Origin of the sequence: Asticcacaulis sp. (assembly GCF_051956075.1) — a bacterium.
Lineage (GTDB): Bacteria > Pseudomonadota > Alphaproteobacteria > Caulobacterales > Caulobacteraceae > Asticcacaulis.
The window spans coordinates 1-57,671 of record NZ_JBQCGA010000057.1; the positions used below are offsets into that span (position 1 = coordinate 1).

Here is a 57,671-nt window from a genome sequence, read left to right on the forward strand (position 1 = left end):
ACCGGATGGTTCTCATAGTCGTAGCTGACCTGGGTGACGCTCAGCACGGTCTCCGCCGAGGCCAGACCGGCCATGCCCGCCGCCAGGGCGGCGATCCCCGCCGCGATAGCCCTCAATCCCCGCTTCATGCCCCTTACCCCCAGATCATGGCTGCACCAGTTCCGTCTTCACCAGGCGTCCGGCGGCGTCATAGGTCATGCGCTTGAACGAGGTGATGTGGAAATTCGGATCACTGGCCGTATTGTTGCAGACCGCCGAACTGGCGCAGGCGGCCTTGTTGCCGGTCATGGTGACGAAGTCCGAGCCGTTGGTGATCGCGTCGTTCTCATAACCGGTCTCGGTGCGCAGCTCCCGGCCCGCGCCGTCATAGACATGGTGCACGACCGTGCGCTTGGGCGAACCTGTGCCGCCGGGCAGAACTCCGGCCTCCCAGGTCACCCTGCGGTTGGCGTCGTAGAGCTTGTAGGTCTTGTCGTCGACGTCGGTGCGCGGTCCATCGACCACGAGGACATTGCCGATGACGTCGTAATAGTAGGTGGTGGTCTGGCTGTCATAGCCGGATGAGCGGTTGTCGCGCGCCGTGACCTGATAGGGCTGGAAGGACTTATAGGTATAGGGCGCCGTTGAAGAACTGCCATAATCGGTCAGGGTGACGCTGGTGTTGATATCGGCGGGACAGGCCGTCAGCGACAACTGCGACGACGACAGGCCGCAGGTCTCCGAGCGCGTCAGGCGATAGATCAGGCCATTGCCGGTGTCGAAGGCCGTGTAGGTGTTATAGGTCCGACGCCGCAGTCCGTTCTGATCGGCGGGCAGGGTGACGGTGAGCACGCCGCCATGCGTGCCGTCATAGGTGTAGTCCGTCTCATTGCCCTTGGCGTCCTTCGTCCACGTCGGCTTGTTGCAGGTGATCAGGCTGGAGCATGTTGAAGGATAGCTGGCCGTTATGGTTGTCGCCGATAAACCGGAGCCCGACTTCGGCGTATGGGTAACGCTTGTGACATTACCGCGCGAGTCATAGCCGTAGCTGACACTGTCACCCTCTGGGTGCGTAACAGATGTCAGGCGAGAAAAATGAACGGCCGGGGTCCCCGTTAGCGTGTTATAAACCGTGACCGTATCTGCATATGAGTAGTTCGTAGCGTGACCAAGTGCGTCCGTGATTGACCCCACTTCGCCAGGGTCCGAAGCGTCTCCTGAATATAACGTATGCCCAAGCGGGTCCGTGACCGTGTAATTTCCACCCCCTCCAGTGTAAAAGGGGCCGGCATAATAAACTCCAGTATATGTATATGTGCCTATAGGATTCGTATAAGTTTTTAAGTGGCCATCTGGAAATGTCGACCCAACTTTTTTATCATTATAGCTTAACTTGACATAGTCGCCTGTAGGATCTTTGAAGGCCCATGGTATAAGTCCGCCGTTAACAACCTGGTTTGATGGAATGTCGAGGTAGAAAAATCTTCTCTTGCGCGCGTAATACCAACCACCTCCCATTGGATCGATGACTTCAACGGTTGGTGCAATCGAACTCAAATCTGGGTCTGATACGCCGTCTACGACTGTGATATATGAATCATAGGCGTCGCATGATAGGGCCTTGGCGTCGCAACTGTGGGCCAGTGTATTGACAGCATAGACGCGCCCAGCAGTATAATCGAATTTAAAGGCATACCCAGTGTTGGTGACGACACTCGCAATTGTTGTTCCATCCGCCTGATAATTTATATATTCGATTTCACCATCTGGGTGTTGGGTTTTTTCATGTGTGTATTGAGTTCCGTCGACGTCGGTATACGTGAAATTGCTTCCTGAGTATGTCAGAGTTGCGGAAGAACCCTTAGCATTATGGTATGTGCCGCCTGAATATGTGAACGGCGTTCCATGTAGCGCGTGCCAGAAATAGTAACTGGGATCACCTGTACTGCTTCCGTCTAGATTGGTTTGTTGACCAACGCCGAGGGAAAAGTCGCCTGATAGCGAGGCGCTCATGCCGTGGAAAGTCCAGCTAAGGCCACCTGCTGCTGGATCGCCAATCGACAAGAGTGTGTCTTGGCGATGATACATTTGGTCAGATATTTCAATTCCCAAGAGATCTGTGAACTCTCTTTCGGGAAGCTTGTAGTCATTCGCAGACTGGGCGAATGACTGTGGTGCGGAAACTGCACAGCAGACTGTCAAAATTGCTGAGGCGAATAAAATTTGCGATCGATGCAAGCCCGACATTACTACCCCCTACCTCGTTAAAATTATTGACGCATGAAATAATTCGCGTGGCAAGCGTGTGATTTTGGTCGGAGACGGGCAAATCGGGGAGCGTTATAACGAAACGTTTGAACAGGCTGGTATTTTCCGTAACGAAAATATTTCGCTTGATAGTTGTTGGATCTGGCCGCAACTATGGGTGACGACGGCGCGTGGCTTTCGCGCTCACGGGCACGGTTGAGAGGGGGATTTGCATGTCGGGATTGAAGATACTACGGCTCGCCGCAGCGTCTGGTCTGCTGGCCTTGGCATTGGCGGGCGCCTCCGCTCACGCCGGCACTACGACGTATAAGTACGACACGCTGGGCCGTGTGGTGGAGGTCGATTATCCCGACGGCACGATCGTCAAGTATACCTATGACTCGGCAGGCAACCGCACCCAGACCGTCCGCACCAAGGGCAGCTGAGCCCTACGGCTTAGGGAAGTTAATCTTCAGATCCTTCTTACCGCCGACCATGGCGTAATTTCCACATTGCGAGAGCGCCGCCAGCGCCGTGGCTTCCGAGCGCAGGGTCTTCGGATCCTGCGATGCGCCCGGATCGCGTTCGATCACCGGCGGCGCGCTCAGACCACCATTATCAGAAAAGCTGACCTCCAGGGTGACGGCCTGGGTATCTTTGTCAGCCAGACGCTTCCAGCATGGGGCGATGGCGCTCCACAGATCGTCGCCGGAATTACCGCTCCTGCCCCCCTCGTTTGATGCCATTCCCGTCGGTGCGACCAGTTGCGGCATCTGTAATGATGCTGGCTGGGTCGAGACCTGTAAAACGGCCTTTTCGTCAACGGCGAGTTCAGGCAGGGGCTTTATCGCCGCCAAGTCTTCGGGAGGCTGTGGTTTGACAGAGGCTGCGGATTTCATATCTGACAGGGAGGGCGTCAAGGTGACCTCGGCATAACCGTCTCCAACGCCGCCACCGTCGCTGCGACCCGCCCCGCTTCCGGACAAACTTACGGTCGGGGCCGCAAGGAACAGAGCCAGCAGCAAAGCGTGCAGGCTTAAGGAGGTGATCAAACCTACGGCCCGCCTTCGTCTCTGCAGACCGTGAAAGAAGCAGGCGGCTCTGTCGGGCAAGCTCAGTTCAAAATGCGCCAGACAGAGGTCGGTTGAAACACGGTTCCGCAAGCTTTCGAGCCGTGCAGAATAGCGTCCCATCTCCTTCATCTCCGTAAGAACCGCTCGACCTCAGGCGACGCCATCTGCTTCAGTTGATGACCCAGTTGTTGCTGACCTTGCAATTGGGCGAGACCGTGCCAGTGAATTTAGCCCACGGCGCCCAGCTTAGGTGAAAGACGTAGGCGTAACTGACCGAGGAGGTTGGCCCCTCATAGACAAGGTCGTTGTCGCCGACCCGTTCAAGTCTTTGGAAATTGAGCGTGCCGCTTGGCCCTGTCAGGGGCGCATGCGTTTGACCGGCATAATGCAGGAATTTCTTGATCGATTCCTGCGCCAGATGTTCGCCCTTTTGTTCCGACATGCCCAGGCAGGCCTGAGGTCCGGAATCGGTCCAGCAGCCGCTTAAGGACATAGCCGTCAAAGCCAGAAGCCCAAGCCGGATCAGTGATTTCATGAAATCCCCCACCAAGTCTTCAAGTCGAGCGCGCCTTGTCTCGCTCCAAGAAGCTTGCAGCAGCTTTACTCGCCTGGCAAGAGCGCTGGCTGTGAAGGAGTATGCAGACATCTATCCAATCCGCCAGACTTTGATCGCCAGCGCGAAATGGTCAATTTTAAGCACATGAGCTAGCACATACTTTTTTCAACCTTCTCAAAGCCATATATTATAAGGATTTGATGGTTTCCTGAAAAGGCTCATAACCTGAAGGTCGTCAGTTCAAATCTGGCCCCCGCAACCAAAAAATATGTCAATAGAATCAATTATATAAGATATTTGAAATCATCACTTCGGCCCGGCATAGTGATGCAGTTCAGGTTGAGCTTGAATCAAGGCCTTGTATTTAGGCGTTAATTTCTGAGCCGGGTATCTAGAACACGGGTTCATGAAAAGCCTGACGGCCATCGCTATGAATTGGACGGCGCATGCAAGCCGCCAAGGCGTAGAACGGGGCGCCCGAGGCCGATGCGCCTGCCCTCGCGCTGCACCCTCTACGATAAAATCGTTAGCCTGCGCCAGATGCTGAAGATGGCTCTACGGCATGGGTGGCTGCTCGAGCCGATGCAGCGGACGCCGTCCTCCTGCGGTAGGCGTAGCTGCCGTCCCGCCCCAAATGAAATCATTTGCTTGAAGATGATCATTTTGATAGAAAATAATCAAAAAAGAGCAAGCAGCGCAAACCGCCTGATGTCAGGCTTTGACGATGCGGACCATGCAAGGAAACGCGGGTATGGACCTGTCAACTCAGACTCTGCTCAATGAGCAGCCGCTAACGGCGGAATGGGTGTATCGTCGTTACGCCAAGGCGATACGGCAATATTTCCTGAAGCGGGTGCGCAATCCCGCCGAGGCGGAAGATCTGACCTCTGAGCTTCTGCTGCGCGTATCGCAGCAGGGCGACGCGCGCGCCGTACATAATCCCGAAGGTTTTATCTTCAGCATTGCCGCCAATCTGCTCAAGGACCGGTATCGTCACCAGAAGGTGGTGGATCGCTACCAGCGCGATCAGGCGGCGCCGACGGCTGGCGTTGAGGTCTTGTCGCCTGAGCGCGTCTTAACAGGCAAGCAGTCGCTCAACGATCTGATGCGTGCTCTGGACAAGCTCGACGCGCGCGCGCGAAACGTCTTCGTCCTGAGCCGGATTGACGGTATGAGTTATGCTGAAATCGCACGCCTGATGGGCCTGTCGGTTTCGTCGATTGAAAAGGATATGATGCGCGCGCTGGCGGCTTTATCGCGTCATGTCGCAGCGCAGGCCAAAGAGTGGGACCGGACTTGAAAGACGCGTACAAAGCCCCTTCCGAACCAAAAGCGGGATCCGCTGACGAAGCGGCCGCTTCGTGGTGGATGGCGCGCGAGACAGGGCATAATTTCGACCCCGATGGGTTTCAGGCCTGGCTGACGCAGGATGCCGAGAACGCAGCGGCCTGGGCGCGCGTGCAGGCGATCTGGCAGGGTTTTGGCGATCATCGCGCCGCGCCGGAACTGGCCGAGGCGCGGCTTCAGGCGCGTCATTGGGCGCGCGCTGAAGGACAAAGACAACGCGCGGGTCTGGCGACGCGCCGCGGTCTGATCGCGGCGGGTCTGGGCGTACTGGGCGTTGCGGTGGCCGCGCCCTTATTGTTGAAGCCGAAAACCAGTTTTGCGCAAAGTTTCGCCACCGGCGTCGGAGAGCAGCGCGCCCTGAGCCTGCCGGATGGTTCGCGCGTAACGCTGGACGCCAATTCCGCCCTGTCGGTGCGCTTCGATCGAAAGGCTCGCCATGTCGCGATGACGCATGGGCGCGCCTATTTCGAGGTGGCGCACAATGCCGACCTGCCGTTCCGGGTCGTGGCGCGGCAGGACGTCGTTACGGCTTTGGGGACGGCGTTTTCCGTCGAGCTGCGTAATCAGAAGGTTTCGGTGACCCTGATGGAGGGCAGGGTGAGCGTTGGCCGCGTCGGCGCCGATGGTCATATCGACACGCTGGCGCAATTGAGCCCCCTACAGAAGATCGTTCTGAGCGGCGACGCAGCGCCGTCCGTATCGTCTATCGACGCCGCCCATGATTTCGCCTGGCGCGATGGCCGCATCTATTTCGACGACGAGCCGCTGGCCTCGGCGGCGGCGCGGATGAACGACTATTCGGCGACGCGCATCAATGTGGTCGGCAAGGCGACCGGCATTCGCGTGTCGGGCATGTTCTCGGCGGGCCAGTCCGAAGCCTTCGCCGAGGCGGTGGCGGCCTATTACCCTGTCAGCCTGCGACGCGGCGATCACAGCCTCACCATCGGCCCGCGCGGCTGAAGATCAGGCGGGACGCATGGCGCGGCGCAGCCTTATCCTTTTGGCGGGTCTGGCCTTGCTGGCGGCCTCGAAGCCCGCCTGCGCCGATCCCGCCCGCTACACCATTCCGTCCGGCTCCCTGGCGCGCGCCCTGCGTCTTTACGAGATCACGTCCGGCGCGCCGGTGCTTTATGACAAGGCGTTGATCCGCGACAAGCTGACCAGGGGCGTGTCCGGCGATTACGAGCCTGCAGGCGCGCTTGCGAAAGTGCTGGAGGGCACGGGCCTTGCCGCGCGCCGCACCGGCGGCGGGGTGATGCTGATCGTACCGTCGCCAGCCGTCGCGCAGGTGCCTCGATTGCCTGCGTTCGACGCAGCGCCGCCGCCGACCCTGCCGACGACGGTGGTGGTCACCGGCTTTCGCGCCTCGTTGCAGAACGCGCTCGACGCCAAACGCACCGGCGTCGGCATTATCGACGCGGTGATGGCCGAGGACGCCGCGCGCTTTCCCGACGCCAATCTGGCCGAGGCGATTCAGCGCATTCCCGGCGTCACCCTGACGCGCGGCGACGGCGGCGAGGGCCGCCAGATCGTGGTGCGCGGCCTGCAGGGCGCCTTTACGCGCGTGCGCATCGACGGGATCGAAGGTCTGACCGCGACCGGAGCGTCGGATATTCTCGGCTCGACCAACCGCACACGCGCCTTTGATTTTTCGGTCTTCGCCTCCGAACTGTTCGGCGGCATCACGGTGCGCAAAACCCTGGCCGCCGATGTCGAAGAAGGCAGTCTGGGCGCGACGGTGGATCTGGATACGCCCAAACCTTTCGATCATCCGGGGCGGCGGTTCGCGCTCAATGTGCAGGCGCAGCAGAACAGCCTTGAAGGCGGGGTCTGGCCGCGCGTCTCGCTTCTGGCCTCGCAGGCGACCGGGCGCTGGGGATGGAGCGTGTCGGCGGCGTGGTCGAAGCGCGCCTTATTGGAGGAGGGCTATGAGGCGGTTGATGTTTTGCCGGCGGGCGGGCAGGACGGCGGCTACTGTACGCCGATCGGCTATGCGTCGCAGACGCCGCTCGACGGCTATCGCGGCGCCGACGCCCTGAACTGCGCGGATGGGCTGCCCAGAACCTCCGACCCTTCAGCCTACGCCGCCGTCTTCTCGCACAGCGACGCCTGGGCCCCCAATACGCCCGGTTCCGGCGCCTATGCGCCGCGGCTGCCGCGTTATCGCCGCTCGCTGACGCGCTATGAGCGGCTCGGCCTGACGGGCAGCCTGCAATGGCGACCCAGCGTCGTGACGGAATTGAGCCTTGACCTGCTCTATGGCCGCTTCGCCAATGTGCGCTACGACAACTATATCGAGCTTCTGTCCAATGGCCGCGGCGCCCTGTCGGGCGGCAAGCCGTTTTCATCCATCACCGCCACCGCTGTCGACGCCAATGGAAGCTGGGTCTATGGTCAGCTCGACGGCGCCGACATACGCTCCGAAGCTTTGCGCGACAAGTACGCGACCCTGTTCGCTCAGGCCGTCGTCTCCGGCAGTCATCGCGTCAATGATCATCTCAAGATCGAAGCCTCGGCGGGACTCAATCAGTCCAACCTCAATGAACCGGAGCGTACGACGGTCGATATCGACGCGCCCAATGTCAGCGGTTTTTCCTGGGACTTTCGCCAGAACGCCAATGTTCCGGGGCTAGATTTCGGCGTTGACGTCGCCGATCCGTCGGTCTTCCGACTGGACGCCAGCGTCGATGGCGACGGCACGATTCATGGAGCCTGGCTGGGACGCAAGCTGGTGACGCGCACGCGGCTGGCGACGCTGAAAGCTGATGCGATCTGGCTGTTCAATCCATGGTTTTCGCTCAAGGCGGGGGTCGAGCAGCGCGACAATGACTGGCGCAATGTCGAATATGCGCCGGTCGGCGCGCCGGTCACCCTGCCCGCAGGCGTCAGTCTGGTCGATCTGACCCGCCAGATTACAGGGTTCGGGCGCGGCCTGCCGAACGTATCGTTATCAAGCTGGACAGCCATCGACCTCGACAAGCTGCTGGCCGTGTACAATATCGAATGCGCGTGCGCGGCGGTCCCAGGGGCCGAACTACCCGACGCGCCGCCGCCGCGCGAGATCGACGAACGCATCGGCGCGGTTTACGCCATGGCGGCTTTCAACTGGCGCAGCGGCGATTACGGTCTGCGCGGCAATCTGGGGCTGCGCGCCACAAGCACGCATCTGAACGCCTCCGGCGCGGCGACCTCGGTCTCATCGCCGCAGGTGTCCGTGTCGGAGGCGCATCATTACGCCGATCTTCTGCCGTCCTTCAATCTGCGTGTCGAACTGCCGCACGATCTTGTCCTGCGCGCCGCCGCCGCCCGCGTGCTGGCGCGACCGGAATTCCTGCAACTGGCGCCGTCGGTGACGATCAACACCACGACCCAGACGCTGATTGTCGGCAATCCCGGCCTCGATCCGATCCGCGCCGACACCCTGGATTTTCAGGCTGAATGGTACTTCGCCAGGGATTCTTTGCTCTCTCTGGGCCTGTTCTCAAAGCGCACCGACAGTTTCGTGCAGAATTACACCGCGCTTTTGCCGTTCAACACGCTGGGCCTGCCCGACTATCTGCTGACGGGCGGCGGCGCCTGTTCGTTAAGCCCCGCCGCTGGCGTCCCCTGTCCGGCGCAGCCCGACACCCTGTTCAGCGTGACGCGTTCGGTCAACACCAGGGGCGGACCGATCGACGGGATGGAGCTGAACTATCAGCAGGGGCTGGGCTTTCTGCCCGGTCATCTGCGTAATCTCGGCCTCTTGTTCAACTACACCCACATCGCCTCGTCGGTCGAATACATAACGGCGCTTGACGATCCGCGCACCCCCGTCAATGAGGGGCGGACGGTGCGCGGCGATTTTCCCGGCATGTCGCGCGACGCGCTGAACCTGACCGTCTATTACGAAAGACGCGGATTCAGCGGCCGTGTGTCGATCTCGCAGAAGTCGCGCGCGATCAACGCCGCGCTTGGCGACGTGCAGGGCGCCGACTTCACCTTTACCGACCCGGCGACTTATGTTGACGCCAGTTTCGCCTGGCGGCTGGGGCCGCGGCTGCGCCTGAGCCTTGAGGGCGCCAATCTGACCGATCAGCCGGTTCGCTTCGGCAAGGACACAACGCGCAACGACACCCTGCTTTATGTGCATTCCGGTCGCACTGTAACCGTGGGCATGAACTGGCGGTTCCCCTGATTTATTTTTGAGGGACTTCGCGCGTTGTCCGTCGAACCTGATGAGCGCGCCGAATAGCGCGCCGCTTTAAAAAGCACATCGGGAAAGAGGAAACAGCATGTCCATGACCGTTCAGATTTTGAGATCAAGCAAGGGTTTGAAATCCACCCTCCTTTTGAGCGCTGGCCTTGCCACCGTCGCCATGGCGCCTGGTCTGGCGCGGGCGCAGGATGGCGATCCGTCGAAGGTGGCCAAGGACTCCACCGTGGTCGTCGTGACCGGCATCCGCGCCGCCCTGCGCTCGGCCATGAACGTCAAGCGCGATTCCGACAAGGTCATGGATGCGATCACCGCTGAAGATATCGGCAAGTTCCCGGACAAAAACCTTAGCGAGTCTCTGCAGCGCGTCACCGGCGTGCAGATCACCCGTCAGGACGGCGAGGGGCGCGGGGTCAGCATCCGCGGGGCCGATCCATCGCTCGTTCGCACCGAGATCGACGGCGCCACGGCCCTGTCGCTGACTGTCGGCGGCGGCGACCGGGCCGTGGACTTCCGCGACCTGCCGGTGGAGTTCGTCAGCCGCCTCGAAGTCGTCAAGTCGGTGACGCCGGACATGACCGAAGGCGGTCTTGGCGGCACGGTGCGCGTCATTATGCGCAAGCCGTTCGACTCCAAGAAGCCGTTTCTGGCCGCCTCGGCGCAGGGCGTCTATTCCAGTCTCGCCAAGACCTACGATCCAAAATATTCGCTGATCGGCTCGCGCCAGTTTTTCGGCGGCAAGCTCGGCGTTCTGGCCAGCCTCAACTATGAGGATCGCCACCTTTATAATTTCAAAAGCCTGACCACGGGGTGGGTGCGCAAGGTCGATCTGAACAGCGACGGCGTCCTCGACTGGACGCCCGACATCCCCCGTCCCGACATCGAGCGCCGCGAGACGACGCGCATGGCCTACAACACCATCGTGCAGTGGCGGCCCAATGAGCGCATGGAATTCTATGTCGAGGGCAACTACGCGCAAGGCCATGAGCTGGTCAACAACATGCTACTGCAATTGTCGGCCTCTTCGGGCGTGGTGGACGCTTCCAAAACCACTCTGGCCGCGACGCCTGACGCCATCGGCGCCTATACGGTCAGCCATGTCGAGCTGACCAGCGACGCCACCCATTCCATGCAGTTGCAGTATCGCAATATCGACGGCACCCTGACGCGCACCCAATGGGACGCCGCCGTCGGCGGCAAGTGGGACGTCACCGATCGCCTGCAGGTCAATGCCCGCTACGCCTATTCAGCGGGCAAGGTGCGCAATATGGAAAAAGACACACAAGCCAGCATTCTGGCCGTGCCGCGCGCCATTATTGACTATAACAACAGTCAGTTGACGCCCAACATGTCCTTCACCGACGCAGCGGGCAATCCGCTCGACGTGACCACGGGCGCTTTGGTTGATCGTCTGGATGCGACCTTTACGCCGCTGACCGACACTGCGACCGAGTCCGACGTCAAGCTCGATCTAGAATACCACCCGGATTCGCCATGGCTCACCTCGGTCAAGGCTGGCTTCGAAGCGCACGACACCCAGACCCGGCAGGATCTGTGGTCGCGCGTGACCACCCTGACCTCGTCCAGCAAGATCAAAAGTTCCGGCAAGACCCTGGTCTATTACAGCGACCAGGCCAGCATCGCCAACATCGTCGACACCTATTCGGGGACAAACAAGGAAGCCTTCTTTTCCGGCGGCGATCTCGGTTATTCGGGCGGCATTACCCATTGGAACGACAACGGACTGGCTACCTGGCAGGCCATTCTTGATGCGGCGGGCGTGACGGACGAAAATTCGGTCGATACGGCCAATCCGAACGCGAACACCGGCGGCAGCTATCGCCAGTGGACCGGCAATTTCAACGTGCGCGAAAAGACGACGGCCTTCTACTTCCAGGCGGCTTTCGCCTGGCCGGTGTTCGGCGTGCCGATGAGCGGCGTAATCGGCGATCGGGTGATCAAGACCGACACCACCTCGACGGGCTTCGGCCAGACCACCAATGCTGACAAGTCTTTAAGCTTCCCGGCGGTGGCGCAGACCGGCTCCTACACCAACGACCTGCCGTCGCTGAACCTGAAATTCGATCTTGTGCCGCGCAAGCTGATCGGGCGGTTCAGCATCGGCAAGGTGATGGCGCGCCCGGCGCCGAGCCAGCTCTCCTTCGCCCAGACGCTCGACGTGGTGGGTTTGAAAGGCTCGCAGGGCAATCCCGATCTGAAGCCCTATCTGGCGACCAATATAGATCTGGGGCTGGAATCCTATTTCAGCAAGGACGGCTTCATCTCGGCGGCCTTGTTTGAAAAGGACATTTCGCGCTTTATCGTCAACACCACCATTCCGTATCTGGCCAATGACGGCCAGACCTACAGCCTGACCATGCCGGTCAACGGCGCTGATCGGGTCAAGGTGCGCGGTCTGGAAATCGGCGGCCAGTACGCCTTTTCGATCCTGCCGGCGCCGTTCGACGGCTTTGGCGTTCTGGGCAATGTTACCTTGCAGCGCGATCGCGGCTTTAAGGGGACGAACCTTCTGACCGGCGAGCTTCTGCCTTATCCGGGCTTGTCGCGCACCAGCTACAATGCCGGGATCTATTATGAGGACGCAAAGATCAGCACGCGCCTCAGCTATAACTGGCGTTCGCGCTGGCTGATCACGCCGTCGGGTCGTGGCGGCCTGCCGGAATATAATGACGCTTTCGGCACGTTGGACCTGTCGCTGGACTACAATCTGACCAAACAGGTCACCGTGTTCGTCGACGGGACCAACCTGACCAACACAGCCTATATTCAGGAAAACGACCCATTGCGTCGTCTGGCCAATGAAACCGACGGCTCGCGCATCTTCTTCGGCGTGCGTTTCAAGAATTAGATCCCCGCCCTTTTCCTCCGGGATCTGAAAACCTGGGCTGGCGCCGCCGCGTCAGCCCTTTTTTTGCGCCAGCAAGGCCCTGTGGCAATTGTAGCACAATTTCTGAAGCCGCGCATTTTTCGTTGAGGGCTTGGGGCGCGCGTTCGTCGAACCTCATGAAAGCGTCGGACAACGACGTTTCATAACAGGGTTCAAGGAACATCATATGCCGTCTCATGTCAAAGCTCTGAAATCCCATCTGCTGCTGGGCGCGGGCCTGGTCGCCCTGGCCAGCGCGCCGGGTCTTGCGGTCGCGCAGGATGCGGGTCAAACCGCCGCCGCGCCGTCCGATTCCACCGTCGTCGTGGTCACGGGCTTCCGCTCGTCCTTGCGCAGCGCTCTGAACATCAAGCGCCGCAGCGCTGGAACGGTGGACGCCATTCTGGCCGAGGACATCGCCAAATTTCCCGACAGCAACCTGGCCGAATCCATGCAGCGCATTCCGGGCGTGACCCTGGCGCGGGGCGACGGCGGCGAGGGGCGCAATATTTCCGTGCGGGGACTTGGTCCGACCTTCACGCGCGTGCGCATCAACGGCATGGAGGGCGCCTCGCAGACCGGCTCGTCCGACATTTACGGCGCGGGCAATAATGGCCGCAGCTTCGACTTCAACGTCTTTCCGACCGACATCTTCTCGTCGCTGGCGGCGCGCAAGACGCCGTCTGCCGACATCGAGGAGGGGAGTCTGGGGGCCACGGTCGATCTCAAGGCGCCGCGTCCGTTCGACTATCACGGCGATCAGGTGCTGTCGATGACGGCGAGGGCCGCCTATAATGACGTGTCCAAATCGACCGATCCGCGCTTTTCGCTGCTGGCGGCCAAAAAGTTCGACGGCGGCCATTTCGGCGTACTGGGCTCTTTGACCTATCAGCATCGCAATACGCGCGAGGTCGGCTATTCAGCGGTGGACATCCTGTCGGTCGGCATGGGCGGCAATGGCGTGTTCTGCTCGCCGGTCGGCTATACGCCGGTTCAGCCTGCGCTCAACGCAACCAAGGGGACGACGGCGGACAATTGCGCCTTCAACAATCCGCGCACCAGCACGCTGGACGCCTATAATACGGTGGCGGGTTTGCGCGATCCGCTGCAGCCGAACACGCCGGGCAGCGGCGCCTATATTCCGCGCATTCCGCGCTTCTTCAACTCGACCCAGGACGAATCGCGTTTCGGCGCGACGCTGAGCCTGGAATGGAAGCCGGACGACAAGACCGACATCGCGCTCGACACCATCTATACGCGCTACAATGATATGCGCCACGACAACTATATCGAGCCGATCTCCTTCGCCCGCTCGATCAGCAATAACGGTCAACCGATGGTCTCGGTCAAGGACGTCAAGTTCGATCAGAACGGCTCCTTGCTTTATGGCCTGTTCGACGGGGTGGACGTGCGCTCCGAAGGTCTGGTTGATCGTTTCTCGACCACCTTTGCTCAGGTCAATCTGAACCTGACGCACCGCTTCTCGGACAAGTGGGAAATCGCGGCGATGATCGGCGCGTCCGACTCCAAATATACGAGCCCCTTGCGTCTGCAGACCTATATGGACGCCATCGACACCAGCGACTTCTCGCTCGATTTCGGCGGCGACAACAGAGGCGTTCCGACCATCAAGTTCGGCGGGATCGACGTCAACAGTGTCGCCAATTTCAACTATCAACCGGCCAATGCAGCGGGCGACGTGCTGGGCGGCTTCTCGTTGCAGGGGCGGCCTCTGTTCAACGACACCGCCAACAAGACCGCAACCTTCGTGACCAAATATACGGCCAATGACAATATCGCCGTGCGGCTGGGCGTGGAGGGCCGCGTCGAGGACTTCAATTCGCATACTCTCAACCCGATTCCGGGCGAAACGGCGACCCAGACCGGTATAGACTTGGCCAGCATCACCACCACCATCACCGGCATGGATAGCCTCTGGGGTCATGGCGCGCCGTCAAGCTGGGTCGCGATTGATTCCGGTAAGTGGGCCAAGGCGGTCGGCTTTGACACTTTCAAATATTGCGGCGTCGAGTGCGGCGCGGCAAAATCTGAAATCAAGGAGACGACCAGCGCCGCCTTTTTGATGTCGGAATTCCACTTCGACCACTGGCTCCCCGTGCCCATGCGCGGCGATATCGGCGTGCGCTATGTCAAAACGGACCAGTTCGCGGTCGGCTATATCCCGGTCAAGGCGCCGAGCGGCTCGACCTATCCGACCGTTGGCCTGCGCAATGAGGTCAAGCGCAGCTATGACGATGTGCTGCCGTCGATGAATCTGGTCTTCGACCTCAAACCGGATCTGTTGTTGCGCGTCTCGGCGGCCAAGGTGATGGCGCGGCCGGATCTGGGCGCCTTGACGCCGTCGTCCGGCGTCAATGGCGTGACCCGCACCGGCTCGATCAACAATCCATACCTCGACCCGATCCGCGCCAAGACGTTCGACGCCTCGCTGGAATGGTACTTCAAGCCGGGATCGCTTCTTTCCGCCGGCTATTTCTATAAGGATATTTCCTCCTACATCCAGAAGATCAGCTCGCAGGTTCCGTTCAACACTCTGGGCCTGCCGGACTCGCTGCTTGACGGCACCAATACCGCGCCGACGGAAATCTTCACCGTCACCCGCCTGCAGAACACGCCGGGCGGTCCGCTCAAAGGCGTGGAGCTGAACCTGCAAACCGATTTCGACTTCCTGCCGGGCGCGTGGAAGAATGTCGGCGTGCTGGCCAACTACACCCACGTCACCTCAGAGATCGAATATATCCTGACCAGCTCGAACGGCGTTCCGACCTCGACGACCAGGAACGACCTCGTCGGCCTGTCGCCCGATTCGGCCAGCGGCACGCTCTATTACGAGGATAAGAAGGTCTCGATCCGCGCGACGGGAACTTATCGCGGGCGCTATATCCGCGGCATTCCGGCCAGCACGGGCAGCGATCTGCAAGGCAATGCGCCGACCTTCTATCTCGACGCCTCGGCCTCGTACAATATCAACGCGCACCTGAAGCTCATTCTCGACGCGCAGAACCTGACCGACGAGATGAACCGTCTCTATGTCGACTCCACGCGCCAGGACACGCTGTTCATCTCGCGCGTGGGCCGCACGGTCAGCCTGGGGCTGACCTACAAGTACTAAGCCTCCTGTCCAACTGCCAAAAAGGCCGTCTGCACGTCAGGCGGCCTATTTTTTTGTCAGCTCGCGAGTAAAGCCTGAACTCGACAGTAAAACGTACGCGACCTGATCGAGGAAGGCGGCAAATCACTGGCCATTTGCAGAGAAATGTGCCGGGAGAAGGACGTCGCCCATGCTATTCGATCCCCGACCGAAAATGGCCGGGCGAGGCTTATTGGGGTTGTCGATGGAAGCCACTGCGCATGTTGGTGCGCCGACATCGCCAGCCAAACTCGCGTTCCAGGCGCGATCGGAATCATGACACATCCGGTTCAGCGCAGCATGAAGGCCGCGATAAATTCCAAGCCAGCAGATACGGGTATACGGATTTGCCCGCCATCCCTTACGATCTCTGTCGCAGCCGTCGGCGCGAGGAAGACGACGCGGTAAAAACATCAGGCGTCAAACGCACCGGAATGAGAGCCAACAGGTCCGCTCCGCTTAGAATTTATCATGAGGGCTGCGCCGCCGGGGTCTGCGGGGCAAGGCTTGCTCGCTCGGGCGGCAGGAAAATCTCGCCGCATCGCGCGCAAATCCAACTCTGCTCCCAGCGCGCCTTCTCGTTGCGGAATCTGGGTTGGTCGCGGATCGCCGCATAAAGGCCCCATAGGCTAAGACCGATCCCACCCAGAAAGATCAGCGTCACGAGTCCGTTCAGGTGCGGCCATATGCCATGGACGATCATGTTGGAGACAATCGCCAGAGCGACAAAGCTGATCGCGGGACCGAGCGGATTTTCAGGCGGCGCCGCCTTCTTGCCGAACGCGGTCAGACTGGTCGATGTCGAAGTGTGCGAGCCGCTGATCATGCCGGCATTGCCATTGGTCCCGTAATAGGCTCCACTGGTGGAGCCGGTGGTTTTGGTCGTCGTCTTGCCCTGCGCGTGGGCGATCGAACAGAGGAAGCAGTCCTGGGTGTCGCATTTGGGGCATTGCATTATTCGTAGCTCCTTCCGTTCCACTGGAAAACATGGTTGGCGTCGTCAAAGCGCAGGTCGCGCATGCCCTTGTGCATGGTTTTTAAAACATGGACGTCGCTGTAATAGTTGGCCAGATCGACGCCATGGGCGGCGTAGCCGTCGGCCGTTTTGAGCAGCGCATAGCCCGCGCAACCGGCAGAGCCGCAATATGAATTTTCGTTGAGCTGGATCAGAAGGTCGGGGCGGCCATCGCCATTGAGATCGGCATGGGCGACGCTGAACTGGTATGTGTGGCCATCCTCGCGCTCATCCTGCGCCCATTCGGCGCCAAAGGCGCGCCTGATCGCCTGATCTTCCGCTACGGTCGCCTTCGCTTCGGTCTTGACCGTCATAGGATAGGCAAGGGCTGCCGCAGCCATGCCCAGCATGATGAAACAACTTCCCGACATAGCCACGCCTCCCTTGCCTGTTCGCCAGCCCCGCCCCCAACCGATGACCCCGCTTCGGGACCGTCCAAGGTTGCCTTGCTTCCCCAAGCTATGCTGATATGGCTCGCAGCGGTAATGAAGGATTTCTTAAGCGTTTCGGGATTGCGGCGATGGCTTCTGGCACAACGGGCGGGACGCGGCGGCGGCTGATCTGGACCTTCGGTCCGTCAGGGTGCGCCATCTCGCTCGACGAACAGGCCTGGCGTCTGAAGGTCGATGACGGCTTTGTCGAGATCGAGCAGAAGCCGCTCGAAATCCTGCTTGTTCTGTTGCAAAGGGCGGGTGAGGCGGTGACGAAGGCGGAGTTGTTGGACGCGGTCTGGCCTGATGTGACCGTCGTGGACTCGTCGCTGCCGACCGCCATCGCCAAGTTGCGCCGCGCGCTGGGAAGGCACGCCGATCTGGTCGAGACGGTGCCGCGCATCGGCTATCGCCTGACCAGCCCAACGCCGGTCACGCGCGAGGCCGTCCCCGACCGCGCTCAGCTCGGCTTTAAACCTGACATGCCTGTGCCGGGAGCGGCGGGTTGGCGGCTCGTGCGCCGCCTGTCGCGCGGGGAGACCGACGACGTCTGGCTGGCCGCGAAGGGGGATGCGCGGCGTGTGTTCAAATTCGCCGAAACGCCGGGTCGCTTGCGTCAGCTCAAACGTGAAAACGCCATTGCGCGCCTCTTGGCGCAGGCCCCGAAAACCGACGCCTTTGTGCTGCCGCAGGCGCGCGCGCTGGACCGCTTGCCCGCCTGGCTGGCCTTTGCCGACGCCGGTTCCGATCTGACGCAGTGGTTGTCAGCGCACCCGGACGCGCCTCTGGAACAGCGCTTGGCGATTGTGGCTTCGGCGGCGAGGGCTGTGGCCAGCGCGCACAGGCTGGGCGTGCTGCATATGGATGTAAAGCCGTCCAACCTGCTCATCGGAGACGATGCACAGGTGAGGGTGATTGACTTCGGCTGCGGCGCCCTGACTACGGTTGCGCCAGACCTGACGGGGCTGACTCAGACCAGCCTGACCTTGGCGCAGGGGGCGTCTTCCGGCGGCGGAACGCCGCTCTATCTGGCCCCTGAGATCATCGCCGGTCAGACGCCGACCAGCGCCTCCGACATCTATGCGTTGGGTCTGATTCTGTTTCAGCTTGTCATCGGCGATCTGCACCGTCCTCTCGCGCCAGGCTGGGAAGCGCAGATTGACGACGCGCTGTTGCGCGACGACATCGCCCAGGCGGCGGCATTCGATCCGCAGTCGCGGCTGGCCTCGGCCGATCTGTTGGCGGAACGCCTTGAGGCCCTGCCGGAGCGCCGCATAGCGCAGGCCCAGGGCGTCGCCGCCGATGAGGCGGCGGCGCGCCTGCGTCAGGCTGTTGAACGCGCGCGCATCCGCCGCCCGTGGATCGCGCTAAGCGCCGTCGTGTTGGTCGCGGGTTTGGCCATGACCAGTTTCGCCGCCTGGCAGGCCATGCGTCAGCGGGACGAGGCCCGACGTCAGAGCGCCAATGCGCAGGCGATCAGCGATTTTCTGGCCGACGATCTTCTGGCCCGCGGCGATCCGGCGCTGAGCGGCATGGCCAGCGAAACCCTGCTGCAAGCCACCCAGCGCGCCCAGCCCGATATTGCAATTCGGTTTCGGACTGCGCCACACGTCGCTGCTCAACTCTATCACACCTTAGCGCGCGTTTATGAACAGCAGTCGCAGTGGGCGGCCGCGCGCGACGCTTACGATCAGGCCGACGCCGCCTATGGGCGCGCGGGCGAAGGGCGCGGTAAGTCCGCCACAATCAACCGCTTACAGCACGCCTTCATGGAGGCGCTGTCCTATCAGGCGGACTCTCTTGACCGCGCGCGTAAGCTGTTGGCCGACGAAACTGCGCAACTCCCTCCGCCGGACAGGATGGATCCTGAAACGCAGGTATGGCTAAGCTCGGCGCGCGGCATGCTGTCTCTGGCCGACGGGGATCCGAAGACGGCGCTCGCTCAGTTTGGCGCAGCGGCGACGGGCGCCGACGCCTTGCCGAACCTGTTCAATGCGCGCCTGCGCAATGATTTTCATCAGCGCCACGCCTTTACCTATGTCCGTCTCGGCGACGGCAAATCCGCTGAAGCCGAAATCAGACCTCTTTTAGCGGCGCAGATGCAATTGCTGGGTCCGAAAAATCCCGACGTCCTGATCCTGCGCCTCAATCTGGGGCAGGCCTATCTGTTTCAGCAGCGCTATACGGACGCGGTTCGCGAACTGACCTCCGTGCTGCCGGAGTTGCGCGCCCAGCTTGGTCCCGACCATCGACTGGTGCAGCTGGCGCTGGGCGCGCGCGGGCAGGCTCTGGGCATGATGGGGCGCTACGCCGAGTCGGTGCGGGATGAGCGCGCCCTCGTTGATATTGCGCTAAAGTCGCAGGGGCTGCATTCCTATCGCGCGCTCACCGCCTTGTCGGACCTCTCGACCTCGGAATGTCGTGCGCCAGACCTGAACCGCGGGATCGCGGATGGTCAAACGGCCTATGAAGGCGCGCGCGCGACGTTTGGCGAGCAAGAGCCGCTCACTCAAGCCATCGGCGCAGCCTGGGCGCAATGCCTTATCGACGCCCGGCGTGATGATCAGGCGTTCGGCCTTTTGCAGGGACTGAGCATCAAGGCGATTGGCGATCTCAACGGAAACCCAAACTGGGGCGCCGAGCGAGATCTCATGCTAGCCGAGATCGCCGTCCATCGAAAGAACTGGCGCCTGGCCGATGAAACGCTGACACAGATCGAGCCGGTCTTCAGCGCAAAAGACGCGGATCGCTTTGAGGCCGCGCTTTTCCAGTCGCTAAACCGTCAGGTGGCCGCTAATACGCGATGATCGCTTGCCGAAACTGCGCTTTATGGGTGACAGCAAAGCCTAGTTATCGTCGTCCGCATAAGGGCCCTTGCCGTCTTCCTTGATAAACCGGTCGATGCGCGCATCCAGCACAGGCAGCGGCACAGAGCCCAGTTGCAGAACCGCGTCGTGGAAGGCGCGGATGTCGAACTTGTCGCCTAAAGCCTTTTCAGCGCGACGCCGGTTTCGCCAGATGTCCATTTCGCCAAGATAATAGGACAGGGCCTGTCCCGGCCAGGCGATATAGCGGTCGACCTCGGTGGTGACCTCATGCTTGGACAGGGCGGTGTTGTCGAGGAGATAGGCCTGCGCCTGTTCGCGCGTCCAGCCTTCGGCGTGAATGCCGGTGTCGACGACGAGGCGTGCGGCGCGCCACATCTGATAGGACAACATGCCGTAGCGCTCGTAGGGCGTATGGTACATGCCCATCTCATCGCCCAGACGCTCGCAGTACAGCGCCCAGCCTTCGCCATAAGCCGAAATATAGCCGTCACGGCGATAGGCGGGCAGGGCCTTGTTTTCGGCGGCCAGCGGCATCTGCCAGGCATGGCCCGGCGCCGATTCATGCAGGGTCAGGGCGGGCAGGGAGTAGAGCGGGCGCGACGGCAGGTCGTAGGTGTTGACGAGATAGATGCCCGGTCCGCCGCGACCGCCGGTGTAAAACGGCGCGATGTCGTCCGGCACCGGAACGATAGCGAAGCGCGAGCGCGGCATGCGCCCGAAATACTTCGCTGCGACGCCGTCGAATTCCTTGGCGGTCCAGGCGGCGCGGTCGAGCAGGGCCTGCGGGGTCTTGACGTAGAATTGCGGATCGGTGCGCAGGAAGTCGTTGAACGCCGCCAGGTCGCCTTTGAAGCCAACCTGCGTTTTGATGGCCTCCATTTCGGCCCTGATCTTGGCCACCTCATCAAGACCGATCTTGTGAATCTGGTCGGGCGTGAGGTCCAGGGTGGTGTATTCGCGAATCTGCGACTGGTGGAAGGCCTTACCGTCGGGCAGGTCGTAGGCGGCGATCGAGGTCACGGCGCCGGGGATATAGTCGTTGCGCAGGAAGTCCAGCGCCATCTTATGCGCGGGCACGACCTTGTTCAGGATCGCGGCGCTGGCCTCGGCGCGCAGCTTCGCCTGCTCGGGGGCCGGGATCGAGTCCGGCATTTTCAGAAACGGCTTATAGAAGGGATTGGCCTCGGCGGTGTCGGTGATGGCGCTGAGGACGCTTGAGTCGCGGCCTTGCAGCACCACCTTCGGCACGGTGAAGCCGCGCTTCATGCCGGCGCGCATATTGTCGATATTTTCCTGAAAATAGACCGGAAAGTCGTTCAACTGCGAAATATAGTTTTCAAAGTCCTGGACGGTGAAGAAATTCCCGCCCGTCATATAGGTCAGGTCGCTCCAGAACGAGGTGTCTCCGGCCAGAGGACGCTGATAGGTCTTGAACTGCTGGTCGGCGATCAGGGTTTCGATCTGGAATGTGTAGACCGCGTAATCCTCGGCGTGCTGTTGAGTCAGCTTGGCCGGGTCGATGGCCTTGAGCTGTGTCAGAACCTCCCGCCAGTGCGCGAGCTTCTTTGCCTGCGTCGCTTCATCGACATGCGGCAGATGCGCGCTCTGCGCCGCCGAGGTTGAATCCTCGGTGGTCGCCATATGCCCCATGCGCCATTCATATTCATCGTGCGACAGCTTGACGAACTGCGCATCCAGATCGGCGCTTGCGGGCGCGCTGGCCGCGGGAGGCTGAGCCGCCGGGGTTTGCGCGGCGACGGTCTGGGGAGAGGCGACAAAGGTCATCAGGAGCACACTCAGGCAGGCAGGGCAGACGGAACGAAGAAGCTGGGATTTCATGATCAGACGCCGGGAGGATAAGAGCGGGGACTTCGTAAAATTGTATACAGTATAATTATACTGACGCAACCCTGCCTATTTGTCGCCGGTAAGCGTGACAGGCGATGTGGGAGCGGCAGGCTCCGACTGGCCGTCGGCGAAGAAGCGCACAACGCCGCGCCCGGCGCGTTTGGCGGCGTAGAGCGCTTCATCGGCGCACTTGATCAGTTGCTCCATATCGTGCCCGTGACGCGGCGCCAGGGCGACGCCTATGCTGACTCCGATTTCGGCTGTAACGCCGGACAGGCTGTAGGGTGCGCTCAGGGCGCGGATCAGCCGCTGGGCCAGCGCTTCGGCGTCGTCACGGCGGCGCACGCCGGTCTGCATGACGACGAACTCATCTCCGCCAAGCCGCGCCACTGTATCGCCCGCCTGCAACAGCCCGCGAATCCGCCCCGCCACGGCCTGCAACAAGGCGTCGCCCGCCGGGTGGCCGAGCGTGTCATTGACGGCCTTGAAGCGGTCGAGATCGAGACAGAGCAGGGCCATCACATCGCCATTGCGTTCTGCGCGCGCCACGCCTTCGTCAAGGCGCGCGCGCAGAACCACGCGATTGGGCAGACCGGTCAGCGCGTCCTGACCGGCCAGCGCCATCAGATCGCGCTTGGTGGTCAGGGATTGCAGGATGCTTTTGTGGATATGGCGCACGGTCTCCAGACCGATCAGCGAAAAGCTGACCAGCATGAACATCAGAACGGCGTAGCTGGCCTTGCCATAGAAGCCTTGCGCCAGATTGACGTGGACGCTGAGCGCCGCGACGGTCGGCGCCACGGCCAGAAACAGACTGGGAATGCAGATGGCGGGGCGCACCGACACGCGCGCCACGATGCCAGAGCCGTAGCCAAAGATCAGGCCGGTGGTCAGAAGCGGCGCGTGTGGATCGCCGATCACGAGCGCGCGGGCGTTAAACGCGCCGACCATAAGGGCGAAAATGAAGCTGCCGACCGCATAGCGCCGCTCCCATTGGCGCGCTGCGGAGACGTCGAAATCGGCAGCCTGACGCGCTCTGCGGTAAAGCAGGATAGCCGCCGCCCGAATAAGGGTCGCTGCGGCGGTCAGGACGCTTAGCGCCCCCAGCGCCGCGTCTTTGCTTTCAAAGGAGATCAGCGCGCCGATGCCCAGCATGAGCGCGCCAACCATAATCACAGGCGCCAGCGTGGTGTAGAGGATATCCACCAATTCGACGTAAACGGTGTCCGGCTCTTTCTTAAAAGGCGCGGAAAAGACGGTAAGCATATGACGCATAACGGCATTTTCGCAAATCTTGGTTCGATTTTCGTAAATGCCGCTGCGTAAACTTTCGCAGCGCGTCCCGCCTTGATAAGGCGCGGCTCTGTAACAGCCGCGCCTCATTCAGACCTTAAGCGGCGTCCACCAGCACCAGTTCGGCGTCCTGCAGGGCCGTGACGCGGATAACCGGCTCGTCCCTGATCGCGGCGCCATCGCGGGCTTCAAGCTTGACGCCGCCGATTTCGACCGCGCCGGTGGAGGGCACGAGATAGGCGTGGCGGCCTTCGCCGAGCGCATATTCGGCGCTTTCGCCCGCCTTCAGCGTCGCGCCCAGCACACGGGCGTCGGCGCGGATCGGCAGGGCCTCGTCATCGCCCGGCAGGCCGCTGGCCAGGGCGACAAATCTGCCGGAGCGATCGCCCTTGGGGAAGGGTTTGGCGCCCCAGGCCGGACCTTTCGTCCCGCGTTCGGTCGGCAGGATCCAGATCTGGAAGATGCGCGTCTGGCCGGGCTCCAGATTATATTCCGAATGGCGGATGCCCGTGCCCGCGCTCATCACCTGCACGTCGCCCGCCTCGGTGCGGCCCTTGTTGCCCAGGCTGTCCTGGTGGGTGATGGCGCCTTCGCGCACATAGGTGATGATCTCCATATCGGCGTGCGGATGCGGCGGAAAGCCGGTCCCCGGCGCGATCGTATCGTCATTCCAGACGCGCAAAGAGCCCCATTGGGTGCGCTCAGGCGCGTAATAGTCGGCGAAGGAGAAATGGTGATGGGCGTCCAGCCAGCCGTGATTGGCGGCGCCCAGGGTGTTGAAGGCTCTGCGTTCGATCATGATCGTCTCTCCAGACAGGTGTGTTTCTGTTGAGGAGACTATGGACTTTTCGCATAGACGATGAAATATCAATGATAGAAAGTTATCATTTCCAAAAGTAACATTATGCGCCTGCCTGATTTCGAAGCCTGGGCGATCTTCGCCCGCGTCGCGCAAAGCGGCTCCTTTGTCGCCGCTGCGCAGGAGCTGAACCTGTCGCAGGCCACGGTTTCCAAGGCGGTGACGCGGCTGGAGCAGAAGCTGGGCGCGCGTCTGTTTCATCGCACATCAAGGCGTTTATCGTTGACTGACAGCGGGCAGGCGGCGCTTGATGAGGCGGCGCGTCTGCTGGCGGCGGGTGAAGCGCTGGAGGCGCAGGCTTCGGCGCAGGCGGCCCAGCCGCGCGGCGTCGTGCGGATGACCGCGCCTTTGTCGTTCGGCGTGCGCCGTTTGGGGGCCTTACTGGCCGATTTCTTTATCGCCTATCCTGAAATCAGCCTCGATCTGACGCTTAGCGATCATTTTGTCGATCTGGTCGAGGCGGGCGTCGATGTTGCGCTGCGCATATCGGAGCTTGAGGATTCCAGTCTGATGGCGCGCAAACTGGCGCCGGTGCGCGTTCTGCCTGTGGCCTCGCCGGACTATTTTGCGCGGCATGGCCGCCCGCAGCATCCGCGCGATCTGGCCGACCATATCTGCCTGATCTACAATAATGGCAAGGCGAGGGGGGTATGGCGCTTTCGTCATGAAACGCGCGGCGATTATGCGGTGACGGTGCGCGGGCCTTTGCGGGTCAATAATGCCGATCTTCTGGGCGATATGCTGCTGAAAGGCGCGGGCGTGGCGATGCAGCCGGACTTTCTGGCCTGGGACGATGCGCAGGCGGGGCGGCTGGAGATCGCCTTGCCGGAGTGGCGCGGGCCGGAACTGGCCTTATGGCTGGTCACGCCGCCGGGCGGCGCGCGTCCGGCGCGCGTCGAGGCGTTGATCGCTTTCCTGAGCGATCGCATCCGTAAGGCTGACTGGGCGGGACGCGTTTAGAGCGTTTCCCCAAAAGTGGTTCCACGTTTTGGATAAGGAAGAGCGACAAAGCAAAGGCGTGAGTAGCGCCGATCTGATCCATCAGATCGAAAAGCGCTCTAAGCGACCACTTCGTCGCTGAAAAGGGCCAGGCGCAGGTCGCGTTGCGTCGCCGCGTCGAGCGGCGCCTGTCGGACATTGAGATCGGCGTCCATATAGAAGGCCGAACTGAAATCCTCGCTGACGACGACGTCGCGCACGCGGGCGGCGGCGCCGACCAGTTTACGCAAGGAGGGGGGCAGATTGTCATGAGACAGGGTGATCAGGCGCGACATGGCGATACACTCGTTCGGTTGACCCTGAGACCAAACCTTAACGAATACGAATGTGGGAGTCGATGCGGCGCGCGGTCACATCTGCGTAACAATTCTCGCGCCGCGCTCTGCTTGCGACCAAGCGCAGGAGGTTGGCCTTTCGCCAATCCATCGACGAAGCAAACGCAGGTTGCGGATACCCGGTGTAAAGAGACGAACCTGTCTATAGTCCGGCTTAGAACTTGCCCCCAAGCCGGACGCCAAAGGTGCGCGGCGTATTGGTGACGATATAGGAGCGCTGGAAGCACATGCCGCATTCCTGATAACGCGACAATTGCGCGCGTTCGTCGGTCAGGTTGTCGATATAGACTTCGGCCGTCCACTTGTCGTTCCATTCCGCGCCGAAGGCGAAGTTGATCGTCGTGTAGGCCTTCATGCCGCCGCTTAAGGCCGCCGGATTGAGATCGGCGCCGGTGAAAGTTTCCAGAATGTGCGTGCGCAGATCAGACGTCGCCTTGGACTGGTAATTGGCCAGCACCTGCCAGTAAGGCTTGATGTCGCCCATTTCCCAACTGTAACGGGCGCTGGCGCTGAGCTTGACCTTGGGCGTGACCGGCAGGCGCGCGCCCTTGGGCGCGGCGATGAAGTCCTGGTTGGGCGTGGTGATCAAGGTGGCGACGCCGCCCGGATACTGGGTCTCATAGGTGTTGACGATCCCGGCGCAGTTCGGATCGGAATCGCCATCGAAGGTGCAGAGATTCTTGGTCAGGCTGGCGTCGGTGTAAGACCCCGAAGCGGCGATGGTCAGATGATGATCCGGCGCCCAGGTCAGGTCGCTTTCCAGCCCCTTGATGTCGGCGCTGGGGCCGTTATGCACCTCGGTGAACGAATTGGCGCCCAGGAAGGCGAACTGGAACGCGTCCCACTTCTGATCATAGACCGCGCCGTTGATGCGCAAGGTCTTATTGAGGAGGGTCAGCTTGTAGCCCAGCTCGTAATTGGTCAGATAATCCGGCGCATAGGGCGCGATGGTCGAACGGCGGTTGATGCCGCCGGGGCGGAAGCCCTTGGACCAGGTCGCGTACAGCATGGCGTCCGGCGTCGCCTTCCAACTCAGGTTCAGCTTGTGCGTGAAGCCGTTGTCCTTGGCCTCCTTGGGACTGATCGAGCCGTCGGCGTTTTGTACGCCGAGGTCCGTGCAGGGGGTTCCGGGCAGGCCAGGCAGCAAGGTTCCGGTCGGATCCTTGGGATTGACCACGCCATAGGTGTCCGTGGTCAGGCAGCGACGCTCGCCCGACGAGCCATAGGTGGCATTGGGCGGAAAGTTGTGGCCCGCGCGGAACATGTCGTTCGAGCCAAAACCGAAGAAGCCGATCAGCGTATTGTCGTACTCAAAGGCGCGCAGGCCCGCCGTCAGTGTCACAGTCGGGGTGAAATCAAAGCTGACCTCGCCGAACACCGCCTTGTCGCGGTCGATGCGCATCTGCTTGGTCAGCCATAGCGTGCCCGGCCAGCCTTCGACCGACAGGTTCGGATCAAGGCCTGCGACTTCGTAATTCTGCAAAATGTCATGGGTCTGGCGTTGATAGAAGACGCCCGCGACAAAGCGCAGACGATCCGTGGACGGCGACGCCAGCCGCAATTCATGGCTGGTCTTGGTGAAGACGTCGTGTCCGATGATTTCCTGCAAGGGCGCAATGGTGTCGCCCGCCGCGTTCCAGAAATAGAAATAACCGGCATTGCCGCCGACGCTTTCGTACATGCGGTCATAGGCTTCGGCGTAATCGGTATAGTCCGCCGCGCTGTCGATCGTGCGCTTCATGGCCGCGCCCGCATAGGTCAGGTCGAAATTGCCGATCTTGCCCTGCACGGTCAGAGCCGCCTGGATGAAGCGGTCGTGATTGTATTCAGGCAGGAAGTGCTGCACCTTCAAATCGCCGACATTGGGATCGTAACCGGCGCTGCCCTTCGAATGGGTCGCCTGACCAATGACCGATCCCATCACCGTCCAGTTGTCGTCCAGATCGACCTTGAGCGCGGCGCGTCCGCCCTCGATTTCGGAGGTGTTGTAATTGTTCTTCACATAGGGCGCGTTATCGACCGTGATTCCGCTGCCCGCGGGCAGGAAGCTGCGGGTTCCGGCGATATTGTCGATAAAGCCCGCATTGTGCTGCTCCCAGCCGACGACGCGCAGGGCGACCTTGTCGCTGAACGGGATATTGATCATGCCTTCTAGCTTGCCGCCCATGCCGCCGTGATCGACCGTATTGCCGTCAAGGTCGATGCGGCCGTAATAGCCGCCCGTATCCGGTTTGTTGGTGATCAGACGGATCGTACCGGCTTCGGAGGAGGCGCCGTACAGAGTGCCTTGAGGCCCGGCCAGCGATTCGATGCGCGCCATGTCGTAAATATGCACGTCGAGCGGCCCGCCGATCGTGGTCACAGGCTCTTCGTCGAGATAGATGCCGACGCTGGGTTGCGGCCCGGAATGGTTGCCGTCCCCGCCTGATGCCACGCCGCGGAAATAGACATTGCTGCCCTGGTAGGGCGTGTTCTGGAAGGAGACGCTGGGCAGGAGAGCGACATAATCATTGAAGCTGGCGACGTTGAGGTCATCCAGCTTCTTGGTGGACAGCACCTCGATGCTGATTGGGGTGTCCTGCAATTTGGTGGCGCGCTTAGTGGCGGTGACGATGACCTCGATGCCGTTGTCGTCCTGGCCGGTGGATACGGGCTGCCTTGTCTGTCCGTGGGCCAGGGCGGGCGCGATCATCGGCAGGGCGGCCAGCATTGAGCTGGTCATTAAGGTTGCGGTCAGTGAACGGCGCATCATCATGAAAAGCCCCCTAAAGGCGTGCTGATGCCGCAGGGTGGGGACAGGTTCATAAATTCGTCAACAGAGGATTTTTGCGCTGCAAAATTGCGATCACATATGTGTCACAAATATCACGTGCGCAACAAGACTTCCCTAGCGGAAGCTTTGCGGCGCTTCAGGGTAGGCCGCAAGGACGGGCCCCAGAGCGGTCTCAAGCGGGCCCAGCCATGGCGCAAACGCTCGCCAGGCTTCGGCGCCGTCGCGATTGATCGGACGCCGCACCTGCTCCGACGACGCTGTGCGCACGGCGCGTTCCGTTTCATAAAAGCGCAGGCAGGCCGGTTCAAAGTCAAGATTGCAGGCCGCGAGCAGGGCGCGCACCTCGCCCTCGGTATCGTTCAGCATGCGCTCATGGATGACGCGATGCACATGTCCGGGCAGTACGATGTCAAGATGCGCCATGAGCCGGACATAGTCGGCATAGTAGCGGCCCATATGGCTCAAACTGTAGCTGAAGGCCTGACCACGGGCGAAATGCTGCTTGAAGTTGGAAAAGCCGCACGCCATCGGATGACGTCGCGCATCGATGATCGTGGCGTTCGGCAGGATCAGACGAATGAAGGCGACATGCGCCCAGTTGTTCGGCAGCTTGTCGATAAAACGCCGCTTGCCCAGGCGTCTTTGGACGCGCGTGCGCTCCATATAGGTCTCGCCGAGCGTGGTCAGGACGTCCGGCGACAGGCGCAGCAGGCTGGCCGGATAGGCGCCGTCGCGCCGCGCCAGGGCTGGGATGTCGGGCAATTCCGACGTGCCTTCAACCTCGGAATGGCTGGCCAGAATCTGCTCGATCAGGGTCGAGCCTGCGCGCGGCATGCCAATAATGAAGATCGGATCGTCCGCCGCACATCCGGCCCCGGCCCGCGCGGAAAAGAATTCAGGTGTGCTCAGGGCGATCATCTGGTCGACAAAGGCCGTCGTATCTTCTGGCCTGTAGTCCAGGGATTCCGCGCGCAACCTGTTCGCCAGATCGTAATGACGAAAGGCGGCGGCGAACTCCTTACGGTCCTCCAGAGCCTTGGCAAACGCAAAATCCAGATGAAAGCGGTCCTCGTCGCTAAGTCTTTCGCGCGCGAGCGTCGCCTGCATCGCGGCGATGTCCGCGTCCGAGAACCGCACTGTTTTCAGATTTGCAAGGCTCCACCATGCCTCGCCAAGCTCCGGCTGGACAGCGATGGCCTCACGATAGGCGTGGATTCCTTCGTCGGTTCGCCCCAATGTCTTCAGCATATGGCCAAGGCTCATCCATACCTTCGCCTGGCGCGGATTGCGCGCCAGAACCTGACGGTAAAGTCCGACCGCCTCTTCAAATCCGCCGATCTTCGACAGGGCGGCGGCGCGCAGATTCGCCTGCCCTGGCTCCTCATCTTCGCCGCCGGCCAGGCGATCAAGCTCTTGCAGCGCCTCCACCGAGCGGTTCTGGCGATAAAGAACAGTGGCCAGATTGGCGCGCGCCGCGCCGAAATCGGGCGCAAGTTCAAGCGCGCGCCGCAGCAGGTTTTCAGAATCAGCCAGCCGCCCGAGGCGCGCCGCCAGTTCAGCCAGCATGCGCATCGCCGCAACGTCGAACGGATCGGACTTCAAACGCCCTTTCAGGAGCGGCTCTGCGTCCGCCAGACGATTATCGTGCAGCGCCAGCGCCGCCGTCATCAGAACAGGATCGTTAAGGGCCGCGGCGATAGCGACGGCGGCGGTTCGGACGTCATTCATGCGCTCAATGTGCGTCGGCTTTGACAAGCTTGTAAATAGCCCGATGACCGCCTGTGCCTTCGATACGCCGTCAATCGTTGAAAGCCCGATTCGGGCCTGTGCGCCTATCCGCCGCAGGAGCCGCGCACGATCAGTTCGGTTTGCAGGCGTTCGGACGGCGAATTATGGCCGGAGAGCTGACGCAGCACCTTGGTGACGAGCTGGTGGCCCGCCTTGTTGACGTCCTGGCGGATGGTGGTCAGGGCCGGACTGGAATAGGAGGCGACGTCGATATCGTCATAGCCGACGATCGACACGTCCTGCGGCACGCGCACGCCCCGGTCGCCCAGGGCGCGCATGGCGCCGATGGCCAGCATGTCGGAGGTCGCGACAATGCCGTCGAAATCCACCCCGCGATCCATCAGGTCGCTGACCGCCTCGAAACCGGATTCGTAAACGAGTTTCGAACGATGGATCAGCGCCGGGTCGAACGGAACATTGTGGCTCGCCAGCGCCGTCTTGTAACCTTCCAGGCGCTGCTCGATCTCCAGCAGCGGACACATGCCAAGAAAGGCGATGCGGCGGCGGCCCAGACGCAGCAGATGGTTGGTGGCGCGCTGGCCGCCGAATTCATTGTCGGTGCCGACCGAACAGTAGGCCTGGTCTTCCAGCTCCGCGCCCCAGACGGCGATAGCGCGGCCCTGCTTCGAGAAGCGGTTGAGCGCATTGTGATACTGGCTCTGGCCGAGAAATATGAACCCGCCCGTCGGATAGGCGTTCATAAGCTCGCCAAGCTGATTGTCGTCACGCGGTACGCGATGGGAAATGGAAAAGTCGATATGGCGCTCGCGCATCGCGCTGCCTATGCCGCCCAGCAGCCGAAGCTGGAACGGTTCGGCCATATGCGAGGCGATGGCGGGCACGGCCATGACGACCGTAATGCTGTTCTGATCAGGGTTCTGACGCTTTTTCAGATCGTAATTATTGTCCCTGGCGGCCTGCATCACCAGTTCGCGCGTCTCGTCGCTGATCGCCGGATGGCCCGCAAGCGCGCGCGACGCGGTTGAGACGGACACGCCGGTCAGGTCGGCTATCTGTTGCAGCGTCACGGGGCGCGCGGCGGGTTTCTTCGTCATAAGCGTTTTTACTCTGTGCAAAATTCGCCAGCAAGTTACCGATGGTTTATGCAAAATTTGCACAACAGTCAAGACACTTTCGAGCGCGCCTTTATTTGTGTGAGCGATAACAATTTAGTAAAAATGACTTAAAAAACAAAACGATAAAATACATTTCCGGGCCAATAGCCTGAGATGTCGCCTGGATGCGCGCCCACGAAAATTTGTCTCAAATTTGCAACGCTACGCAAATTTGCAGCGCAATATATGCAAAATCCCATTGCTTTGTCAGTCGCCAAGGCTATTTTCCGCGAAAGGAGCGCAAAGACGCCGCTCACTGACTGGCGCGAAAACAAGCACAAAACGATCTGGAGGAAGACATGCTTTTTAAATCACGACGTATAAGTTTGGCCCTGGGCGCATCGGCGCTCGCCGTGGCGGCGGGCCTGGCCATGACCGCGCCAACAACGGTCTGGGCGCAGACCTCGACCTCGACCCGGCGCGGCGCCGCGCCGGCGGGCGCCGAGGTCGTCGCGACCAATGTCGATACGGGCGCGGTGCGCAAGACGACGGCGGATTCGACCGGCGCCTATGTGATCGCAGGCCTTCCCTCCGGCAATTATCACGTCACGGCGGCCGATCAGTCGGCGGACGTTTCGGTTTCGGTCGCCTCGGTCGCGGTCTATGACTTCGGCGCGGGCAGCGCGGGCGTCAACAGTACGGTGGTGACGGTGAGGGGCCGCCGCCCGACCGTCGAGGTGCGCTCGTCGCAGGTCAACCAGATCGTCACCCTGCACGATATCGAGGCCCTGCCGCAGGCCACGCGCAACTTTATGGAGTTCGCCGATACGGTGCCCGGCGTGCAGTTCAGCGTTGATTCCAACCACAACACCTCGCTGCGCGGCGGCGCCCAGCTCGCTTCGGGCGTGAACGTCTATATTGATGGCGTTGACCAGAAGGATTTCGTGCAGGGCGGCTCCGGTTTTGCGGGTAGCGCGGGCGTCAATGGCAGCGGCGATCCGGGCAACCCGTTCCCGCAGCTGGCGATCGGCGAATACAAGGTCGTCACCTCCAATTACAGCGCCGAATACGGCGATGCGTCGAGCGCGGTGATCATCGCCCAGACCAAGTCGGGCACCAACAAGTTCCATGGCGAAATTTTCGGTGACTACACCGACCAGAACCTGCGCGCCAAAACCCCGGCGGAAAAGGCGGCGGGCATCGAAAAGGGCAAGGAGCCGAACAAGGAATACGGCGTCGCCCTGAGCGGTCCGATCATAAAGGACCGTATGCACTTCTTCGTGACGTGGGAACATAAGGATTTGTCGAACCAGGGCGACGTCTATCCAAACACCCTGACTCAGGCCCAGGCCTCCGCCCTGCTGCCCGCCGAGGTCGCCAGCCAGTTCGGTCCGGTCACCAACCCGTTTACGGAAAACCTCTATTTCGGCAAGCTTGACTTTGAGCCGACCGACCAGGATCGCATTGAGGCCAGCGTCAACTACCGTCTTGAACATCTGGTCTCGGGGGGCAGCGGCCAGAACGCCAAGTCCACCGAAGCGCCCTACACCAATGATGTGAAGCGTTCGGACATCCGCTGGCAGCACAGCGCCGATAACTGGGTCAACGTGCTGCGCCTGTCCTATCAGGACACCCAGTCCTCAACGACCACGACCTCAGCGGCGCCACAGTTCCAGTATCTCTACTTCCCGAACCCGGCCACCAATATCGGCGCCACCTCGCTGATCAATGTCGGCGGCCCCGGCTCCGGCGTCGGCGCGATCAACGCGCAGAAGGGCTTTACGCTTCAGGACAATTTCACCTTCTCCAACCTGCACGCCTGGGGCGACCATACGCTCAAGCTCGGCGTCAGCTATGGCGATATCGAGCTGACCTCGCAGAACGCCAGTTCGGATCTCGCCAATGCGACCTACACCTATGCGGTGACGCCCAACGGCGTCGCGGCGACACCGATGCTGATCCAGTATCCCAATCTGACGGCGGGCTATGACACCGCCCGCGTTACGACGCGCGACAAGCAGTTCAGCGCCTATGTGCAGGACGACTGGACGGTCGATGAACACCTGGAGGTCAATCTGGGCCTGCGCTGGGATCACGAAGACGTCCCGGCCTATCTGGACTATGTCACCCCGGCGAACGTCGTGGCGGCGATCAACGGTCTGTTCCCCGGCACGACCAAGACCTACGCCTCCGTGCTGGCGACCGATGCGCCGGGCGCGCCCGCCATCCATATCAACGACTATATCAGCACAGGCTCCAACCGGAAGGCGCCGAACAATTTCGCGCCGCGTCTCGGCTTCTCCTATGACCTGCATGGCGACGGCGCCTACGTGATCTTCGGCGGCTATGCGCGCTCCTATAACCGCAACCAGTACAGCACCCTGGCTCTGGAAACGACCAAGATCGCCCTGAACGGCAATCCGCAGGTCTATTTCCCGTCGGCCCAGACACAGGACTCGTTCGGAGCCTGCGCCACCGCCGCCGACGTCAATCCGGCCAATCACTGCTACGCCTGGGATCCGAAATACCTGACCCCGGACGGTTTGGCCTCCTTGCAGACCAACCCAAGCTCGCACGAAGTCGATCTGCTCAACAACAATATCAAGACGCCCTATTCCGATCAGTTCAGCCTCGGCATCCGCAACCGCCTCGGCGAGTGGAACACGCAGGCCACCCTGTCCTATATCGAAAGCTTCGACGCCATCGTCGGGCATTGGGGCGCGCGCTATGCGGACGGCTCCTATTATCAGAACGGCAGCCAGTGGGGCGCTCAGGGCGTGCCGGGCGTCGGCTCTCTGATCCTGTGGGACAATGCGGGTCGGGACAAGAACCTCCAGCTCACCCTGGCGGCGCAAAAGCCCTACACCAAGGAATCCGGCTGGAGCATGACGGCGTCCTACACCTTCTCGGACGCCAAGCAGAACAATGTCGCGGGCGGGACCAACCCGTATTCGATCGGCAACAACCAGTACCTGTTCGACTATCCGGACCCCTCCGACTATCCTGAGCTGACCTCGTCAGCCGTGCCGCAACACCGTCTGGTCGTGACCTATTCGCGCGACCTGTTCTGGAACATGCAGTTCGCCAGCAAGCTGACCCTGGCCACCCCGACCTCAGCCTTCGCCATCTTCGGCTGCCAGCCCGGCGTGTCGGTCTGCAACGCCTATGGCGGCGGCGTCGGCGCGATCCTGAGCGAGAAGCCGACAGGCATGCTCGGCTACAAGGACATCGACCTGCAAGTCAGCAAGAACTTCGCCTTGCCGAGCGGCTTTGACGGCTATGTGCGCGTCGATGTCATCAACCTGTTCAACTGGAACAATCCCGACCCGGCGGCGATCCAGTTCCCGAACCAGTACGCCAAGCCGACCTATAACAAGACCGGTCCGATTGTCGGTCTGCCGTTTACGGTCAAGCTCTCGACGGGCGTAAAGTTCTAGCCGTCGTCTGCGGCGTTCGCCAACCGTCCTCTCCCTTGCGGTTGGCGAACGCCGGTTTTTTGGCGCAACATGCCCGTCGTCCGAGTCGAGCCGCGCTCGACTCCTCTCTTATTACCGAGTTGGGATGACATGATTCAGCAACCAGCAAGGCGTCCAATCCGTTCAGTGGCCGTGATCGGCGGCGGCGCCGCCGGCTGGATGTGCGCCGCCGCCATCTCCAAATCCTTCGGCCGCGACGTTCAGGTGCAGTTGGTCGAGTCCGAGGAGATCGGCATCGTCGGCGTCGGCGAGGCGACCGTTCCGCATATTTCGGTTTTCAACCGTCTGCTCGGCATCGACGAGGCCGAGTTCGTGCGCCAGACGCAGGGCACGTTCAAGCTGGGCATCCAGTTCAACGATTGGGGCAAGCTCGGCGATTCCTATATTCACGGCTTCGGCACGATCGGTCGCGATCTGGGCCTCATGCCGTTCCATCAATACTGGCTCAAGGCGCGCGCGGCGGGCCGGGCCGGGGACATCAGCCGGTATTCCCTCAACACCGTGGCTGCGCCCTTGGGCAAGTTCATGGTCCCGCCCAGCGACGCGCCGCCGCATTCGCCTCTGGCGGAGATCGCCTATGCCTATCATTTTGACGCGACGCTCTATGCGCGTTTTCTGCGTCGTCATGCTGAAAAGCAGGGCGTCAAACGCACTGAGGGCAAGGTTGTGGCGGTTCAGCAGAACCCGGACACCGGCTTTATCGAAAGCGTCCGGCTGGAAAGCGGCGCCGAGATCGCGGCTGAGCTGTTCATCGACTGTACGGGCTTTCGCGCCCTCCTGATCGAAGACACCCTGCGCGCAGGTTTTGAGGACTGGACGCACTGGCTGCCCTGCGACCGCGCCGTGGCCGCGCCCAGCCAGAATGTCGGCCCGCCGACCCCCTATACGCGCTCGACGGCGCGCGCCGCAGGCTGGCAATGGCGCATTCCGCTGCAACATCGCACGGGCAATGGCTATGTCTATAGCAGTCAGGCGATCAGCGATAACGAAGCCCAGGCAAGCTTGCTGAAACATCTCGACGGACCGGCTCTGGCCGATCCGCGCCTGATCCGCTTCACGACCGGGGTGCGGCGCAAGCTGTGGGACAAGAACGTCATTGCGCTCGGCCTGGCGGGCGGTTTTATCGAGCCGCTGGAATCGACGGCGCTCTTCCTGATTCAGTCGGGCATATCGCACCTGATGAGCCTGTTCCCGACGCTGGATTTCGAACCGGCTGTGCGCGACAAATATAACGCCCAGATGCAGTTTGAATATGAACGCATTCGCGACTTCATCATCCTGCATTATCACGCCACAAGCCGCGACGATTCTGACTTCTGGAACCATGTCCGCACGATGGAGGTTCCCGCCTCGCTCAAGGCGAATATGGAGGTTTTCGCCGCGAACGGGCAGTTTTTCCGCGAGGGCGCCGAGCTGTTCGGCCTGACCAGCTGGGTGCAGGTCATGCTGGGGCAGGGGATATTGCCGCGCAACTATCATCCGGCGGTGGACTGGGTGAAAGAGGAAGACGCCTTCGCCCTGGTCGATCACGTCGAAAACGTCGTCGCCGCCAATGTCGGCCTCATGCCCCGGCACGAAGACTTCATCGCCCGGCATTGCGCCGCCGCGCCCGCCTATGCGCCGGTATGAACCGGCGCTCCCGATACGGAGATCGAGGACGCCCGCTCGTCGATCCTCACGTCGTCGATATCCATAAAAATAAGGTTTCTGCGCTCATGTCCCCTTCCGAATTCGCCTCATCGACAGGTCAGCCTTCGCGCCGTCATATCCTGGCGGCGGGCGGCGCCTGCGCGCTGATCGGCGCAGGGCGGGGCCGCGCCGAGGCCGCGCCGCTGGAACTGGATCCGGTTCTGGCCGATCTGCACCGGCGCACCTTCGACTATTTCTGGCAAAGCGCGGATCCTGACACAGGCCTGCATCCGGACAACTGGCCGAACCCTGATTTCTGCTCGGTCGCCTCTGTCGGTTTTGGTCTGACCGCCAATGTCATCGGCGCGCGTAGCGGCTATGTCAGCCGCGCGGAGGCCGCCAGCCGCTCGCTTCTGACCTTGCAGACCCTTTGGGACGCGCCGCAGGGGCCGCAAGTCTCAGGCGTCAGCGGCTATAAGGGCTTCTTCTATCACTTCCTCGACATGAAGACGGCTCTGCGCTTCAAAACCTGCGAGCTGTCGAGCGTCGACACCTCGTTGATGATGGCGGGGGTCTTAACCTGCGCGGCCTTTTTCGACGGCGCGACCGCCGACGAGACGGACATCCGCCGTCTGGCGCAGGCGCTTTATGACCGCATCGACTGGACCTTCATGGAGCGCGACAGCGGCCTGATCAGCATGGGCTGGCATCCAGAAAGCGGGCTGATCGCGCGCAACTGGGATCGCTATAATGAGGGCATGCTGGTCTATCTGCTGGCGCTTGGCTCATCGACGCATCCGATCCGGCATGAGGCCTGGGCGAACTGGATAAAGACCCTGCCGCCGTGCTGGGGCGAGAATTTCGGCCAGACCTATCTCGGTTTCTCGCCCTTGTTCGGTCATCAGTACAGCCATGTCTGGTACGATTTCCGCGGTATCGCCGACGCCTTTATGCGGTCGCACGACAGCACCTATTTCGACAATTCGCGCAAAGCCACCGAGGCGCAGCACGCCTATGCTCTGCAAAACCCCGGCGGGTTCAGGGATTACGGTCCGGTCTGGGGCCTGACCGCCTGTCAGGGGCCGGGCTATATCCAGGCTAAGGTCGATGGTCGCAAAATCCAGTTCAACGGCTACTGCGCGCGCGGCCTTCAGGACGGCGATAACGAGTCCTCGGACGACGGCACGATCGCGCCGACCGCCGGGATCAGCTCCATCGTGTTCACTCCGGAGCTTTCCACCGCTTTGGTTCATACCCTGCGCGACCGCTATGGCGATGAGATCTATGGCGATCTCGGCTTTGTCGACGCCTTCAACCCCAGCTTCCCGCCCGATCTGAAACCGGAGGAGGGCCATGTCGCGCCGCGCGCGGGCTGGGTCGCCAAGGGCTATCTCGGCATAGATCAGGGGCCGATCCTGTGCATGCTGGAAAATTATCGTTCAGGTCTCGTCTGGGATCTGATGTGCCGCAGCGCCTTTTCCGGCCCCGGCGTGCGCCGCGCTTTCCGGCTGGCGGGTTTTCAAACGGTCGGCGCGCAAGGCGCATGGCTCAAGGCATGAGGCGATCCATGAAACGGCTTTTTCCCTTTATTTCCTTCGCCGCCGCGCTTCTTTTGAGCGCCTGCGCCACTATCCCGGCCCAAAACCTGCCGCGCGGCCCGGTCGCGGGCGTCGTCGATATGCCGGACGGCTCGAAGATCAACTACATCACCGACATTCCGCCCGCCTGGCATGGCGGCAAGGCGCCGGTGATCATCTTCCTGCATGGCTCAGGCGAAGCCGGGCCGGACCCGATGACCGTCGTGGGGCCAGGACCGTGGGCCTATGCGAAGGCGCACCCGGATTTCCCCTTCATTATCCTGGCCCCGCAGCAGCCCGCCGACATCGAGTGGGATCCCAAGCGTCTGAAGATCTGGCTCGATGCGGTCGAAAAGCGCGTCCCGGTCGATAAGAAACGCATCTACCTGACCGGCCTGTCGCTGGGCGGCGGCGGGTCGTGGGACTTCGCCATGAGCTATCCCAAACTGTTCGCCGCTGTCGCGCCCGTGTCCGGCTATTCCAACCTCAAGACGCCCTGCGCGCTGAAGGGCGTACCGGTCTGGGCTTTTCACGGCCAGATCGACGATGTCGTGCCGATTGCACAGGAAGAGGCCGTCGTGAACGACGCAAAGGCCTGCGGCGTCGATGTCAGATACACCATCTATCCAAACGGCAACCACAACGCCTGGGACGCGACCTACGCGAACCCGGACCTCTATGCGTGGTTCCTCTCCCATAAATTACAGTAGCCCCATAAAGTAACCAAGGTGACGCTCATGACCGCTTTCAATCCCACCCGCCGCTTCCTGCTCAAGGGCGCCGCTTCAGCGGCCCTAGCGGCGGCGGCGGCGCCCGCTCTGGCGAAGATCGTCCCCGCGGAAGACCCGTTCATCGAAAACCTGATCAAGGGCATGAGCCTTGAGGAGAAGGCGGGCCAGTTGTCGATCTTCGGCGATTCGGTGCGCTTTGACGGCCCGCCGATCAATCCGACGCCGGAGCAGACCTCGACGCGCGACAAGGTGTTCGAGGATATCGCCAAAGGTCGGATGACCGGTGTCTATAACGGCATCGGCGTTGCGGTCGGGCGCGAAATGCAGAAGACCGCGATCGAGCAATCGCCGCACAAGATTCCGCTGATCTTCGCCGCCGACGTCATCCACGGCCTGAAGACCATGCTGCCGATTCCGCTGGCCGAGGCGTGCAGCTTCGATCTGGATCTGGCGCGGCGTTCCGCGCAGGCGGCGACGCTGGAGGCGACGGCCAAGGGTATTCAGTGGACCTTCGCGCCGATGGTCGATGTCGCGCGCGATCAGCGCTGGGGGCGCGTGGCGGAGAGCAATGGCGAGGACACATGGCTCGATTGCCAGTTCGCAAAAGCGCGCGTTGAGGGCTTCCAGGGAAGCGACCTCAAGGACGGCCGCAACATGATGGCCTGCCCCAAGCACTTTGCCGCCTATGGCGCCGTGCAGGGCGGCATGGAGTACAACACCGCCGACATCCCCGAAACCACCCTGCGTCAGGTGCATCTGCCGCCGTTCAAGGCCGCCTTCGACGCTGGCGCGCTCTCGACCATGTCGAGTTTCAACGATATTGCGGGCGTGCCGTCGACCGGCAATCACTATCTGCTGACCGATATCCTGCGCGGCGAGTGGGGCTTTAAGGGTCTTGTCGTCTCTGACTACACCTCCGATGAGGAGCTGATCCTGCATGGCTTCGCCGCCGACGGCGCCGATGCGACCGCAAAGGCGATCAGCGCCGGTTGCGACATCTCCATGCAGAGCGGCTTCTATAATAAGTATCTTCCCGACCTCGTCCGTTCGGGCAAGGTTTCGATGTCCGTCGTGGACCGCGCGGTGCGCCGCGTGCTGCACGTCAAGAAGGCGCTCGGCCTGTTCGACAATCCCTATCGCTCGCTTGATCTGGCGCGCGAGCAGAGTGACATCCGCACCCCGGAAACCGTCGCATGGGCGCGCGAGGCGGCGCGCAAGTCGATCGTCATGCTCAAGAATGACGGCGGGCTGCTGCCCTTGCCGAAATCAGGCAAGTCGATCGCTCTGATAGGACCGTGCATCGACGACAAGGCCGACTATCCCGGCCCGTGGTCGGTCTTCCCGGACATTGAGGCCTGCGTCACCATAAGCGAAGGCGTCAAGGCGGCGCTCGATCCTTCGGTCCAACTGACCACAGCGCGCGGTTCCGATTACGAAGCCCCGCTTGACGGCGGCATCGACGCGGCGGTCGCCGCGGCGAAGGCTTCGGACATTGTCGTGCTGGTGGTCGGCGAATCGTCCGGCATGTCGGGTGAAGCGCAGTCGCGTGTGGAGATTGTCGTGCCGGCGCCGCAGATGCAGTTGGCTGAGGCGGTGGCCGCGGTTGGCAAGCCGATGGTGGTGCTGTTGCGACATGGCCGCGCCCTGGCCCTGCATGGCGCCGTCAAGGACGCCCCTGCGATTCTGGCCACCTGGTTCCTCGGCTCCGAGACCGGCCACGCCGTCGCCGATATCGTGTTCGGCGATTACGCGCCGCAGGGCCGTCTGGCGGTCAGCTTCCCGCAGGAGTCGGGTCAGGAGCCTTTCTATTATAATCACCGCAATACGGGGCGTCCGCAGCTCACCGACGACAAGGCGTTCAAGGCGCGCTATCGCGAGGTCACCAACGCGCCGCTCTATCCGTTCGGCCACGGTCTGACCTATTCGACGTTCAGCTATTCGGCCACGAAGGTGTCTTCGCCGGAGATGGCGATCAATGGCAAGATCACCGTCACAGCCACGGTCACCAATACCGGCGCGCGCGCCTGCCACGAGGTCGCCCAGCTCTATATCCACGAGCGCGTCGCCTCAATCACCCAGCCGGTGCGCAGCTTGCGCGGGATCAAGCATCTCGACCTCGCGCCCGGTCAAAGCGCGCAGGTGAGCTTCGAACTGAGCGCTGCGGACCTGGCCTATGTCCACGGCGACCTGAAGTGGCGTACCGATCCTGGCGTGTTCGACGTCTGGATCGCGCCTTCGGCGATGGCGGGCGAGAGCGCGTCCTTCCTCGTCAAGGCCTGACTTGCGGGTTGCATTTAACAGCAAGGCGACGGCCCGGATGCGCAGTCCGGGCCGACAGGGAGATATGCGCCATGAAAACCTTGAACCGCCTGCTGGCCGCCGCCGCGTTCATCAGCGCCATAGTCCTGCCCGTCGCCGCGCAGGCGGAGCAAGAGACCACCTACGCCAATCCCATCGACATCGACTATCGCTACAATTTCGAGCAGATGACCGATGGGATTTCCTACCGCACCGGCGCCGATCCCGCCGTGGTCGTGTTCAAGGGCCAGTATTATCTGTTCGAGACTCTCGCTGACGGCTATTGGCGCTCGCCGGACCTGATCCACTGGAATTTTGTCACGCCCAGTCGCTGGCCGTTCGACTCCATCGTCGCCCCGGCGACCCTGGTGGACGATGACCAACTGATCATCATGCCCGCCTCTATGCGACCACAAGCCCTATTATCGAGCCGCGATCCCGCCAGCGGCCAGCTCGACTTCTACACGCGCCGCACCCAGTCTTTGCCGGGCGCGGCCTATGACGGTCAGGAGCCGAAATCGGGCGAAATTCCCTCAGGACCGTGGGATCCGGGCCTGTTCAAAGATGACGACGGCAAGGTCTATCTCTACTGGGATTCGTCTAATATCTATCCGATTTACGGCATCGAACTCGATCCCAGGAAGAAGCTCGCCTATATCGGCAAGCCCAAACCCCTGTTCGCGCTCGATCCCGAACATCATGGCTGGGAGCGTTTCGGGCAGGACAATTCCGGCGGCCTTCCCGATGGAACGCCGATCAAGCCCTTTGTCGAAGGCGCGTGGATGAACAAGGTCAATGGCCGCTATTACCTGCAATATGGCGCGCCGGGCACCGAATATAACGCCTACGCCAACGGAACCTATGTCAGTTCATCGCCGCTGGGACCGTTCACCTACGCCGCCTATAATCCTGTCGCTTATAAGCCTGGCGGCTTCGTCGAAGGCGCCGGGCACGGTTCGACCTTTGAGGATCTGCACGGCAATTACTGGAACACCGGCACGCCGTGGATTGGCTATAACTGGACCTTCGAGCGCCGCATCGCCCTGTTCCCGGCCAAATTCTATGATGACGGCCAGATGGCGGTCTCGACGCGCTTCGGCGATTTCCCGCACTATATGCCGACGGACAAGGTCAGCGACCCCGACAGCCTGTTCACCGGCTGGATGTTATTATCCTACCGTAAACCGGTGGTGGCTTCATCGACCCTTGGCGACTTCGCCGCCGATCGCGTGACCGATGAAAACCCCCGCACCTTCTGGGTGGCGGCGCAGAACACGCCCGGCCAGACCCTGACGCTTGATCTGGGCAGGGTTGACACCTTGCGCGCCGTGCAGGTCGATTTTGCCGATTACAAGTCAGGCCGCTACGGTGACGCGCCCGACATCTATACCGCCTTCGACCTGCAATCTTCGCTGGACGGCGCAACCTGGACGCCGCTGGCATCGACGGGCGATGAGCGTCGCGACCGCCCAAACGCCTATTTCGAGCTGCCAAAGCCCGTCAAGGCGCGTTATGTGCGCTATGTTCACGGTCATGTCGGCGCCGCCCATCTGGCGATCAGCGACCTGCGCGTCTTCGGCTCCGCCAATGGCTCGCCGCCCGCCGCGCCTTCGGACGTGACCGCTGTGCGCGACGCCGATTCCCGCAACGCCCGCATCGCGTGGAAGCCGGTCAAGGGCGCAGTCGGCTACAATGTGCGTTGGGGCATCCGTCCGGACCGGCTGAACCTGACATGGCAACTGTTCGCCCAGGACGATGACGCGGAATTTGGCGGCCGCCAACATGGCCACGCGCTCAATCTTAGAGCTTTGGACGTCGGCCAGACCTACTATATCGCTGTCGAGGCGTTCAACGAGAGCGGAGTCTCCACGCTCAGCCGGATCGTCAGGTTGGCGGTGGGCGGCCAGCAATAGCTGGCGTTCGCCGCTCACCCCTTGTTCGTCCGCCGGTCCAGCACCGCGCGCACGCGCAGGGCCAGATCCTCCAGGGTGAAGGGCTTGCCGATCAGCTCGACGCCGGGATCGAGCACGCCATTATGCACGACGGCGTTGCGCGTATAGCCGGTGGTGTAGATGACCGGCAGGTCGGGCCGTGTTTCGCGCATGGCGTCAACCAGTCGGCGACCATCCATATCGGGCATGACGATGTCGGTGAACAGGAGATCAATATCGTCTCGCTCGGCCAGTAAGGTCAGGGCCGCCAGCGCGCTGCCCGCCTCAAGGACGCGATAGCCCAGCTCGGTCAGGGCGGCGACCGACATCTGGCGCACCAGATCCTCGTCATCGACGACCAGAATCAGCTCCTGGTCCTCGCCCTGGGGCAGCGCCGCCTCAACGGACTCGTCAGCGTCGGCGCTGGCATCGCCGATATGGCGCGGCAGGTAGAGTTTGACGCTCGTGCCCTGACCGGGCTCTGAATAGATGCGGATATGGCCGCCCGACTGCTTGATAAAGCCATAGACCTGGCTGAGGCCGAGCCCCGTGCCCTTGCCGACCGCCTTGGTGGTGAAGAAGGGATCGAACGCCTTGGCGATCACCTCCGGCGGCATGCCGCAGCCGGTGTCGGTGACGGCGATCAGCACATATTGTCCAGGCTTCAGCCCGGCCTCGGCGGCGACATAGCGCGAATCGAGCGCGGCGTTCTGCGTCTCGATGGTTAGCCTGCCGTGATCCGGCATGGCGTCGCGCGCATTGACCGCCAGATTGAGCAGCACGTTCTCAAGCTGGTTCTGATCGGCGCAGATGCGCCACAGTCCGCCCGCCAGCACAGTCTCCAGGTTTATATTGGCGCCAAGCGAATGCCGGAACAGCTCTGTCATGCCCGCCACCAGTTTGTTGGGGTCAATGACCTCCGGCTTCAGGGGCTGTTGCCGCGAAAACGCCAACAGACGTTGCGTCAGACTGCCTGCGCGTCTGGCGGCGTCGGACGCGGAGGCGATCAGCGTCTTCGCCCGCGCGTCGTCCTGACTGACGCGGCGGTCCAGCAGTTGCAGCGCCCCGGAAATCACCGCCAGCATATTGTTGAAATCGTGCGCCACGCCGCCAGTGAGCTGGCCGACGGCCTCCATCTTCTGCGCCTGACGCAACTGCGCCTCGGCCTGTTGCAGGCGGATCTGGTCCTGAACGCGATCCGTGACGTCGAAGACGAACTGATAAGCGCCGATCACCTGTCCCTGATCGTTGTAGAGCGGGTTGAATTTCATTTCGTGATAGCGCCGGTCCTCGTCCGTCGTTCCGAACTCTGCGATCTCGGTAAAGGCTTCGCCGCGCAAGGCCCGCGACCAGACTTGGCGCAACGCCGCCTGTTCTTCCGGCAGGTGCGCCAGCATGGCCAGCATGTTCTCGCCTACCCTAGGCCGCACGCCGTAGATGCGCGCAAATTCATCGGCGCCGGCCCGGTTGACGGCCAGCCAGATGAAGTTCGGATCGGCGACCTGCACGAAGGCGTCGGTCGATTCCAGAATATCGGCCAGCAATCTTTGTTCGGCCAGAGCCTCGGCGACGCGGGTTTCAAGCTGCTCGTTCAGTTCGCGCAGGGCTTTCGTCACGCGCGCCCTTTCCGTCGCCGTGCGCGTGCGCTCGGCCACCTCGCGGATAAAGGCCAGCTCCCCTTCAGGCCAGAGACGCGCCGTTTCATGATTGAGATAGAGCAGGGCGACGAACTCGCCGCGTTCGGTGACCGGCATATTGACCACGGCCTGCGCGCTGATCGCCTTCAGCGCGTCGGCGCTGGCCATGGTGCGTGGATCCTTTTCCGCATCGGCGAAGACTACGGTTTCGCCGCGCGCCAGATCCTCGATGTAGGAGCCGTAATCGCGAAAGCGCAACGTGCCGGCCAGGCTCCTGATGCCCGGCGCGTTCCAGTCGCGCTCGATGGTGATGGTTTCGCGCGCCACGTCGATCAGCCCGTAACCGGCCCGGCTGACCTTTAAAGTCTCGCCCAGAATGCGCGCCGCCTGATAGGCGATCTCATCGGCGTCTTCCAGATCGCGAATCGCGTCGGTCAGCCGGATCAGGCCTGCGCGGCGCGCTTCGCCTTTTGTCTCCTCGGTGACGTCGCGGGCGATTTTTGACGCGCCGACAATCTCGCCCTGCGGATTGCGCACCGGCGAGATAGTAATCGACACATTGACGCGCGCGCCGTCCTTGCGCACGCGCTCGGTGACGAAATGCTGGATGCGTTCGCCCACCTTTATTTTGGAGATGATCTCATCTTCCTGACTGTGCAGTTCGGGCGGGATGAGCAACAGAATGGACTGGCCAACCGCCTCATCGGCGGACCAGCCGAAAATACGCTCCGCGCCCTTATTCCAGGAGGTGATGACGCTGTTGAGATTCTTGCTGACGACAGCGTCGTCGGAGGAATCGACAATCGCCGCCAGCAAGGCGCCCGCGCGCTCGGCGTGACGCGCGCGGCTCAGGCTGCGAATGGTTTCGGACACGCCTGACACCTCGCCACGCTGATCGTGGATGGGGGATGCGCTGAGGGTGACGTCAAGCCGCCCGCCGGTTCTGTGTTTGCGCACAGTTTCAAAATGTTCGATACGCTCCCCGGCCTGCAATCTGGACAAAAGCGCCTCGTCTTCGTCCATGCGGTCGTCCGGCACGATCAGCCGGATCGGCTGGCCGACGGCCTCGACGCGCGTATAGCCGAACAGGGTTTCCGCCGAGCGGTTCCAGGACGTAATGCGCCCATCCGGCGATTTGCCGATGATGGCGTCGTCCGATGAGCCGACAATGGCGCCGCTTTGCGCTATCTCGCGATCGCTCTGGTCCTTATCCACCGTCTTCGCCCGCTAAGCTCGTTCTCCGATCAAGCCCCGATCAGGAGCCGTATCAAGCAGATACGCAGAAAAAAGTAAGAAAGCAGTGGGGTCTGTCGCTGACGCAGGAAGGCCGCCGTGACCGCGATGGCGATCAGCGCGAAGGGCCGTTCGACCGACCTGATCCGATCGTGGAGACGATGGGCATGGTTTTAGGCCGGGCCGACGGCGCTTCGGACAAGGCTCAAAGCCGCCTCGGCGCCGACGCGTTCATCCGGCTCAAAACGGCGTCCCTGCGCCTGATTGTAATGGATGAAAAAGCCCTCGATCTGTTCGAGGATCGAAGGATGCAACTGGCTGATATCGTGAAACTCGGCGGGATTGAAGTCGTTTTCGACCACGCCGATCAGGCGGTCATTACGCACCCTTGTCCCGTCTGTTTCGGTCTGCAGGGCGCGCACGGCGCCGATAGCACGGACGCTCAACACACAGCCGGGCCATAAGGGCTCGTCGCCCAGCACCAGGATGTCGAGCGCGTCGCCGTCCTCGCCCTGCGCGCCCGGAATGAAGCCGAAATTAAAGGGAAAGACGCAGCCGCGCGGCAAGAGCTTGCTGAGACGCAACAGACCGTCGCCGGATTCCAGCTTGTACTTGGCCCGGCTGCCCTTGGGCGTGTCGATGACCGCCTGCAGGCGACCGTCTTCGTCAAATGGGCTCAGATATCTGAACGGATTTCGATCCATAACCGGCTCCTTGAAGGGCGGCGGCGCCCTTCAAGTGAGCGTATCCGTTTTCTCAAAAATTGGCTCCCCTTTTTGGATAAGAAAAAGCGACCCACAAAAACTGAGAGCTTGCAGGAGGCTGTCTATCCTGGGGGCAGTTCATCCCGACCTGACTGCACCCCCGATCTGGCCAAATGAGAAGCAAACCGGGTGGCGCGGATCCGGCTTACCTATCGAGGCGTTTCACGACAGCTTTGTCGCATGTCGATGTCCGACCGACGATATGGCACACATTGACCACGCGGCCCTGTCCATCATGCACTTCGGCGCGCCAGCGGTCAGAACGGATGCGCTCCAGCGTCATGAAGCCGAAGCCGTCGATCCAGGAGCTGAAATGCGCGATGGCGGCGCCGGGAACCGGCTCCAGACCGGCGGGAACCTTCGCGGGTAGCGGCACGATGTCCTCCTGCGTGCCGGAAAATCCGGCGACGAACTGGGACGGAAAATCCTTGGCGAAGCTGACCTGCTCCCACAGATGCACGTGCCCGGACAGCAGCACATCGACGCCTTCTGGCATCAGGCGCGGATTGCGTGCGCCAAAGCTTGAGGCCAGGGCCTTGTTGCCCGCGACAATGGCGTGCGTCTTTTCATCCGCCGACACCGCCAGGAAGGGATAGTGATCGACGGCGAAGGTGAAGCGGGCCTGTTTCGTCATCGCGTCCACCCGGTCATAGGTATCCGTGTAGTCGGCAAAGCGCGGATCGTTGCTGGCTATAGGCGCGCCGCCGGCATGCGATAAATCCATGACGGCGATCTGCGCGCCGCCGCCGAAATCGACAGCGTAGGGTTGGCTATAGTCGCCGGTCGCGTCATAGACCGGATCGTTGCAGTCGCGATGCAGCTCCAGCGGACGCGGATCGAGGAAGCGCCACCAGCCCTGACCCGCGCGCGAGCAGTTTTCGTGATTGCCGCGCGCCAGGATGAGCGGCGCGGCCTTCAGCATGGGCGCGCCCGGCGTGAAGAAGTCGGCGTTCCAGGTGTCCCAGCCATAGCCCCAGGGCGATCCCTTGCAGCCGGTTTGATCGGCCGGGCAGGGGTTTTCGCGGTAATTGTAATCGCCGACATGGATGATGGCGTCTGGACGCCAGGCGGCGACGGCGCGGGCGACCTGCGCAAACGGATAGGCCTTGGGATCGTCACAGGCCTGCCAGGCGTCATCGGCGGCCTTGAGGCGGCAGCCGGTGTCGCCGATCACCACGAGGCGGTCGAGCCGGCGTTTACGCACCGGCAGGCGCTGACGACCGATTGAGGCCGAGCGCGTTCCGGCCGGTAGCGGGGCCTCGCAGGTCAGGACATTAAACACAGAGGGTTTGGAAAGTTCAGGTTTGGATTGCGTCGGTCGCAACGGCTCTGTGGCGGGCAGGGCGCGCGCCTGCATCTGGCGGGTGCGACCGTCGATCGTGATGTCCGGGCAGTGATCGGCATGGGTGATGACGCGCGCCTCGGCGGTTCGGCCTTCGCCCAATACGACATAGGCGGTTTCGGCTTGCGCGGAGGCGGCGAGGGCGCTGAGCGCGATCAGGCTAAGGGCGATTTTCAGCAGCTTCATGGCGACCTCGCAAAATGAAAAAGGGGCGGAACGGCTGTCCAACCGTTCCGCCAGTTACTGGGATATTTTTAAAGGCCTAGAACTTGGCCGACAGGGTCAGCATGGCGTTGGTCGGGGCCTGGAAGTAGTATTGGTCGTCGATCGGTCCATCATTGACGCTGATCTTGGTCACGTTGCGGCTGTCGATCAGATTATCCACTTGCAGCTTGACGGTGTAACGCTCGGCAAAGTCGTAAGACACGGCCAGATTGACATTGTTATACGCCTTGATCTTGTAATCGGCGGGCTCGCCGTCGGCCGCCCACTGCTCGCCGACCTGTTTGAAGGTCAGGGCCGCCTTGACCGGACCGGAGCGGAAAATGCCGCCGAAGCCGAGGGTCGATTTCGGCGCCTCTTTGATGGTCAGGTGAGTCGTGTTCGACTTGGCTGAGTTCATCGAGGCATTGGCGAAGACCGTCAGGCCGAAGTCGAAGGCATAGGCCGCCTGACCTTCGATGCCCTTATAGGTCACGCCGCCCTGATTGTAGCAATAGTTATTATTGCACGAGAACTTGTTCTTGAAGTCGATCTGGTAGACATCGCCGTCCAGCGAAACGTGGCCGCCATTATAGACAGAACCGAACTGATAATTCGTTGTTTGCTCAGGGGCTACAACATTGCTCGCGCTGCTGAGGTCGTTAACATAGAGATCCTTGAGCGGCGGTACGAGGAAGCCTTGCGCGTACTGGCCGTACAGCGACCAGTTCTTCCGCAGCTTATAGTTCACGGTCAGGAAGGGCAGGGTCTTGCGGAAGGTTTCCGATTCCGGCGTCGTGATCAGGGCCAGGTTCGGCTTAGCCTTGATCTTGCCGGCCAGGTTACGCGTGAACTGGAGGGACTTGACGCCCGGCGTGACGGTCAGATTGTCGGTGGGCGTCCAGATGAAGTCTGCAAAAAGCTGATACTGTGTCCACCAGGAGCGTTCCTGATACTGCACCGAACGGTCGTTGACAGCGCAGCGGGTCGGCTTGGCCAGGGCGACGGTTTCTTCGGTCACGCAGTTCTTCTCGCGATAGTCCGGCGTGCTGGTGTCGTAGGGATCGTTCTGGTTGATCGCGTAGTCATAGCGGTGGCGCAAGGTGTCCGAGGTTTCCGCCAGACCGCCCATCTTCAGCGTACCGAAGCTGAATTGCTTGTTGATGCGCAGGATGTCGCCATTGACGTCGTAATAGTTGAACTTGTCGTAGCCGCTGAGCGTGGTCTTGTCGTTCACCGGATTGGTCGTCGTCGTGTACGGATCGACGCCTGTCGGATAGCGATAGACGCCTGGCGCGGTATAGCCGGTCGTATCCAGCGCCGACAGGGTCTTATTGGAATAATAGTAGGTATAGACCGTGTCATCCAGCGTCCAGCCGCCGCCCAGATCACCTTCCAGTCTGGCGTAGGCGAAGGCGGTGTTCTTCAGGATGCGGTTATATTTATAATAGGTCGGGCTCGACGGATCATTGGTCATGTCGAAATTCTTGCCGTACATGGCGACCTGAGCCAGGGTCGCGCCGTCATTATCCGGCGAGTAGCTGAAATTCTGGTTGTGCGTCGCCAGGAAGGTCAGCTTCCAGTGATCGCCGAACGGCTTTTCCGCCTTGACTTCCCAGTTGTCGCTCTTGAGGCCGAAATAGCTGAGCGCGCCGTCGGTCTTGCGGGTTTGCAGGTTGACGAGGGCCTTCATGCCGCCCGTGTCGGGGATCACGCCGGTCTGGATGATCGAGACCGCCTGATACGAGTTGAACGAGCCGTAGGACAGCTTCTGCGTGAAGCTGGCGTCGTCGGTCACCTTGTTGGAATACATATGGATGGCGCCGCCGAAATTGGCCTGGCCGAGATCGCCCGCCATGCCGGGGCCGCGGTCCACCACCAGCGCGCCGATGGTCGAAGCCGGGAAGAAGGTGTTGGAGTGGTGCGACGGATCATTGGTGTCGCCATAGGCGACGCCGTCATAGGTGACATTGTATTCGCCGTCCTGGAAACCGCGCAGCACCAGCTTGGCGTCGCCATAACCGGCGCCATTGCCCTGCGTGCCCGACACGCTCGGCGCGATCTGAGCGACGCTGGTGAAGTCGCCGGTTTCCGGCACGACCAGGTCGATATAGGGGCGCGAAATGATCGACTGCGGCTGGGTGGCGTCCACGCTGGCCTTGGTCGGCGCGGTCGCGGCGGCCTTGGAGCGTTCGGCCTTGACGATCACTGTCTTGATGGCGCTGTCCGAAACGTCCGGCTGGTCGGTCTGCGTATCCTGAGCGAAAGCGGCGGTGGTCAGCGCGCTTGCCGCCAAAGTCAGCAGCATGGTGGAAGCCAGCAGGCCATGGCGGCGCGCGGCGCGTGAGAAGGTGGTCATGTCGTCAGCCCCTTGGTGGTTTATGAATCCCGTGTGACAGGATCGGGAATGACGGCGCTCATGACGAGGGAGAGTGACGGTTGCGCTTCGCTTTGATGACGGTTTGGCGACATCGCGGCGGCGTGGTAAAGGCGGATGATAGCTGTGTCCTTTGCGTCATCATCCCTTTCAGTTTCGCTTCAGCAAGGCGTGATAGGGGCGGGCGCAGACGCAAGACTGAGGTGACGCGATGCGCGTGCTGCTGGTGGAAGACGATGAGCTGCTTGGACGGGCGCTAAAGACCGGGCTGGAGCAGGCGGGCTATACGCCGGAATGGGTTCTGGACGGAGAAACCGCGCTGGAGGCGTTGCGCGCCAGTCCGTTCACCGTCATGGCCCTGGACCTAAACCTGCCGCGCATGTCTGGCATAGACGTGCTGAAAAGCGTGCGCCAGAGCCCGAACCTGCCGAGCGCCCTGCCTATCGTCATCATGACGGCGCGCGATGCGCTGGAGCAGCGTGTGGAGGGCCTCGACCTCGGCGCCGACGACTATCTGGTCAAACCTTTCAAGCTGATCGAACTTCTGGCCCGCATCCGCGCCGTCGTCCGCCGCACACAGGGCCTGACTCAGTCGGTTATCCAGCACGGCGACATTGAGCTGGACACCAGTTCGCGCACTGTGCGAAAGGCGGGAAAATGGGTGAAGCTGACCGCGCGCGAATACCAGATTCTGGCGCTTTTGATGGCGCGCATCGGCCGGATCATGAGCCGCAGCGAGATCGAGGAGCAGATCTATAGCTGGGACGGCGACGTCGAGAGCAACACCATCGAGGCGGCGATCTACACGATCCGCAAAAAACTGGGCAAGACGCTGATCAGCAATGTGCGCGGCGTAGGCTATGTGATCCCCGATTGATCATGCCTGGATTATTTAAGCGTTTGCGCCAGCCGTCCCTGACCCGCCGTCTGCTGATCGGCGTCGGCGCGCCCCTGCTGCTGCTGCTTATCGTCATTGCGCTTCTGGGCTATCAAAGCGCGCGTTTCGAGATTGACGAGGTTTACGACGCCCAACTCGTCACCGCCGCCAGCTTCCTACGCTATTATGGCGGCGATATGCGCAATCCGCCGCATCGGGGGATCGGCGTCACGGCGCCGAATCTCGACAAGCGCTCGCGCGACGGTCTGGCGGAATATACCCGCTGGCGACGTTTTCGCATCTGGCGCGACGGCCAGCTTGTGCTGGCGTCGGAAAACGGCGTCACGGCCTCGGCGCCCTTGCCGCCAGGCTATCACTATGTCCGGTATGCAGACGGCGTCTGGCGCTTTTTTACGCTGAACGTGCCGGAAACCGGCGAGATCATCGAAGCGGGCGAAAACACCAAGGCGCGCGAGGAACTGATCAACCGCATCTTCTGGGGCCTGATTCTGCCGCTGACCCTGGCCCTGCCTCTGATGGCGCTGGTGGTGTGGCGCGGCATCGTCTGGGGTCTGAAAGCCTTGCGCGGCTTCGCCGATTCTGTAGGGGAGCGCTCGGCGGAGCATCTCGAACCTCTGGACGCGCGCGCGGCGCCCGCCGAATTGCAGGCGCTGTCCGGGTCGATCAACACCCTTTTGAGCCGCCTTGAAACCTCGCTGGATCAGGAACGTCTGTTCACCGACAACGCCGCGCATGAACTGCGCACGCCGCTGGCGGCGGTGCGGGCGCAGACCGAGGTCTTGAGCGGCGCGCGCAATGCAGGCGAGCGCAAGACGGCGCTGGCCGAGCTGCAAAAAGGCGTGGACCGCGCTGCGCGTCTGATGGACCAGCTTTTGACTCTGGCGCGCTTACGTCAACGCGTCTTGCCGGCGGGCGAGGCGGTTTTGCGCGACGCGGTCGCTTCGGCGGTGCGCGACCTTTATCTGGAAGCCGAACGGCGCTCGATCGGCTTTAATATCACGGGCGAATCCGATGCGCGCGCGCAGGCCAATCCGCTGCTGTTGGGCGTCGTGCTGCGCAACCTGATCGAAAATGCCATCAAATATGCGCCGGAGGGCAGCGATATTGACATCGCCATCGCGCCCGACCGGATCGAGATACGCGATCGCGGTCCCGGTATTCCTGAAGACGAGCGGGAAAAAGTGTTTGCGCGTTTTTACCGTCTCAAGGGGGCGCAGGCGCCTGGCAGCGGGCTGGGACTTGCGATCGTGCGGATCGCCGCCACTCAGGCCGGGTGCCGGATCGCGCTGTTCACGCCGCCGGATGGACCCGGCCTCGGCGTCCGTATCGTCTTTTCTGCGGATGGCTTCATTTAAGGCTCATTCTTGTCTGCTAAGGGCGCCGACATGAAGCGCGTCTGTCTCCTTCTCGCCGGTTCCGGTCTCCTTCTAACCGCTTGCGCAAGCTATGCGCCGTAGCCGCTTGCGCCGACGCGCGCGCGGCGGACCTGCCGCTCGGCTATGGCGCTCGGCGAGACGCGCGTGTGACGACGGCGGACGTCGATGTGGCGAAGGCGCGCGCCGATCTGGCCGAGGCGGTGTGGCGGGCGCGACAAGGCTTGCGCTCGGCGCAGGCGCATCTGGCCGATGCCCGCGTTGTCGCAATCGCGGCCAAAGACCTGCTGAATCAGCGTCTGGCGTTGGAGGCGGCGCTGCAACAGCGCGTCGTGGCGGGCGGCGAATCTGGCCATCAACATCTATGGCGCGGACGCTGACACACTTGAAGCGGTGGCGGGTCAGGTCGCGGCGGCGCTTGGCCACGCTGGAGACAGGGCAGGCGGGCCGTGAAATTCAAGGCCCTATGGCGATTGCCATCCTCGGCGGCCTGATCACCTCGACCCTGTTAAGCCTGATCGTCCTGCCCGCCCTCATCTGGCGCTTCCGCCGCGCCCGAAGCTGAAGCCGCGTCTCGCTGTAATTGGTAACAATATTATGTCCGCAGCACAGGTTTTAAAACTCAGTACAGAAATGTCTTATTAAGCAATCTCAGGCTGGATGTCGCGGCGTCGAGGTAGAATCCGCTTTGACGCTTTTGTGCTGCCTGGAGGGCGTGGTCGTGCGTATTTTGACTGATTTAATGGCTTCGCCGCAACGTGTTCTCAGAGTCAAACTCCTTGTTACAACCATGCTTATCGGCGGCGCGGTCGCAGCGGCGCCAGCTTTGGCGGGCGTTGTCCAGGCAGCGCCATCGGGCGGTCAGGTGGTGGCCGGTCAGGCGACGATCAGTGCTTCGGGTGGCAAGACGGTCATCAGCCAGTCGTCCGGCAAGGCCATTGTCGACTGGACGGACTTTTCCATCGGCCAGGGCGGCGAGGTCGATTTCAACAACGGTTCCGGCGCGACGCTGAACCGCGTCACCGGCAAGAACCTCTCCAGCATTGACGGGCTTCTCAAGGCGACGGGCTCGGTCTATCTAATCAATCCGAACGGCGTCATCATCGGCAAGACCGGTCAGGTCAGGGTCGGCGGCGATTTCGTCGCCTCGGCGCTGGATGTCAGCAATGCGAATTTTCTGAGCGGCGGCGATCTGACCTTTTCGGGGCCGTCCCTGGCTTCGGTGGTCAATCTCGGCAAGATCGGCGCGCTGGGCGGTGATGTGTCGCTGATGGCCGTCAATGTGCGCAACAGCGGCGAGATCGACGCCGCCAATGGCGCGGCGGGGCTGATTGCGGGCCACGACATCATCCTGCGCGATTCCTCGGTCAATGACGGCAGGTTCCTGATCGTCACCGGCGGCGCGGACACGGCGGCGACGAATGACGGCGACATCGCGGCGGCGGCGGCCGAGCTGCGCGCCGAGGGCGGCAATGTCTATGCGCTGGCGGGGAACACCCATGGCGTGATCCGCGCCACGGGCGTGGCTGATAAGGGTGGCAAAATCTGGCTGACGGCGGGCGATGCAGGCTCGGTCGCCGTGTCGGGCAGCGCACTGACGGCGGCGGATGGCGCGGGCAATGGCGGCGCGATCACCGTGACCGGCGGTCATGTGCAGGTGGCGGCGGATGCAAGGCTTGACGCCTCTGCGACGAAAGACGGGGGCAGGGGGGGCGCGATCAGCGTCATCGCCGACAAGACGGGCGGTGATCTGAGCTTCGCCGGAACCGCGCTAGCCAGAGGCGATCTGGCGGGCGGTCAGGTGGAAACCTCCGGCGCCAGCGTCAATTTCGACGGCGCGCGCATCGACACTTCGGCGCGCAACGGGCTGAGCGGCGACTGGCTGGTCGATCCTTACGACCTTACCGTCAACGCCAGCGCCGCCTCGACCATTTCGAGCAACCTAGCCACCACCAATGTCACCTTGCAGACCACGGCGTCAGGCACGTCCGGGCCGGGCACGGCCAATGCATCGGGCAATGGCGACATCTTCGTCAATTCCGACATCTCGTGGTCGAGCGGCAACAGCCTTACGCTCGACGCTTATCGTTCGGTGGCCTTCAACGCCAATGTCACGGCCACGGGTTCCGGCGGCGCGGTGATCAAGACCAATGATGGTGGCTCCGGCGGCGACTACACGTTTGCGCAGGGCAAGAGCCTGTCGCTGACCACCAGCGGTAGTCTGAGCATCAATGGGGCCAGTTACTCCCTGATCAACAGCATGTCGGGATTGACGAGTTTGGGGTCGGGTAATTACGCGCTGTCCACGAATCTGACGGGCGGTTCTTACAGCAATGCGCTGACATCAGTATTTCGTGGCGTCTTGACCGGATTGGGCCACACAATTAACGCCTTGGCGATTAATAATAGTAGCGGAAACAACAATTTTGGTCTCGTCGGCGAGAACGACGGCACCATCCGCGATCTTGGCATGACCAATGTCAGCTTCACGATCACAAATGGCGGCGATGCTACCGGAGCCATTGCGGGTTATAATGCGCCTAATGCTGTGATCCGTAACGTCTGGGCGACGGGGACGGTCAGTGGCGGTGATATAGGCGGGCTTGTCGGTGATAATGACGGCTATATCTATACAAGCTACAGCGCAGTAACTGTCACGGGTTCCGGTGACGCAGGCGGCCTTTCGGGAGAGAATTACGGCGTTATAAGCAACACCTACGCCACAGGTTCGGTTCACGGAGGCCATACGTCCGGCGGATTGGTCGGCGATGATGGAAACGATAGCTATGGCGCCGATGGTTCTGGCGCCAATAGCGGCCTTATCACGTACAGTTATGCGACGGGGGCCGTGAGCGGTATGAGGGCGGGCGGGCTTACTGGCGCCAACAGCAGCTACTATGCCTCCGGCACGATCACTAACAGTTACTGGAACACGACGACCAGCGGCCAGAGCAGCAGCGCCGGCGGCACGGGGATGACCACCAGTCAGCTTCAGAATGGCAGCTTGCCGACCGGCTTTTCGTCTTCGGTCTGGACGGTAAGCAGCGGGGCCTATCCGCAATTGTCGAGCTTCATCGTCCCGGTCGTTCCCTCTCAGACGGTCGGCGGTACAATTTATGCCAGCAATGGTTCGGCGGCTTCGGGCGCGACGGTGACGCTTTATTCGGGTGGAAGCCTGATCGGCACGTCGGCGGCCAGTGCTTCGGACGGAACCTATTCCGTATCTCTGGCCGACGGCACGATCACCTCATCGACGGCGCTTGGCGGCCTGCTGACCTTAAGCGGCGCATCGAGCGTGTCGGGGCTGATTTACACCAATGCACCCACGCTGACAGGCGGCAATGTGGCGGGGTTTGACCTCCACGCCGGTCTGATCGACCTCACCACCGGCGCGTCCGGGTACATAGCTCTGCAAAGCCTGCTGAACACGACGTTCGGAAGCTCGAACCTCAGTAGCGCCCTGGCGGCGATCAGCAATCCCGATTACAAAATTACCGCGTCCGGCGCGTTCACGCTGGACGGCAATCTGACCGGCGGCGGGGCGGTTTCGATCAAGAGCGGCGGCGACCTGACCATCGCCAATCCGGTCACGGTCAGCGGCTCGAAGGCCCTGACACTGGATGCCCATGACAATCTCTATGTCAACGCCAACCTGACCGCGTCCGGCGCTGACGCGGTCAGCCTGACAACCTCAGACGGCGGTTCGGGCGACTATTATTTCGCGCTCGGCGATTCCTTGAGCTTCACCGGCTCCGGCGCCAGCCTGAACATCAATGGCAACACCTATACGCTGGTATCGGGCTTAAGCGGTCTGGCCACGCTGAATGGCGCAACGGGCTATTATGCGCTGGCAGGCGATATTGACGCCGCATCGGCCGGTACACAAAGCGGCTCAGTCATCGGATCATTTGGCAGCAGCGCCTCGGACACCTTTACGGGGCTGGGCCACAGCATCAGCAATCTGGTGATCAGTAACAGTAGCAGCACCATGGTGGGGCTGTTTGGTCAGGTTCATGGCACCATCCGCGATACAGGCGTGGTTGGCGGTTCGGTCACGGGCACGCATTCCGGCGCCTATGTCGGCGGATTGGTGGGCCATATGCTGTCCGGCTATGCCTACAACAACTTCAGCACGGCCACCGTAACCGGCACCAATGGTAATGTCGGCGGACTGGTGGGTTACAGCGATTATTCTACGATTCAGAACAGCTTCGCCACTGGGGCCGTCACCGGCGCCACAAACAGCGTGGGCGGCCTGATCGGGACGGCCAACGGCTCAACCGTCAAAAACACCTATGCCACTGGCGTGGTGACGGGCAGTGGCGGCGCCGCCAGCCTGGGTGGTCTGGTCGGCAGCAGCTATACCTCGACGAGCATCAATAACAGTTTCGCTACGGGTGCGGTTATCAATAATGGCGGCAGCGCCAATGCCGGCGGCCTGGCGGGCGGGTTATCGAGCAGTTCGGTGACGAATGGCTATTATGACAGCAACACCAGCGGCATGTCGGATACGCACGCCACCAGCCAGACGACAGCCCAACTGCAAGGCGCCCTGCCTTCCGGTTTCTCGTCATCCGTCTGGAGCACCGGCGCCGGTCTCTATCCGTATCTGAAGACCTTCTACCCCAATGGCGTGCAGGCGATCAGCGGCACGGCGACGGACACGAGCGGCAGCGCCGTGGCGGCCGCAGGCATAGGGGTGTATGCGGGTGGCGCTCTGCTGGGCAATGGTTCCAGCGGCGTCAATGGCTATTATTACCTGATCACTGAGCCGGGCACGGTGACCTCGTCCACCGGTCTGGGCGCGGCCTTGACCTTAAAAGGCGCCTCAGACGTCACCGGTCTGAGCTATACCGATGCGCCTGCGCTCAGCAGCGGCAATGTGACCGGTTTTGATATCCGGTCCGGTCTGATCGACGCGACAACCGCCGCCACCAGCTACAGCGGCCTGCAATCCGCGCTCAGCAGCGCGTTCGGCAGCACGACCCTGAGCGCGATCTCGGCCAATATCGGCTCCCTCGATTACAAGATCGACGCTTCCGGCGCGTTCACACTGGACAGCGACCTGACCGGTGGCGGGGCGGTTTCGATCAAGAGCGGCGGTGACCTGACCATCGCCAATCCGGTCACGGTCAGCGGCTCGAAGGCCCTGACATTGGATGCGCATGACAATCTCTATGTCAACGCCAACCTGACCGCGTCCGGCGCCGACGCGGTCAGCCTGACGACCTCAGACGGCGGTTCGGGCGACTATTATTTTGCGCTCGGCGATTCCTTGAGCTTCACCGGCTCCGGCGCCAGCCTGAACATCAATGGTTCGGCCTATACTCTGCTGTACGCCATGGCCGACCTGCCGAGCATGAACAATTCGACAGGCAAGTTCGCTCTGGCCAAGTCGCTGGACGCTTCCTCCAACAGCTACACGGCTTCGGTCATCGCCAATTTCAGTTCGAATAGCAATCACGGCGGCATTTTCTCCGGCCTCGGCAATACAATCAGCAACCTGAAAATCACCGTTGGCGGCAGTAGCAACACTGGTCTGTTCGGC

The 57,671-nt window shown here is 61.8% G+C and carries 34 protein-coding genes (1 of these 34 running past the window's edge); 18 read left to right on the forward strand and 16 right to left on the reverse strand.

Translation table 11 applies throughout. The features are described 5' to 3' along the window. Positions 1–144: 144 nt before the first annotated feature. Entirely contained in the window at positions 145–1,173 is a 1,029-nt protein-coding gene (locus ACTHLA_RS14915) for a hypothetical protein (protein ID WP_440191032.1), read from the reverse strand. A 1,295-nt stretch (positions 1,174–2,468) separates the two neighbouring features. Between ACTHLA_RS14915 and ACTHLA_RS14920 the strand changes: the two genes are divergently transcribed. Then, positions 2,469–2,672: an RHS repeat domain-containing protein gene (locus ACTHLA_RS14920; RefSeq protein WP_440191035.1), complete on the forward strand. Its 204-nt coding sequence runs from the start codon at positions 2,469–2,471 to the stop codon at positions 2,670–2,672. Positions 2,673–2,675: 3 nt separating this feature from the next. Here the strand turns inward: ACTHLA_RS14920 and ACTHLA_RS14925 are convergent, their stop codons facing one another. After that, positions 2,676–3,146, reverse strand: coding sequence for a hypothetical protein (locus ACTHLA_RS14925; RefSeq protein ID WP_440191038.1), 471 nt, complete (start codon positions 3,144–3,146; stop codon positions 2,676–2,678). 322 nt (positions 3,147–3,468) lie between these two features. Beyond that, positions 3,469–3,834: a hypothetical protein gene (locus ACTHLA_RS14930; protein ID WP_440191041.1), complete on the reverse strand. Its 366-nt coding sequence runs from the start codon at positions 3,832–3,834 to the stop codon at positions 3,469–3,471. 772 nt (positions 3,835–4,606) lie between these two features. Between ACTHLA_RS14930 and ACTHLA_RS14935 the strand changes: the two genes are divergently transcribed. The 5 genes from ACTHLA_RS14935 (at position 4,607) to ACTHLA_RS14955 (ending at position 15,414) form a co-directional block, all read left to right on the forward strand. After that, positions 4,607–5,155 carry an RNA polymerase sigma factor gene (locus ACTHLA_RS14935; RefSeq protein WP_440191044.1) on the forward strand — a complete coding sequence of 183 codons (549 nt, stop codon included), beginning with the start codon at positions 4,607–4,609 and terminating at the stop codon, positions 5,153–5,155. Next, entirely contained in the window at positions 5,152–6,162 is a 1,011-nt protein-coding gene (locus ACTHLA_RS14940; protein ID WP_440191047.1) for a FecR family protein, read from the forward strand. The genes ACTHLA_RS14935 and ACTHLA_RS14940 overlap by 4 nt, the downstream gene beginning before the upstream one ends. 16 nt (positions 6,163–6,178) lie before the next feature. Next, positions 6,179–9,376, forward strand: a complete 3,198-nt coding sequence (locus ACTHLA_RS14945) for a TonB-dependent receptor (RefSeq protein ID WP_440191050.1) — start codon at positions 6,179–6,181, stop codon at positions 9,374–9,376. 97 nt (positions 9,377–9,473) lie between these two features. Then, on the forward strand, positions 9,474–12,263 hold the full coding sequence (locus ACTHLA_RS14950) for a TonB-dependent receptor (RefSeq protein WP_440191053.1): 2,790 nt from the start codon (positions 9,474–9,476) through the stop codon (positions 12,261–12,263). Between the two features lie 205 nt (positions 12,264–12,468). Continuing rightward, positions 12,469–15,414 carry a TonB-dependent receptor gene (locus ACTHLA_RS14955; protein ID WP_440191056.1) on the forward strand — a complete coding sequence of 982 codons (2,946 nt, stop codon included), beginning with the start codon at positions 12,469–12,471 and terminating at the stop codon, positions 15,412–15,414. A 487-nt stretch (positions 15,415–15,901) separates the two neighbouring features. On the opposite strand, the gene ACTHLA_RS14960 is transcribed toward ACTHLA_RS14955, so the two are convergent. Together ACTHLA_RS14960 and ACTHLA_RS14965 are read right to left on the reverse strand one after the other, a co-directional pair. Then, positions 15,902–16,387, reverse strand: coding sequence for a hypothetical protein (locus tag ACTHLA_RS14960; protein ID WP_440191059.1), 486 nt, complete (start codon positions 16,385–16,387; stop codon positions 15,902–15,904). Next, positions 16,387–16,818 carry an FG-GAP repeat protein gene (locus tag ACTHLA_RS14965; RefSeq protein WP_440191062.1) on the reverse strand — a complete coding sequence of 144 codons (432 nt, stop codon included), beginning with the start codon at positions 16,816–16,818 and terminating at the stop codon, positions 16,387–16,389. Before ACTHLA_RS14965 ends, ACTHLA_RS14960 begins: the two co-directional genes overlap by 1 nt. Before the next feature lie 149 nt (positions 16,819–16,967). Here ACTHLA_RS14965 and ACTHLA_RS14970 point away from each other — a divergent pair, with 149 nt between their 5' ends. Then, positions 16,968–19,685, forward strand: coding sequence for a protein kinase domain-containing protein (locus ACTHLA_RS14970; protein ID WP_440191065.1), 2,718 nt, complete (start codon positions 16,968–16,970; stop codon positions 19,683–19,685). A 39-nt stretch (positions 19,686–19,724) separates the two neighbouring features. Here ACTHLA_RS14970 and ACTHLA_RS14975 read toward each other — a convergent pair whose 3' ends face one another. From ACTHLA_RS14975 to ACTHLA_RS14985, 3 genes are all read right to left on the reverse strand, one after another. Then, positions 19,725–21,545, reverse strand: coding sequence for a DUF885 domain-containing protein (locus ACTHLA_RS14975; protein ID WP_440191068.1), 1,821 nt, complete (start codon positions 21,543–21,545; stop codon positions 19,725–19,727). A 75-nt stretch (positions 21,546–21,620) separates the two neighbouring features. Beyond that, a complete protein-coding gene (locus tag ACTHLA_RS14980; RefSeq protein WP_440191071.1) occupies positions 21,621–22,829 on the reverse strand; it encodes a diguanylate cyclase domain-containing protein in 1,209 nt (402 codons plus the stop codon). Positions 22,830–22,944: 115 nt separating this feature from the next. Next, a complete protein-coding gene (locus tag ACTHLA_RS14985) occupies positions 22,945–23,646 on the reverse strand; it encodes a pirin family protein (RefSeq protein WP_440191074.1) in 702 nt (233 codons plus the stop codon). 105 nt (positions 23,647–23,751) lie between these two features. Between ACTHLA_RS14985 and ACTHLA_RS14990 the strand changes: the two genes are divergently transcribed. Next, positions 23,752–24,666 carry a LysR family transcriptional regulator gene (locus ACTHLA_RS14990; protein WP_440191077.1) on the forward strand — a complete coding sequence of 305 codons (915 nt, stop codon included), beginning with the start codon at positions 23,752–23,754 and terminating at the stop codon, positions 24,664–24,666. Positions 24,667–24,764: 98 nt separating this feature from the next. On the opposite strand, the gene ACTHLA_RS14995 is transcribed toward ACTHLA_RS14990, so the two are convergent. The 4 genes from ACTHLA_RS14995 to ACTHLA_RS15010 all read right to left on the reverse strand — a co-directional run bounded on the left by ACTHLA_RS14995 (position 24,765) and on the right by ACTHLA_RS15010 (position 30,656). Beyond that, complete coding sequence (locus ACTHLA_RS14995; protein ID WP_440191080.1) at positions 24,765–24,980, reverse strand: hypothetical protein; 216 nt, start codon at positions 24,978–24,980, stop codon at positions 24,765–24,767. A 214-nt stretch (positions 24,981–25,194) separates the two neighbouring features. Continuing rightward, positions 25,195–27,795: a TonB-dependent receptor gene (locus ACTHLA_RS15000; RefSeq protein ID WP_440191083.1), complete on the reverse strand. Its 2,601-nt coding sequence runs from the start codon at positions 27,793–27,795 to the stop codon at positions 25,195–25,197. Positions 27,796–27,927: 132 nt separating this feature from the next. After that, positions 27,928–29,541 (reverse strand): tetratricopeptide repeat-containing sulfotransferase family protein, encoded by a 1,614-nt coding sequence (locus ACTHLA_RS15005; RefSeq protein ID WP_440191085.1) that lies wholly within the window; start codon positions 29,539–29,541, stop codon positions 27,928–27,930. A gap of 104 nt (positions 29,542–29,645) precedes the next feature. Continuing rightward, complete coding sequence (locus ACTHLA_RS15010; RefSeq protein WP_440191088.1) at positions 29,646–30,656, reverse strand: LacI family DNA-binding transcriptional regulator; 1,011 nt, start codon at positions 30,654–30,656, stop codon at positions 29,646–29,648. 359 nt (positions 30,657–31,015) lie between these two features. Here ACTHLA_RS15010 and ACTHLA_RS15015 point away from each other — a divergent pair, with 359 nt between their 5' ends. From ACTHLA_RS15015 to ACTHLA_RS15040, 6 genes are all read left to right on the forward strand, one after another. Next, entirely contained in the window at positions 31,016–34,093 is a 3,078-nt protein-coding gene (locus ACTHLA_RS15015; RefSeq protein WP_440191091.1) for a TonB-dependent receptor, read from the forward strand. A gap of 129 nt (positions 34,094–34,222) precedes the next feature. Beyond that, on the forward strand, positions 34,223–35,761 hold the full coding sequence (locus tag ACTHLA_RS15020) for a tryptophan halogenase family protein (protein ID WP_440191094.1): 1,539 nt from the start codon (positions 34,223–34,225) through the stop codon (positions 35,759–35,761). Between the two features lie 86 nt (positions 35,762–35,847). Then, positions 35,848–37,320 carry a glucoamylase family protein gene (locus ACTHLA_RS15025; RefSeq protein WP_440191097.1) on the forward strand — a complete coding sequence of 491 codons (1,473 nt, stop codon included), beginning with the start codon at positions 35,848–35,850 and terminating at the stop codon, positions 37,318–37,320. Positions 37,321–37,328: 8 nt separating this feature from the next. Further along, positions 37,329–38,048, forward strand: a complete 720-nt coding sequence (locus ACTHLA_RS15030) for a prolyl oligopeptidase family serine peptidase (RefSeq protein WP_440191100.1) — start codon at positions 37,329–37,331, stop codon at positions 38,046–38,048. 27 nt (positions 38,049–38,075) lie between these two features. Next, complete coding sequence (locus ACTHLA_RS15035; RefSeq protein WP_440191103.1) at positions 38,076–40,349, forward strand: glycoside hydrolase family 3 N-terminal domain-containing protein; 2,274 nt, start codon at positions 38,076–38,078, stop codon at positions 40,347–40,349. Positions 40,350–40,420: 71 nt separating this feature from the next. After that, complete coding sequence (locus ACTHLA_RS15040) at positions 40,421–42,280, forward strand: family 43 glycosylhydrolase (protein ID WP_440191106.1); 1,860 nt, start codon at positions 40,421–40,423, stop codon at positions 42,278–42,280. 14 nt (positions 42,281–42,294) lie between these two features. Here the strand turns inward: ACTHLA_RS15040 and ACTHLA_RS15045 are convergent, their stop codons facing one another. The 4 genes from ACTHLA_RS15045 to ACTHLA_RS15060 form a co-directional block, all read right to left on the reverse strand. Beyond that, positions 42,295–45,150 carry a PAS domain S-box protein gene (locus ACTHLA_RS15045; protein ID WP_440191109.1) on the reverse strand — a complete coding sequence of 952 codons (2,856 nt, stop codon included), beginning with the start codon at positions 45,148–45,150 and terminating at the stop codon, positions 42,295–42,297. Between the two features lie 191 nt (positions 45,151–45,341). Next, positions 45,342–45,872 (reverse strand): inorganic diphosphatase, encoded by a 531-nt coding sequence (locus ACTHLA_RS15050; protein WP_440191112.1) that lies wholly within the window; start codon positions 45,870–45,872, stop codon positions 45,342–45,344. Positions 45,873–46,077: 205 nt separating this feature from the next. Continuing rightward, a complete protein-coding gene (locus tag ACTHLA_RS15055) occupies positions 46,078–47,460 on the reverse strand; it encodes a metallophosphoesterase family protein (protein ID WP_440191115.1) in 1,383 nt (460 codons plus the stop codon). Positions 47,461–47,536: 76 nt separating this feature from the next. Further along, positions 47,537–49,834: a TonB-dependent receptor gene (locus tag ACTHLA_RS15060; RefSeq protein WP_440191118.1), complete on the reverse strand. Its 2,298-nt coding sequence runs from the start codon at positions 49,832–49,834 to the stop codon at positions 47,537–47,539. A gap of 229 nt (positions 49,835–50,063) precedes the next feature. Between ACTHLA_RS15060 and ACTHLA_RS15065 the strand changes: the two genes are divergently transcribed. From ACTHLA_RS15065 to ACTHLA_RS15080, 4 genes are all read left to right on the forward strand, one after another. Continuing rightward, positions 50,064–50,729, forward strand: a complete 666-nt coding sequence (locus ACTHLA_RS15065) for a response regulator transcription factor (RefSeq protein WP_440191121.1) — start codon at positions 50,064–50,066, stop codon at positions 50,727–50,729. Positions 50,730–50,731: 2 nt separating this feature from the next. Continuing rightward, a complete protein-coding gene (locus tag ACTHLA_RS15070; protein ID WP_440191124.1) occupies positions 50,732–52,105 on the forward strand; it encodes an ATP-binding protein in 1,374 nt (457 codons plus the stop codon). An 80-nt stretch (positions 52,106–52,185) separates the two neighbouring features. Beyond that, positions 52,186–52,503, forward strand: a complete 318-nt coding sequence (locus tag ACTHLA_RS15075; RefSeq protein ID WP_440191127.1) for a hypothetical protein — start codon at positions 52,186–52,188, stop codon at positions 52,501–52,503. Between the two features lie 446 nt (positions 52,504–52,949). After that, positions 52,950–57,671: part of a beta strand repeat-containing protein coding region (locus ACTHLA_RS15080; RefSeq protein WP_440191130.1), annotated on the forward strand (this coding region is incomplete at its 3' end). 2,832 nt of the annotated region lie beyond the right edge of the window; the window shows 4,722 of its 7,554 annotated nt.

Coding starts and splice junctions, on each gene's coding strand:
- ACTHLA_RS14930 (WP_440191041.1), bottom strand. CDS start 3,834: ATGAAATCACTGATCCGGCTTGGGCTTCTGGCTTTGACGGCTATGTCC.
- ACTHLA_RS14935 (WP_440191044.1), top strand. CDS start 4,607: ATGGACCTGTCAACTCAGACTCTGCTCAATGAGCAGCCGCTAACGGCG.
- ACTHLA_RS14945 (WP_440191050.1), top strand. CDS start 6,179: ATGGCGCGGCGCAGCCTTATCCTTTTGGCGGGTCTGGCCTTGCTGGCG.
- ACTHLA_RS14950 (WP_440191053.1), top strand. CDS start 9,474: ATGTCCATGACCGTTCAGATTTTGAGATCAAGCAAGGGTTTGAAATCC.
- ACTHLA_RS14955 (WP_440191056.1), top strand. CDS start 12,469: ATGCCGTCTCATGTCAAAGCTCTGAAATCCCATCTGCTGCTGGGCGCG.
- ACTHLA_RS14960 (WP_440191059.1), bottom strand. CDS start 16,387: ATGCAATGCCCCAAATGCGACACCCAGGACTGCTTCCTCTGTTCGATC.
- ACTHLA_RS14965 (WP_440191062.1), bottom strand. CDS start 16,818: ATGTCGGGAAGTTGTTTCATCATGCTGGGCATGGCTGCGGCAGCCCTT.
- ACTHLA_RS14970 (WP_440191065.1), top strand. CDS start 16,968: ATGGCTTCTGGCACAACGGGCGGGACGCGGCGGCGGCTGATCTGGACC.
- ACTHLA_RS14975 (WP_440191068.1), bottom strand. CDS start 21,545: ATGAAATCCCAGCTTCTTCGTTCCGTCTGCCCTGCCTGCCTGAGTGTG.
- ACTHLA_RS14980 (WP_440191071.1), bottom strand. CDS start 22,829: ATGCGTCATATGCTTACCGTCTTTTCCGCGCCTTTTAAGAAAGAGCCG.
- ACTHLA_RS14985 (WP_440191074.1), bottom strand. CDS start 23,646: ATGATCGAACGCAGAGCCTTCAACACCCTGGGCGCCGCCAATCACGGC.
- ACTHLA_RS14990 (WP_440191077.1), top strand. CDS start 23,752: ATGCGCCTGCCTGATTTCGAAGCCTGGGCGATCTTCGCCCGCGTCGCG.
- ACTHLA_RS14995 (WP_440191080.1), bottom strand. CDS start 24,980: ATGTCGCGCCTGATCACCCTGTCTCATGACAATCTGCCCCCCTCCTTG.
- ACTHLA_RS15000 (WP_440191083.1), bottom strand. CDS start 27,795: ATGATGATGCGCCGTTCACTGACCGCAACCTTAATGACCAGCTCAATG.
- ACTHLA_RS15005 (WP_440191085.1), bottom strand. CDS start 29,541: ATGAATGACGTCCGAACCGCCGCCGTCGCTATCGCCGCGGCCCTTAAC.
- ACTHLA_RS15010 (WP_440191088.1), bottom strand. CDS start 30,656: ATGACGAAGAAACCCGCCGCGCGCCCCGTGACGCTGCAACAGATAGCC.
- ACTHLA_RS15015 (WP_440191091.1), top strand. CDS start 31,016: ATGCTTTTTAAATCACGACGTATAAGTTTGGCCCTGGGCGCATCGGCG.
- ACTHLA_RS15020 (WP_440191094.1), top strand. CDS start 34,223: ATGATTCAGCAACCAGCAAGGCGTCCAATCCGTTCAGTGGCCGTGATC.
- ACTHLA_RS15025 (WP_440191097.1), top strand. CDS start 35,848: ATGTCCCCTTCCGAATTCGCCTCATCGACAGGTCAGCCTTCGCGCCGT.
- ACTHLA_RS15030 (WP_440191100.1), top strand. CDS start 37,329: ATGAAACGGCTTTTTCCCTTTATTTCCTTCGCCGCCGCGCTTCTTTTG.
- ACTHLA_RS15035 (WP_440191103.1), top strand. CDS start 38,076: ATGACCGCTTTCAATCCCACCCGCCGCTTCCTGCTCAAGGGCGCCGCT.
- ACTHLA_RS15040 (WP_440191106.1), top strand. CDS start 40,421: ATGAAAACCTTGAACCGCCTGCTGGCCGCCGCCGCGTTCATCAGCGCC.
- ACTHLA_RS15050 (WP_440191112.1), bottom strand. CDS start 45,872: ATGGATCGAAATCCGTTCAGATATCTGAGCCCATTTGACGAAGACGGT.
- ACTHLA_RS15055 (WP_440191115.1), bottom strand. CDS start 47,460: ATGAAGCTGCTGAAAATCGCCCTTAGCCTGATCGCGCTCAGCGCCCTC.
- ACTHLA_RS15060 (WP_440191118.1), bottom strand. CDS start 49,834: ATGACCACCTTCTCACGCGCCGCGCGCCGCCATGGCCTGCTGGCTTCC.
- ACTHLA_RS15065 (WP_440191121.1), top strand. CDS start 50,064: ATGCGCGTGCTGCTGGTGGAAGACGATGAGCTGCTTGGACGGGCGCTA.
- ACTHLA_RS15070 (WP_440191124.1), top strand. CDS start 50,732: ATGCCTGGATTATTTAAGCGTTTGCGCCAGCCGTCCCTGACCCGCCGT.